The 57,671-nt window shown below is 35.8% G+C and carries 51 protein-coding genes (2 of these 51 only partly in view); 10 read left to right on the forward strand and 41 right to left on the reverse strand.

Annotated features, from left to right (window positions below; genetic code table 11):
- The 5 genes from A9178_RS01235 to aspD form a co-directional block, all read right to left on the reverse strand.
- Positions 1-1,686, reverse strand: the 5' portion of a protein-coding gene (locus A9178_RS01235) for an ABC transporter permease (protein WP_068672099.1). 210 nt of this gene lie to the left of the window's left edge; only the first 1,686 of its 1,896 coding nucleotides appear in the window; it begins with the start codon at positions 1,684-1,686; the stop codon falls past the left edge of the window.
- On the reverse strand, positions 1,661-2,425 hold the full coding sequence (locus tag A9178_RS01240; protein ID WP_068672100.1) for an ABC transporter ATP-binding protein: 765 nt from the start codon (positions 2,423-2,425) through the stop codon (positions 1,661-1,663). Before A9178_RS01240 ends, A9178_RS01235 begins: the two co-directional genes overlap by 26 nt.
- 84 nt (positions 2,426-2,509) lie before the next feature.
- Positions 2,510-3,511 carry a sensor histidine kinase gene (locus A9178_RS01245; RefSeq protein ID WP_068672101.1) on the reverse strand — a complete coding sequence of 334 codons (1,002 nt, stop codon included), beginning with the start codon at positions 3,509-3,511 and terminating at the stop codon, positions 2,510-2,512.
- Positions 3,508-4,212: a response regulator transcription factor gene (locus tag A9178_RS01250; RefSeq protein WP_068672102.1), complete on the reverse strand. Its 705-nt coding sequence runs from the start codon at positions 4,210-4,212 to the stop codon at positions 3,508-3,510. Before A9178_RS01250 ends, A9178_RS01245 begins: the two co-directional genes overlap by 4 nt.
- 124 nt (positions 4,213-4,336) lie before the next feature.
- Complete coding sequence (gene aspD, locus A9178_RS01255) at positions 4,337-5,953, reverse strand: aspartate 4-decarboxylase (protein ID WP_068672103.1); 1,617 nt, start codon at positions 5,951-5,953, stop codon at positions 4,337-4,339.
- A 289-nt stretch (positions 5,954-6,242) separates the two neighbouring features.
- On the opposite strand from aspD, the gene A9178_RS01260 reads away from it, so the two are divergent.
- Together A9178_RS01260 and A9178_RS01265 are read left to right on the forward strand one after the other, a co-directional pair.
- Positions 6,243-8,027 (forward strand): cation:proton antiporter, encoded by a 1,785-nt coding sequence (locus A9178_RS01260; RefSeq protein WP_156520668.1) that lies wholly within the window; start codon positions 6,243-6,245, stop codon positions 8,025-8,027.
- A 210-nt stretch (positions 8,028-8,237) separates the two neighbouring features.
- Positions 8,238-9,065 (forward strand): dihydrodipicolinate synthase family protein, encoded by an 828-nt coding sequence (locus A9178_RS01265; RefSeq protein ID WP_068672666.1) that lies wholly within the window; start codon positions 8,238-8,240, stop codon positions 9,063-9,065.
- A 110-nt stretch (positions 9,066-9,175) separates the two neighbouring features.
- On the opposite strand, the gene A9178_RS01270 is transcribed toward A9178_RS01265, so the two are convergent.
- Positions 9,176-10,228, reverse strand: coding sequence for a homocysteine S-methyltransferase family protein (locus A9178_RS01270; RefSeq protein WP_068672104.1), 1,053 nt, complete (start codon positions 10,226-10,228; stop codon positions 9,176-9,178).
- Between the two features lie 269 nt (positions 10,229-10,497).
- Here A9178_RS01270 and A9178_RS01275 point away from each other — a divergent pair, with 269 nt between their 5' ends.
- Both A9178_RS01275 and A9178_RS01280 read left to right on the forward strand, forming a co-directional pair.
- Entirely contained in the window at positions 10,498-11,001 is a 504-nt protein-coding gene (locus A9178_RS01275; protein ID WP_082918046.1) for a MarR family winged helix-turn-helix transcriptional regulator, read from the forward strand.
- A gap of 30 nt (positions 11,002-11,031) precedes the next feature.
- On the forward strand, positions 11,032-14,121 hold the full coding sequence (locus A9178_RS01280; protein WP_068672106.1) for an MMPL family transporter: 3,090 nt from the start codon (positions 11,032-11,034) through the stop codon (positions 14,119-14,121).
- A 297-nt stretch (positions 14,122-14,418) separates the two neighbouring features.
- Here the strand turns inward: A9178_RS01280 and A9178_RS01285 are convergent, their stop codons facing one another.
- Entirely contained in the window at positions 14,419-14,997 is a 579-nt protein-coding gene (locus A9178_RS01285; protein WP_068672107.1) for a TetR/AcrR family transcriptional regulator, read from the reverse strand.
- Positions 14,998-15,147: 150 nt separating this feature from the next.
- On the opposite strand from A9178_RS01285, the gene A9178_RS01290 reads away from it, so the two are divergent.
- Complete coding sequence (locus tag A9178_RS01290; protein ID WP_068672108.1) at positions 15,148-15,909, forward strand: SDR family oxidoreductase; 762 nt, start codon at positions 15,148-15,150, stop codon at positions 15,907-15,909.
- 342 nt (positions 15,910-16,251) lie between these two features.
- Here the strand turns inward: A9178_RS01290 and A9178_RS19090 are convergent, their stop codons facing one another.
- Positions 16,252-16,467 carry a YetF domain-containing protein gene (locus tag A9178_RS19090; protein ID WP_068672109.1) on the reverse strand — a complete coding sequence of 72 codons (216 nt, stop codon included), beginning with the start codon at positions 16,465-16,467 and terminating at the stop codon, positions 16,252-16,254.
- Positions 16,468-17,034: 567 nt separating this feature from the next.
- Positions 17,035-18,522 carry an aldehyde dehydrogenase family protein gene (locus tag A9178_RS01300; RefSeq protein WP_068672110.1) on the reverse strand — a complete coding sequence of 496 codons (1,488 nt, stop codon included), beginning with the start codon at positions 18,520-18,522 and terminating at the stop codon, positions 17,035-17,037.
- 554 nt (positions 18,523-19,076) lie between these two features.
- On the opposite strand from A9178_RS01300, the gene A9178_RS01305 reads away from it, so the two are divergent.
- The 3 genes from A9178_RS01305 to A9178_RS19610 all read left to right on the forward strand — a co-directional run bounded on the left by A9178_RS01305 (position 19,077) and on the right by A9178_RS19610 (position 21,195).
- Positions 19,077-19,508, forward strand: a complete 432-nt coding sequence (locus tag A9178_RS01305) for a MarR family winged helix-turn-helix transcriptional regulator (RefSeq protein ID WP_068672111.1) — start codon at positions 19,077-19,079, stop codon at positions 19,506-19,508.
- A gap of 136 nt (positions 19,509-19,644) precedes the next feature.
- Entirely contained in the window at positions 19,645-20,796 is a 1,152-nt protein-coding gene (locus A9178_RS01310) for an MFS transporter (RefSeq protein ID WP_068672112.1), read from the forward strand.
- Between the two features lie 282 nt (positions 20,797-21,078).
- Positions 21,079-21,195, forward strand: a complete 117-nt coding sequence (locus A9178_RS19610) for a transposase (RefSeq protein WP_369801940.1) — start codon at positions 21,079-21,081, stop codon at positions 21,193-21,195.
- A 442-nt stretch (positions 21,196-21,637) separates the two neighbouring features.
- Here the strand turns inward: A9178_RS19610 and A9178_RS01315 are convergent, their stop codons facing one another.
- The 10 genes from A9178_RS01315 to A9178_RS01350 all read right to left on the reverse strand — a co-directional run bounded on the left by A9178_RS01315 (position 21,638) and on the right by A9178_RS01350 (position 33,921).
- Positions 21,638-21,898 carry a hypothetical protein gene (locus tag A9178_RS01315; protein ID WP_068672113.1) on the reverse strand — a complete coding sequence of 87 codons (261 nt, stop codon included), beginning with the start codon at positions 21,896-21,898 and terminating at the stop codon, positions 21,638-21,640.
- A 517-nt stretch (positions 21,899-22,415) separates the two neighbouring features.
- Entirely contained in the window at positions 22,416-22,583 is a 168-nt protein-coding gene (locus A9178_RS18495) for a hypothetical protein (protein WP_197482148.1), read from the reverse strand.
- A 26-nt stretch (positions 22,584-22,609) separates the two neighbouring features.
- Positions 22,610-23,380, reverse strand: coding sequence for a SurA N-terminal domain-containing protein (locus A9178_RS01320; protein ID WP_068672114.1), 771 nt, complete (start codon positions 23,378-23,380; stop codon positions 22,610-22,612).
- 178 nt (positions 23,381-23,558) lie between these two features.
- A complete protein-coding gene (locus tag A9178_RS01325; protein WP_068672115.1) occupies positions 23,559-24,383 on the reverse strand; it encodes a C40 family peptidase in 825 nt (274 codons plus the stop codon).
- A 478-nt stretch (positions 24,384-24,861) separates the two neighbouring features.
- Complete coding sequence (locus A9178_RS01330) at positions 24,862-29,310, reverse strand: coiled-coil domain-containing protein (protein WP_068672116.1); 4,449 nt, start codon at positions 29,308-29,310, stop codon at positions 24,862-24,864.
- On the reverse strand, positions 29,288-30,034 hold the full coding sequence (locus tag A9178_RS01335; protein WP_068672117.1) for a DUF6063 family protein: 747 nt from the start codon (positions 30,032-30,034) through the stop codon (positions 29,288-29,290). The genes A9178_RS01330 and A9178_RS01335 overlap by 23 nt, the downstream gene beginning before the upstream one ends.
- Positions 30,031-31,539: a hypothetical protein gene (locus A9178_RS01340; RefSeq protein ID WP_068672118.1), complete on the reverse strand. Its 1,509-nt coding sequence runs from the start codon at positions 31,537-31,539 to the stop codon at positions 30,031-30,033. The genes A9178_RS01335 and A9178_RS01340 overlap by 4 nt, the downstream gene beginning before the upstream one ends.
- Positions 31,536-32,609, reverse strand: coding sequence for a Wadjet anti-phage system protein JetD domain-containing protein (locus tag A9178_RS01345; RefSeq protein WP_068672119.1), 1,074 nt, complete (start codon positions 32,607-32,609; stop codon positions 31,536-31,538). The genes A9178_RS01340 and A9178_RS01345 overlap by 4 nt, the downstream gene beginning before the upstream one ends.
- A 437-nt stretch (positions 32,610-33,046) precedes the next feature.
- Positions 33,047-33,217 carry a hypothetical protein gene (locus A9178_RS18800; RefSeq protein ID WP_156520669.1) on the reverse strand — a complete coding sequence of 57 codons (171 nt, stop codon included), beginning with the start codon at positions 33,215-33,217 and terminating at the stop codon, positions 33,047-33,049.
- A gap of 311 nt (positions 33,218-33,528) precedes the next feature.
- Entirely contained in the window at positions 33,529-33,921 is a 393-nt protein-coding gene (locus A9178_RS01350) for a hypothetical protein (RefSeq protein WP_197482133.1), read from the reverse strand.
- 289 nt (positions 33,922-34,210) lie between these two features.
- Here A9178_RS01350 and A9178_RS01355 point away from each other — a divergent pair, with 289 nt between their 5' ends.
- Together A9178_RS01355 and A9178_RS18805 are read left to right on the forward strand one after the other, a co-directional pair.
- Positions 34,211-34,711 (forward strand): zinc-binding dehydrogenase, encoded by a 501-nt coding sequence (locus tag A9178_RS01355; RefSeq protein ID WP_255376706.1) that lies wholly within the window; start codon positions 34,211-34,213, stop codon positions 34,709-34,711.
- A gap of 194 nt (positions 34,712-34,905) precedes the next feature.
- The gene (locus A9178_RS18805) at positions 34,906-35,070 is read left to right on the forward strand and encodes a hypothetical protein (protein WP_156520670.1); all 165 of its coding nucleotides are present in this window, start codon (positions 34,906-34,908) and stop codon (positions 35,068-35,070) included.
- A 428-nt stretch (positions 35,071-35,498) separates the two neighbouring features.
- Here the strand turns inward: A9178_RS18805 and rsgA are convergent, their stop codons facing one another.
- From rsgA to A9178_RS01465, 22 genes are all read right to left on the reverse strand, one after another.
- Positions 35,499-36,581, reverse strand: coding sequence for a ribosome small subunit-dependent GTPase A (rsgA, locus tag A9178_RS01365; RefSeq protein WP_068672122.1), 1,083 nt, complete (start codon positions 36,579-36,581; stop codon positions 35,499-35,501).
- A 193-nt stretch (positions 36,582-36,774) separates the two neighbouring features.
- Entirely contained in the window at positions 36,775-38,226 is a 1,452-nt protein-coding gene (locus A9178_RS01370) for an Msr family ABC-F type ribosomal protection protein (protein WP_068672123.1), read from the reverse strand.
- A 117-nt stretch (positions 38,227-38,343) separates the two neighbouring features.
- Positions 38,344-39,507 (reverse strand): MFS transporter, encoded by a 1,164-nt coding sequence (locus A9178_RS01375; RefSeq protein WP_068672124.1) that lies wholly within the window; start codon positions 39,505-39,507, stop codon positions 38,344-38,346.
- A 385-nt stretch (positions 39,508-39,892) separates the two neighbouring features.
- On the reverse strand, positions 39,893-39,937 hold the full coding sequence (locus tag A9178_RS19615; RefSeq protein ID WP_105980607.1) for an erythromycin resistance leader peptide: 45 nt from the start codon (positions 39,935-39,937) through the stop codon (positions 39,893-39,895).
- 246 nt (positions 39,938-40,183) lie between these two features.
- A complete protein-coding gene (ppsA, locus tag A9178_RS01380; RefSeq protein ID WP_068672125.1) occupies positions 40,184-42,796 on the reverse strand; it encodes a phosphoenolpyruvate synthase in 2,613 nt (870 codons plus the stop codon).
- Positions 42,797-43,857: 1,061 nt separating this feature from the next.
- Entirely contained in the window at positions 43,858-45,126 is a 1,269-nt protein-coding gene (locus tag A9178_RS01385) for a hypothetical protein (RefSeq protein ID WP_068672126.1), read from the reverse strand.
- Positions 45,127-46,031: 905 nt separating this feature from the next.
- Complete coding sequence (locus A9178_RS01395; RefSeq protein ID WP_068672128.1) at positions 46,032-46,502, reverse strand: regulatory YrvL family protein; 471 nt, start codon at positions 46,500-46,502, stop codon at positions 46,032-46,034.
- A gap of 66 nt (positions 46,503-46,568) precedes the next feature.
- Positions 46,569-47,222 carry a hypothetical protein gene (locus tag A9178_RS01400; RefSeq protein WP_068672129.1) on the reverse strand — a complete coding sequence of 218 codons (654 nt, stop codon included), beginning with the start codon at positions 47,220-47,222 and terminating at the stop codon, positions 46,569-46,571.
- 55 nt (positions 47,223-47,277) lie between these two features.
- A complete protein-coding gene (locus tag A9178_RS01405; protein ID WP_231889773.1) occupies positions 47,278-48,111 on the reverse strand; it encodes a hypothetical protein in 834 nt (277 codons plus the stop codon).
- A gap of 105 nt (positions 48,112-48,216) precedes the next feature.
- Entirely contained in the window at positions 48,217-48,339 is a 123-nt protein-coding gene (locus A9178_RS19460) for a hypothetical protein (protein ID WP_255376700.1), read from the reverse strand.
- A 75-nt stretch (positions 48,340-48,414) separates the two neighbouring features.
- The gene (locus A9178_RS19465; protein ID WP_255376701.1) at positions 48,415-48,537 is read right to left on the reverse strand and encodes a hypothetical protein; all 123 of its coding nucleotides are present in this window, start codon (positions 48,535-48,537) and stop codon (positions 48,415-48,417) included.
- 29 nt (positions 48,538-48,566) lie between these two features.
- Entirely contained in the window at positions 48,567-49,010 is a 444-nt protein-coding gene (locus A9178_RS01410; protein ID WP_068672130.1) for a DUF7878 domain-containing protein, read from the reverse strand.
- Positions 49,011-49,047: 37 nt separating this feature from the next.
- Complete coding sequence (locus A9178_RS01415) at positions 49,048-49,500, reverse strand: SMI1/KNR4 family protein (protein WP_068672131.1); 453 nt, start codon at positions 49,498-49,500, stop codon at positions 49,048-49,050.
- Between the two features lie 74 nt (positions 49,501-49,574).
- A complete protein-coding gene (locus A9178_RS01420; RefSeq protein WP_068672132.1) occupies positions 49,575-50,021 on the reverse strand; it encodes a hypothetical protein in 447 nt (148 codons plus the stop codon).
- Complete coding sequence (locus A9178_RS01425) at positions 50,018-50,356, reverse strand: hypothetical protein (RefSeq protein WP_068672133.1); 339 nt, start codon at positions 50,354-50,356, stop codon at positions 50,018-50,020. The genes A9178_RS01420 and A9178_RS01425 overlap by 4 nt, the downstream gene beginning before the upstream one ends.
- Before the next feature lie 22 nt (positions 50,357-50,378).
- On the reverse strand, positions 50,379-50,732 hold the full coding sequence (locus A9178_RS01430) for a hypothetical protein (protein WP_068672134.1): 354 nt from the start codon (positions 50,730-50,732) through the stop codon (positions 50,379-50,381).
- A gap of 91 nt (positions 50,733-50,823) precedes the next feature.
- A complete protein-coding gene (locus A9178_RS01435) occupies positions 50,824-51,252 on the reverse strand; it encodes a stage III sporulation protein AH (protein ID WP_231889774.1) in 429 nt (142 codons plus the stop codon).
- A gap of 48 nt (positions 51,253-51,300) precedes the next feature.
- Positions 51,301-52,137 (reverse strand): DUF1835 domain-containing protein, encoded by an 837-nt coding sequence (locus tag A9178_RS01440; protein WP_068672136.1) that lies wholly within the window; start codon positions 52,135-52,137, stop codon positions 51,301-51,303.
- A 514-nt stretch (positions 52,138-52,651) separates the two neighbouring features.
- A complete protein-coding gene (locus A9178_RS01445; RefSeq protein WP_068672137.1) occupies positions 52,652-53,077 on the reverse strand; it encodes a DUF3021 domain-containing protein in 426 nt (141 codons plus the stop codon).
- A complete protein-coding gene (locus A9178_RS01450) occupies positions 53,067-53,528 on the reverse strand; it encodes a LytTR family DNA-binding domain-containing protein (RefSeq protein WP_068672138.1) in 462 nt (153 codons plus the stop codon). The genes A9178_RS01445 and A9178_RS01450 overlap by 11 nt, the downstream gene beginning before the upstream one ends.
- 327 nt (positions 53,529-53,855) lie before the next feature.
- Positions 53,856-54,485 (reverse strand): CPBP family intramembrane glutamic endopeptidase, encoded by a 630-nt coding sequence (locus A9178_RS01455; protein WP_231889775.1) that lies wholly within the window; start codon positions 54,483-54,485, stop codon positions 53,856-53,858.
- Positions 54,486-56,204: 1,719 nt separating this feature from the next.
- A protein-coding gene (locus A9178_RS01465; protein WP_068672141.1) for a P-loop NTPase crosses the window boundary here: on the reverse strand, positions 56,205-57,671 show its final stretch. It continues 2,490 nt past the right edge of the window; the window shows 1,467 of its 3,957 coding nt (coding positions 2,491-3,957); the start codon falls outside the window, past its right edge; the stop codon is at positions 56,205-56,207.

Below are 57,671 nucleotides of genomic sequence, written 5' to 3' on the forward strand. Positions count from 1 at the left end.
CACTACTTTCTTCAACTCAGACTGTGTCAAACCAATTTTGGCAATAGAACGGAACTTGCGCTTTTCTTCATCTAAATCGGTAAATAATCGGAAATAAAGAAAGCTTCCTGCAGAGACGAAGAACACAATACCAATAAACAAACCAATGAATAATATTGGTCCATACGCTTTATTAATTTGAAAAAGCGTATAATCAACAGAAAATGCTTTATGCGTCACTTGTTCATCTAGCTTTTTACCTGCTTCAATTAATTGATCTGTATTCATATCTTTCGTTTTCCATACAACACTCAAATTAGTGTTTACTGGTGAACCAAGCTGTCCGTAGACTTTATCATTTACAACATAGTACCCATTTAGTTCCGGTAATACCTCAGATTCTACGACGGTGCTCGGTTGGATTTCTTTTCCGTTAGCTAATTCGACGTTAGACTTCATCAAAGCTTCACTTGCTTTAGGACCTTCAGGTAGGAGTGCATCGCTCTGTTCCACTACAATTGCATCCTTATCGTTTGGATTAAGCTTTTTATCACCGGTTAATGTGGCAAAACGATTATAATCAGAGGCTCTCGCAATCAACACTCCGTTATCCCGTACGGATGAGTCAAAATAACTCAATTCTACCTGTTCCATTTTCGCATCAATGTTTTCTTCATTTAAAATAGCATTGACTGTACGAATGTCGCTTTCGATAGTATCCTTGCTATCATCTGCCCACGGGGAATACGTAATATCATACGGATTAACGTCTTTAATTCCTTTTGTAAGGTAGGATTGAAATCCATATAATGTGCCAATTGCACTAAAGGCAACCGTTGATATAATGGCTACCATGAAAAACGTTCTTGCGTTATCTTTCATCCGAAAAGATAAATCCGAGAACAGCAGCATATTTGTTTTCCGCCAAAAGAAAGATTTATTATTTTTCAATCGACGGATCATATAGACACTTAATTGTGTAAATAACAGATATGTTCCAAGTGTTACAACAACAATAACTGGTATCATAGCATAAACGACTAAAACACCCTTAACAATGAGCGCAGTTGCATAACCAGCAATAAGTAGGATTGCTGCAAAAACAGATAGAATAACAGAAGCTTTCGGTTCTTTTTTCGGCTGTTTATCCCCTTTAATTAAATCGATAAGTTTATTCGTACGAAGAATAAACGAAACAAAAAGCGATATACAAAAAAATAGAAATATAAAGCTAATAAACGTTACAACAATGGCAAGTGTAGGAAAATAAAAATCAAGTGACTCACTGATAATTAACACATTTTCCGCAATTAATAGAATAGCTTTGGCAAATACTAAGCCCATCAGGATTCCGCCGATAGTAGCCATTAATCCAATTAAAATATTTTCTAGAAATACCATCAGACGAATTTGCCTATCAGAGGCCCCAAGCATCATTAATAGGCCAAATTCCTTCTTTCTCGATTGTAAAAAAGAACTCATCGAATAAAGGACAAAAAAGAAGGAAAATACATAGATAATTCCTCCAGCAACCCCCATACCAAATAAAGCATTCTGATTGATGGAACCACTTGAAAACGCCGGATGGAACGCAAAAATAGCAAAGGTGAAGAATACCATCACCGTAAACATGCTACTTAGAAAATATGCAATGTACAATCGTTTGTTTCGTAACACATTATTAAACGCGAACTGACGAAAAGTCATTGCCATCGCCTCCCATCAACGAGAGCATGTCAATTATTTTCTGAAAGAATGCTTGTCTACTCTCTCCTCGATGAATTTCGGAATGGAGCTTACCATCACGGATAAAAATAACTCGATCGGAATAACTTGCCGCTTGTGGATCATGGGTTACCATTAATAAGCTCATTTTTTCCTTTTCATTGATGGACACAAGCATTTTCATAACATCCTTTGATGCTTTCGAATCTAGGTTCCCAGTTGGCTCATCAGCTAACAGTAATCTAGGCTCATGAATCATTGCCCTTGCAATGGCTACTCGTTGTGCTTGGCCTCCAGATATTTCGTACGTACGCTTGTTCATAATGGATGCAATCCCAAGGTATTCTGCAATTTTATGTGCCTTTTCCTTCATTTCTTTAACATGTGTACCCTCTAATGTAAGAGGTAGTACTATATTTTCTTCGACAGTCAATGTATGGAGTAAATTAAAATCCTGAAAGATAAATCCTAGTTCATTTCTACGGAATTTGGCTAAATCATTTTTCTTAAGCCTATGTGGATTGGTTCCTTCGATTTCAACTTCCCCAGTAGACGGTGCATCGTTTGTGGAAATAAGATTTAGTAATGTCGTTTTCCCACTACCAGACGGACCCATAATAGCGACAAATTCGCCTTTTTCTATTTCTAAATTGATATCAGTAAGGGCACGATAAGCTACTTTCCCTTCGTAAACCTTACTTACATTTGTTAGTTTCAGCATAATTATTCTCCTCTTCTAAATGCTTCTATATTAAGTATAGCCTAGGAGTTATACGGTAAACCATCGATTATGCTTTCATGAATCTTACATTTCTGTAAGGTTTTGTGTCTTTGAAAAAACAATTCGTACGGTCGTCCCTACACCAACCGTGGATTCCAGTTCAATGGAGTGCTCTAGCCTTTCAGCAACTTCTTTTACTAAATAAAGCCCCATACCTGTTGATTCCCGATTTTTTCGCCCGTTTTCCCCAGTAAAAAATTTATGGAACACACGCTTTTGATCCACAACCGGGATACCAATACCAAAATCTTTAACTTCAATTACTGCTTCCCCTGCACGTTCATAAACAGACAGGGAAAGTTGTTTGGTTTTTCCAGTAGAATATTTAACAGCATTATGTATCAGTTGCGTCAATAGAAAGAAAAGCCACTTCTCATCGGTTGCCACTTTTATTTCTGCCTTTTCTTCCTTCAATTGTGGATACACTTCATTACGAATGTAAAAGCGTTTGTTTTCTTGATTCACTTCATGTATTAATTTGGATAGGAGGACTGGCTTAATATGAAAATCTTCTGTAATTGTACGAAGTCTTGCCATATAAAGCACGGTATTCAACCCATTACGCATCCGCTCCGTTTCCTCCCGAATGCTAGACGATTCTGGTTCATCTAATGTTTGTGCCGTTAGTTCAATCACAGAAAGGGGTGTCTTCATTTGATGTACCCATCGATCCATAAATAACAAATGCTCATCCTGTCTGTCTTCTGCCTTTTGAAGCTCCTCTTGATATAAACGGTACTGAGTGACAAGTAACTGATTAAGCGCTTCTGATATTGGTGCTTGTTCGGTAGTCTCAAGAGATTGATCCAGTGATTCTATTGGATTCTGTAACCTTTGATAGAATTTTTTTCTACTAATATAGCGGTAGGCAAGAAATGTAGTTAAGAATACGAGGGATAAAAAAACAGCATAAATACTGACACTTACCCCCCTATAACCATCTAACAAAAACAGTATCGGTACCATGATAGCCTGGATAAGATGCATCACAATGAGTAAAAAATGCTCACGAATAAATAAGCTCATGCTTTCTCCTCTTCCCATGTAATACGTAGACGGTATCCTGCTCCTCTAACGGTTTCTATAGCATCATTCATTCCTAATTCTTGAAACTTTTTCCGAACGCGAGCAATATTAACATTCAGCGTATTTTCATCAACATATGCTTGATCATCCCAAAGCTTCGCCAATAAATCTTGCCGACCAGCAACACGAGGATAGCGTTCCAACAGACTTTCAATAATATCAGTTTCATTCTTTGTTAATGATGCGACTTTATTTCTAAATTGAATTTCAAGTCGTTCCGGATATAACGTTAAGTCCCCTTGGATAATTACCCTCTCTTTATAGTTTGTCGCATATTCCCCGTATGCGCGTCGCATTTGACTTCGTATTTTCGCCATGACAATATCGGGATGAAAAGGCTTCGTAATAAAATCATCTCCACCATTTTCGATTGCCATTACTTGGTCCATCTCTCCTGTACGAGCAGAAATAAATATAACGGGGCAAATAGACTCTTTCCGAATTTGCCTACACCAATAATATCCGTCATAACTAGGTAAATTAATATCTAGTAAAAGAAGATTTGGTTCAACATCACGGAATGTAGCCATTATATTTTCAAAGTCTTTAGCAATTATCACTTCATATCCGTACTTTTCTATATACATACTTAGGTATTCTGCAATTTTCATATCATCTTCAACAATCATGATTTTTTCCATGTATGAATTACTCCTATTTCAATAAATTAAGTTAAATTTAACATAACAAGTTCATTTCATGCTATATTGGCTCTAGCATAATAAAAAAGGGATAAGAGTTGAATTCCTATCCCTTCTTTACATATTACCCTTTTCCTTTTTTCCATTCTTTTACATAATCATCTAGTACATTTTTAAGTTCTTGGCCTATATGTGAATAGGCGTCATCATTTAGATTGGCAAGAGATACACGAATGGACCATTCTGGTGCTAAAAACCCTTCCCCACTTAGTAATACAATCGATGACTTTTCGGCTAGTCGGTATAAAATATCAATCGGTTTATAATTCTTTTTTAAGTAATCCGTGAATCCTTCTTCATATTGATGATTGCACCAAATTTCCAAGTCAATTTCTGTATAATAATCCGCGTTATTTGGTAAAGGTTTCCTCGGTAATCCTAGACCTTCATATAATAAATTCATTCGCCGTTCTAGAATGTCATTTGTTTTATCTTTGTACTTATTATTCGAATCAAGCAAGGAAAAAATAGAAAACAATGCCATTTGTACTTGCTGCGGGGTGGATAGACCGGCTGTATGGTTCATCGCAACATCTCTACTATCTGCTACCATGCGATCTATAAATTTAAGGGTTTTCGGATTTCTTGTAAGAGAAGCATACCGTTTATTTAGAACGTCTATCTCTTCGTCGGGTAATTCTTTGATTAATTTATCAAAGACATTCGTTTGGTTTATAGCGATTGTACCTAAACGCCAACCCGTCACACCAAAATATTTGGAAAATGAATACACACCAATCGTATTAAAAGGTAAATCTACCATTAAAGAACGAAAGCCTTCCACAAAGGTGCCGTACACATCATCGGAAATAATCATAAGATCTGGATTATCTTGTTTGACGATTCGTATAATTTGTTCGACAGATTCCTTTTTAATTGAAACAGATGGTGGATTACTCGGATTAGCTAGGAAAAGTGCTTTAATATCTTTATCCTTTAACTTTTCTAATTCCTCATCTGGGTATTGCCATGTATGTTGTCCTTCATCATCTATATCCATTGCCTCTATTTTAACAAGTTCATAATCATTGTTAGGTAGTTCCGGAATCTCAATATATGGTGGAAAAATAGGAACCATCACCGCTATTTTAGACCCTTTTGGTAGTAAATGATTTTTGTATAACGTTCCAAAAATATAGCACATCGCCGCTGTTGCCCCTTCCACCGCGAATAAATCAAATGGACCGCACGATCTATCCCCACCACCTAACTCTTTAAATAAAAAATCATACACAACTTGTTCCGTTCTTACAAGCATTCGGTCTGGATTAGGATAGTTATCACCAATAATTCCATCTACTAGTTCATAAACCCATGAATCAGGTTCAAATTGTTTCGTTGTAATTCCGTAGTCAATGATTTCCTTTAGTAATTGTATTCCTGGAACCTGCTGATTTCCCTTCACATATGTATAGAACCGTTCTGCAATACCAACACGATTTGGCATGCCGGCCAAATCACCATCATTCCAAACTCTTCTTGATTCGGTAATCGCAAATTGTCCTAATGCAAAGAACGCTTCTCGAGGTGTTGCTGCAATCCAGTTCGGATTACCGCGACCTGCATCTAACATCGTTCTCGTTATTCTCTTTTTTCCTTTAGCGAGATCAATAAGTTTGTCTTTTAATTCAAACGGACTTATTTTTTCTAACTGACTACTTTCCTTTTTTAGTTTATCCATAAAAATCCTCCTAAACAAGCTTCATAACCAAAGTATTCCACTATTTCACGTGGAATATGATTGGATAACAACTGTTTTGGAAAGGATAAGGGCGCTATGGCTATGTGGATAAAAAAAGTTAAGCGAGGTTAAACTATACGGATGCCAAAGATAGAGTTAAACTGACTGTTAGTTGAACGAATCGGGCTTTTACTGGCTGCCCGTCCCCCACTTACAATTGTTAGATTCTCCTCAATTTCTTGAAATGGGGTCTTACAGCCAGTTAACCTGCGATAAAAGTTAGAGGGTGATGAGCATACAAGAATATGCATTAATTGCAATTGTAATCATAATTGTACTTGGTATTTTCTCACAATGGTTAGCATGGAAGATACAATGGCCTTCCATCGTTATTATGTCTATTGCCGGCCTATTGATAGGACCCGTCCTGGGACTTTTTAATCCTAAGGATGCACTAGGAGCTTTATACAGCCCTATTATTTCTCTCGCGGTTGCTGTTATTTTATTCGAGGGTAGCACAAGTTTAGATATCCGTGAATTAAAAGGCATCTCCAAATCAGTATTTAGAGTAGTCACGTTAGGAGCTTTTCTTGCTTGGATTGGAGGATCATTAACAGCGCATTATGTTGCTAATCTAAGTTTAGAAATTTCCTTCATTATTGGTGGGCTATTTGTGGTAACAGGGCCGACCGTGATTATTCCGCTACTTAGACAGGCAAAGTTAAAACCGAGAACAGCTGCAGTATTGAAATGGGAAGGTATTGTCGTTGATCCAATCGGGCCACTTCTAGCATTATTGGCATACGAAATAATTAAAATTACAACGAACTACTCCTTTCATATTATAGATTTAGCTCCATTCTTTTTGGCGGCTATCGTAGCGATCTTGCTTGGAATTGGAATTGGCTTACTCATTAGTGTTCTTGTTGATAAGGGATTATTTCCTGAATATCTAAAAACGCCAATTATTTTATCCTTTGTATTTATTTGTTTTACTTTAGCGGAAGTAGTGATGCATGAGACGGGAATGCTTGCTGTTACTGCAATGGGAATTACTCTAGGAAGAACAAAAAAATATGTGCGTTCGATTGGAAGCATTGGACATTTTGTGGAAAATGTATCCGTATTATTAACGTCCACTATTTTCATTCTTTTAACCTCTTCTTTAACAAGAGAAACAATATTAGAAGTTTTTAGCTGGCCGATTATTAGTTTTGTACTAGTTATGCTTTTTCTTGTCCGGCCTCTTTCCATATTTATTTCAACCATTGGAACAGAGCTAACCATGCAAGAAAAAACACTTATCGGGTGGATTGCACCAAGAGGAATCGTTGCTTTAACCGTCTCAGGATATTTTGCCGAATTATTAGTTGATGATGGGTATGCAGATGCTTCAATATTAACCGCATTAACATTTGCACTTGTGTTCATTACCGTTTGTGTACATGGCTTTTCACTTGGCCCCATTGCAAAAAAACTAAACCTTGCGAATACCGAACCACCAGGAATATTAATTGTTGGTGCGAGTAGTTTTGCTATTGCATTTGCAGACCAATTAAACAAAATGGGTACGCCAGTATTGATCAGTGATACATCGAACGATCGTTTATATCAAGCTAAAAAACTAGGTATTACCACCTTTCATGGAGAGATTTTAACAGAACATTCCGGGTATGATCTTGACTTGACTCCATATGAAAAAATCATGGCGATGACAGGAGATGCGGCATATAACGCTCTCGTATGCCAATCATTTGTTCCTGAATTTGGTTATAACCATACATTTGCTCTGGTCTCCAATAATGAAGATAGTAATGTACCAGTTTCCCTTCATTCCCATATTCTCTTTGGGGAGAATGATGTTTTTAGGGAATTGAACCGAAAAGTGAACATTGGATTTACGATTCAAGCTATGAATATCCCCCAAAAAGGTAGTATGAAAAAGAATGAACTAAAACTAAATGGAACACCATTATGTATACGAAGAAAAAGTGGAGAGATTGATTTAATAACCCTTAGGGAAAAAATAAACTTAGAAGAAGATGATCAACTTATCGCATTAATTGCCCCTTAATACACATAAAAAGAAGATAGGATTACATCCCCTATCTTCTTTTTATGTGCCTAGCAAACCTCTGCCCTAAGAAGGATTATCGCTTTGTATTCTTGAATAGATTAATTAATAGTATGTTTTCGGGCATTCCGAGAGAAGTTTTCGAATATGGGTGTAAAGGAACGAAAGAATAACGTGTTTCTATATAAAAAGGATAAAGGGGATATCACCATGTTGAATGAAAAAATTCATGTTGCCGTGCCAACAGCTTTTTATGAAGATGAATCATTAAATATTCAGGGGACAATTAGCCATATAAAAGACTTGTATAAACAAGGAGTAAAATCTGTTCTTGTTTCGGGAACTACCGGAGAACAGCATAGTTTAAACCTCCATGAGAAAATGGACTTAATAAACGGTTTAGAAATAGAAGAAGAACTTATTTGTAATATGGAAATTATATTTGGTGTGGCTTCAATTAGACAGAAAGAAGCTGAACAACTGGCTAAAAAGATTCGTAATACAAGGTTATCTGGTATTATGCTTGGGTACCCACCATATATTAGACCGACTCAAGAAGAAGCATTCATATATGCCAAGAGGATTATACATTATAGCAATAAACCTACCATTTTATATAATAATCCAAAAAGAACTGGATTTGATTTATCAGCAGAAAGTATTATTCAATTAACTAAGATGAACCTAGTGGTTGGAATAAAAGATGCTGGCAATAAAGAAAAAGTGGATAGCATAAAAAATGGGATGCCAAGAGGTAATTTTTATTTTTATGCTGGTGGAGAAGAAGATTTAGAGGAAAAAGTATTATATGGATATGATCGTCTCTCTTCCATTGCTGGGAATGTTTACCCAACGGAAATAAGTCAATGGTTTCAAAAAATGCTTATGAAGCAAAAAATTAGTAAACAAGAAAGCGACAAAATAGAAACTATTATGGAATTAGTCTATCAAGGAAATGCTATTTTGAATGTAAAAGAAATCATTAATCATAAGGGGGTTCCAATGGGGATTTGTAGAAGTCCAATAGGAAATGGTTAATTCTAAGCGTTGCTACACCCCAGGATCCTTGGGGGGAGTAAGGATTCATGAAGCCAGTCCCTCACTTCTCTATCACTTTAGTGAAGTGAGGGACTAAGTTTGCCTAATACTTATGCTTTTGTACGGTAGTTAAGATTATGATTTTTTAATGTTTTATCTGTCCCGAATAAGAAGTGCTTCTCCATATCTGGTGAATATTTAGAGTTAACTGTTTGGTTCCCTGTCGCCTCTGCTACTGCCCTTAACATAGCAGGTGATGCTCCGCAACAAAGGCCAATATAATTAATACCAATATTTTGTGCTTCTTTCGCCCAAGCCGCTAATTCATACCGATTATGATATAGAGGATCTAACGATGTTGGGAAAGTTGTTTCAGTCGGTAGCGAACAACTGCATCCTCCATCAGGTAAGTTAAAGAATGTCGGGTGTTCTTCTGACGTTCGATAAGGAATTGGTAATCCACCAACAAAACCTTCTACCTCTTCCCGAATTCTCTTTAGGAATGGTTGCATTGTGTCTGGACCACGGAAACAGTTCATTCCAACCACTAACGCACCTTTTTCCGAAAGAATTTTACAAGATTCTTCTACTGTATAACCATCGCGCAATATATTTTCACCCATCAGCCCTAATGTAACAACTGCCGGCAAGTCTTGTTTTTGAATTTCTTCTAACGCAATAACAGCCTCTTCGTGGTAATAAAGGGTTTCAGCATTTATAAAATCTACTCCTTCTTCTTTACACCATTTGACCATCTCCGCAAACATACTTCTTACTTTTTCCTTAGATTCAGGATCTTCAGGATCAAAGATATTTGTATTCGAAATGTTACCTGCCACTAATGCTTCCTCTATCGGATGTTCTTTTGCTACTTCCTTTGCCAAGCGTATCGCACTTCGGTTTAATGGCTCAAGTAAATGTTCTTTACCTATAATTCTCATTTTTTCACGGTGAGCATTATAGGTAAAAGCTAAAACAACATCTGAACCCGCATTCATATAATCCCGATATGTTTGTTTTAAAACCTCAGGGTGTTCCAAAGCTACTTCAGGTACAAAAGATCCCGCTTGTAAATATCCTCTACGTTCTAATTCAAATAAATACCCTTCTCCTACAATGACAGTACCTTCTTTTAACCTTTGTTCTAAACTTCTTTTTCTCATTATCATTTACCCCTCTCCCATTTGATTTAAGGTTAGTTTATCATCAGAAATTGATATAGCATAATACTTAAGGTCTATTGTTCGCCATAGCTTTAAGCTATAACAAAGATTCTTACTTAGTTATGGGGTTTTATGGAAACTACTGATAACTCTATATTCAGTTTCCGGTGAATCTAACACTTTTGCTCTTGACAATTGGGTTAAGGTAAAATAATATATATCGTATACGATGTATCGTACACGATGAATCGATTCGGAGGTGAGATATTATGGATCTAGCTGAGTTTCTTGGAGAGTCTATTGATTTTATCCATCGCTACACGATGAAAAGCCTTCAGAAACAAGCGGAGGAACATGGAGTTACCATTCCCCAAGTAAGGGTACTCGGTGAAGTTTATGCTCATAAAACTGTTAGTATTAAGCAACTCTCGCAAAACCTAAAAATGACGCAAAGTACTGTTTCAGACATTGTCGATAGACTTGTTTCCAAAGGTTTTCTCGTCAAAAATTCTAATCCTAAGGACAAGAGATTAGTAGATATTTCATTGTCTAATAGGCTTGCGGAGGATATTCATGAGAGTATATCGAAGTTGACGAATCAGTCATTAATCGATGTATTAAAACTCTTAAATCCTAATGAACAGGAGATTGTGGAGAAAGGAATGCACTTATTGGTCTCGGCTGTGAAGGATAAAATGATAGAAGAAGGAATGGAAAATCGTGAATTCCTAGACATTTTGTACTTTCCTGAGAAAGATCAACATAGAAAATAAGCATTTTAATTGAAATTGGGAGGATACAAAGTGAAAAGCATTATAAAAGGACGTTGGGCAATATTCTCAATCTGGGTCATTGCAACGATATTACTTACCGTTTTTCAGCCGGATGTCAATGCCATACTTCGGGATCAAGGACAAGAAGGTACGAGTAGTGATAGCCCCTCTGTCGTTGCCAATCAAATTTTAGAAAAGATGGATACGACAAAAGGAACGGACAACCTGATTGTCTTTTACGATGAAGATAAAATTTCAAATGATGAGATGGACCAGATCGGGGATGTAGTAAAATCCATCAGTGATAGTAGCGAAGAGCTTGGGATTACAGATATGATAGACCCCTTCAGTATGCCTGATGCAAAAAGCTCATTAGTTTCTGAAGATGGTACAACCCTAATGGTGAGTTATAAGTTGGATAAAAAAGGTCGAGAAATTGACGACATCCAAGAACAATTTGAAAGCAAACTGAAAGACGTACCTGTTGAGCACTATCTTAGTGGGGAAGATTTTATCAATAATGATTATCTAAAGGCTACCCAAGCAGGAGTAGAAAAAAGTGCTGCATTAACCGTTATCTTTATTTTAGTTGTGCTAGTACTTGCATTTAGGTCTGTCGTGACTCCTGTAGTTTCTCTAATGGCAGTAGCCTTTTCCTATCTTACTTCTATGGGAATTGCTGCTCAACTCATTGATAAAGCTGGATTTCCAGTAACCAGTCTTACGCAAATGCTCTTAGTGTTGATACTCTTTGGGATTGGTACGGATTATAATATTCTTCTCTTTAATCGATTTAAGGAGGAACTATCACGTGGCCATTCCATAGATGACTCTATTATCAATACGTATAAAACAGCAGGAAAAACAATCGCATATAGTATTCTTACCGTATTTATCGCTTTCCTTGCGCTCGTTTTTTCCGAATCGCCAATCTATCAATCTGGTGTCGTTGTCGTAATTGGTGTTTCGATATTGTTACTAGAAATTTTAACGTTAACTCCTTTTATCATGAAGGTGTTAGGCAAAAAAATATTTTGGCCATCTAAGAATGTCGGTGGACATAAAGAAAATAAATTCTGGGGTGCAACATCTTCTCTTGGTACAAAGCATCCTATTATTATTACAATCATCATTCTACTAATCATTGGGCCTATGGTCCTCTTCCATCAAGAAAAGTTGAATTTTGATACAGTTGGAGAACTTGGAGATAGTTATCCGTCCTCTAAGGCTATTAATTTGGTCTCCGAACACTTCGGTAAAGGACAATCCATGCCAGCTACCGCTGTTATTGAGAGTGATCAAGCCCTTGATAACAATGAGTCTCTTGCAGTCATTGATGATATCACAGAAAGGCTTAAAAGTATTAAAGGAGTGAAACAAGTTTCCTCCGTAACGCAGCCTCTCGGGGAAAATATTGATGATTTTTACGTTTCTAGTCAAATGGAGACTGTTACAGATGGTTTATCCCAAACACAAGATGGCGTGAACGATATAAATGATGGGATGAAGGAAGCTCAGGAAAAACTAAGCTCCGCAGATTTTTCACAAGTCGATCAAATGATGGAAGGTACGGCTTCCCTTCAAGACGGTGTCACTGCCCTAACAAGTGGATTAAAGGATATCCAAGCCGGCATTGATGATGGAACAAGTAACCCCGAAACGATTAAAAACGGGATTGCTGTGATAGAAACTAATCTTTCAACGATGAGTAGTGGTGTAGCAACACTCGCTGAAAATTACGAAAAAATGCAAACGGGCTATCAACAAATGGGAACGAATTATCAAGAAGTTGCTCAGGCCCTTCTCGGTGTGAAAAGTGCCATTTCCCAAATGCAGCCTATGATAGATGCCATAGGAAGTAGTTTTCCAGATGCGAACGCTGATGCGAATTATCAAGGACTAAAGCAAACGTTCGAGCAGTTAAATGCATCCTTAAGTGAAATTACACCTGAAGGAATAAAAGCATTAAATGATAATTACAATGCCGTAACGGATGGTTTCAGTACAGCGAATGATAATCTTGCAAGCATGAGCAGTGGTTTAAATCAAATGACGGATGGCTTGAAAAAACTGAAAGAAGGACTTGGACAAGCATCATCTGGATTAGAAACGATTGTAACCAATATGAACAGTGTAAATGATGGACTTGGCCAAATGAAATCGGGTCAACAAGAACTTGTAGCCGGTCTTAACGGATTCAATACGTTTGGAGAACAATTATCTGAAGTAAACAATGGATTGGAACAAATTTCGGATGGGATTGGCCAATCGAATAACTATTTATCTCAGCTAAATAAAGATAAGAATTTCTTTATGCCAAAAGAAGCACTTGAAAACGAAGACTTTAAAGCATCATTAGATTCCTTCATGTCTGATGATAGAAAAATAACAAAAATGACGATTATCTTAAATGACGATCCTTATTCAACTGAAGCATTACAAACCATTGATACAATTAATTCAACGCTTTCGGATGGACTGAAAGGAACCGTTCTTTCAGATGCCGAAAGTGGAACAACGGGATCAAGTGCGACAACTAATGATATGAACGATATCTTATCTCGAGATTTAAATAAAACAACGATCATCGTTATTATTGGTGTATTACTCGTATTATTCTTTGTCATACGATCATTCTGGACACCAGTTTTCATAACAGCATCCCTTGTCGGTGCATACTATGCTGCGATGTTCATTACAAACTTTATTTTCTTAAGCCTACTTGGTTATGAAGGGTTATCTTCCTTTGTTCCATTCTTCTCCTTTATCATTATAGTCTCGTTAGGAGTAGATTACAGCATCTTCTTAATGATGCGGTACAAAGAATATCCGGATCTATCACCTAAAGAAGCCATTGTATTAGCTTCTAAACAAATTGGTGGAGTCATTATTTCAGCAGTAATCATACTTGGGGGCACTTTTGCAACACTGATGCCTGCGGGAATTGTACTTTTATCTGAATTGGCTATTGCAGTAATAGTTGGTTTAATCGTACTTTGCTTTATCCTGCTCCCAATCTTTTTACCAGCATTAATAGCTCTTCCCGAAGCTCTAACCAATCTATTATCAAAGAAAAAGAAAGACAATCATAACTTTGATATTAAAAATAAGATAAGTTAGGATTAAATTCGATGAGTTTATAACAATGGATATGTAACATTTATAGCTTTAAAATAGAACGGCTCAGTTTGAATTTCTTTATTCAGACTGGGCCGTTCTATTTTTGTATGAGATGATATGTATGGTTTTTTTGATAATAGTTTTAGTCCAATCCCCCGCTTCCATACTCCTTTAGATAGATAAGGACAGTCCCTTGGAAAATTATCACGTTGCTTCCCTAGGATCTACTACTCCCTCCCGTGCTTTTGATTTAATCGTTCGCTATTTTCACATTCGAAACTACCCTATACTCTTTATTTAGCCTCTAGTGAACAGATTATTAATGGATAAAATTGCAATCAGTTGCTGATTTAGCTCTTGGATTGACGTCTTATATTCTTGTCGATGCCATTCCATTAAAATACCTAGGATTGCATTTGTTTGATAGCTAAGTAGATATTCCAATTTTATATTAGGTTCTCCCATCCATGGGCTATCATCTAAATTTTCTTTCATAAACGAACGGATCGTGTCAAAAAGTAAATAATAGTACGTCATTGGAATACGTTCATCAAATATAATTTGGTAAAAATCTTGATATTTCTTTACGTGATGAAAGATTTTTACCATGTCCGCTTTGATATTCTGAATATGAAAGTTGGTTTTATAATATGGCTCCTCATAAGATTGGCGAAAATCCTCTATAATCACTTCTAAGTAATGTTTAAAAACGCCGTGAACATCTCTATAGTGTAAATAAAACGTTCCCCGGTTAATGTTCGCTAAGCGACATAATTCTGCGATTGTAATTGTTTCCAAGGGTTTTGATTTTAGCAACGTTAATAACGCATGTCGTAAACTTTCCTGCGTTTTTATAATTCGTAGATCTTTTTTCAAATTATTTCACTCCCATATTGGACACATATTAAAATAAGTGTTGATTATTCAACATAATTTGCATTTTCCGTTGTTTGTACTTCTCCACCTTATCCAGTATAATTTTTAATGAACAGTTGTTCAATAAAAATTATATCGGGGGAAATGAAGATGAAATTAAAAGATAAAGTAGCAATTGTAACTGGAGCAGCCTCAGGTATGGGGAAAGCGATTGCAAAATTGTATGCAAAAGAAGGGGCAAAAGTAATTGTTTCCGACCTTAACTTAGAAGGTGCTGAAGCAGTTGTTAAAGAAATCACAGAAAATAATGGCGTAGCAAAAGCGGTTCAAGTCAATGTAGCCAAACAAGAAGACATCAATCACATGATTGATACCGCAGTACAGGAATATGGAACGTTAGATATTCTCGTAAACAATGCTGGAATCATGGATGGCTTTGAACCAGTTGGTGATATCCTTGACGAACGTTGGGACTTAATTTTTGACGTAAATACAAAAGGCGTGATGAGAGCAATACGTAAGGCACTACCTATTTTCCTAGAAAAAGAAAGCGGCGTAATCATTAATACCGCTTCAACTGGTGGATTAAATGGAGCCCATGCAGGTGCAACATATGGCGCATCCAAACACGCGGTCATTGGACTTACCAAAAATACCGGTTATATGTATGCGCAAAAAGGGATTCGTTGTAATGCCATTGCCCCAGGCGGTGTAGCGACGAATATAGGTTCCTCTATGCAGAATATTAATGAATTTGGCATGGAACGTACGAAAGCTGTTCAAGCAGTGATGCCAAGAATGGGACAACCGGAAGAAATAGCAAAAGTAGCATTATTCTTAGCGTCAGATGATGCAAGCTTTGTCAATGGTACAGTTGTTACTGCTGATGGTGGATGGACTGCCGCATTTTAAATGACATAATTAACGATAAGCTGCACATAAGGATTTTGCTTATGGGTGGTCTCTTTTACTAGAAAATTCCCAACTACACTGTAGTGAGGTTGGGAATCATCTTATTGGAACTCTTTATGTTTCACTCTTTCACGAGGGATTAGATACTACCACCCATTCTGAACTTACAACTTCCAATGTTTTCTTTGCCATCTCTTCATATTCCTTTACACCAGAGATTAATGATAAGTAGTTTGATCATCTTCCAAGTATCCGCATAACGTATGGAATGAAGACTTCAACTAAGAAAGGATAGTTATTCCAAAGAGCGCTTCTCGAGGTGTAGCTGCAATCCAATTCGGATTACCACGACCCGCATCTAACATCGTCCTTACCATTTGGTTCAAATACAGCATTCTCAATGTCTTGTACAGAGTAAACTTTTTGCTCTCGTAACAACATGCTTAAATCATCCATATTTAGTCGTAATTTGCTTAATTCATTTTCTAATATTTTTCCCTGTTTAATAACCACATTAGGCTGTCCATCTATTGCTACCCTTGCTTTTGAAGATTTCAACCCAATATAACCAACTAATATCGTTAAAATTGCCCACCAGATTAAACTTGTAAGTCCATTTAAAAATGGGGTTTTTGACTCACTTGCAATATCAGCAGCGATGGAACCAGGGGCTATAACCTTAAATATGTAATTAGACGAGAATAAAAAACAATAAGATTCAACACCCTTATCAGGGAAATGCTATTGTAAATGTGAAAAAATTCATTATTTATAAGGGTGTTCCAATGGGATTTGTAGGAGGTCAATTGAGTTCAAATGCCACCGATAACAATCGTATCAGTACCACGACGGGGGAGTTGTAAATCTACATCTGTAACAAAAAGGCACTGAGATGACACTTGGTTACAACATAATCTTTATCCGTTTTATTAAGAATACTAGCAAATTCCGAAAAGCTCGGCTAGACTAACCGTAAACGAAGAAAGAATTTATTTTATGAAATATTCTCCATAAGAAAAAAAGTATACATTTCTTAGATTGTTTAGTTTGATTAAACAATACCGTAAGAAAGTATACTTTTCACATTTTAAAGCAACTATTCAGGATTCCACCAATAAGCCTTGTTTAAAACGGATACTCCCGCTTTTCCTCTTGAATAGATATCCATTTATACTGTGTAAATTCGTCAATGACAAACGGGACTCCAAAACGTCCAACACCTGAGTTACGCATGCCACCAAATGGAGCATTCGGTAAGTCATTTACGGTTTGGTCATTGATATGAGTCATACCGGATTCAAGTCCTATTGCATATTCACGTCCCTTTTCGATATCGTTAGTGAATAAACTCGAACTTAAACCAAACTCCGTATCACTTGCGAAGGCCATGGCTTCTTCATCACTCGCTGCATTAACAACTAATGCGATTGGAGCGAATAATTCAGTTTGGGCGAGCTCACTAGAGTTATCTACATTCCCAAATACATAAGGTGTCATAATATTGCCTTCTACTTTCCCTTCTAGCAAAACATCTACACCAGCATTTTTCGCCTTCTCAACATTTTTGATTGCTTTCTGTAACTGTGTTTGATTGATAAGTGGTCCTACTACTGTATTAGGATTAAGTGGGTCACCATAAGGTACGTTTTTGGCACGTTCTACAAATTTAGTTGTGAATTCCTCATAATGCTTTTCATGTACGATAAAACGGTTCGTAATCATGCAAATTTGGCCTTGATGTAGGAATTTGCCAAAAATTGCTGCATCAACCGCTTGATCAACATCTGCGTCTTCAAGCACAACGAATGGTGCGTTTCCACCAAGTTCTAATGCAGCGCGTTTAAAGTGTTTACCTGCAATAGTTGAAATGTGGCGCCCAACTTGAGTGGAACCCGTGAATGCAATCAGTTTCACGTGTTGATTTTCTAACATGATATCGCCAATTTCTTGTGGCGTTGTTAATACAGAAGAAAATACCCCCGCTGGAATACCAGCTTCTTCAAAAGCCTTAGCGATTAATGACCCCGAAACGATTCCAACTTGAATATCCGCTTTATGGACGACTGAATTTCCTAAAGCTAGGGCTGGTAGAATCCCTCGTAATGATAAGTAAAGTGGGAAATTAAATGGCGCTATAGATGAAATAACCCCTAAAGGTAAACGGTGAATTTCATTTACTTTTCCAGGCATAAGTTCTTGCTCTGGATTCCACTTTTCATAGACTTTGTCAATAATACTACTATAAGCTTGGAAGGCCCCTAATGTAATGTTATATTCTAACTGCGCTTTAAACGGTGCACTACCTGTTTCAATTGCTAATAGATGTAGTATCTCCTCTTTGTGATCCTCAAAAAATTGGGCAGCCTTTTGGAATACCTTTTTACGTAACGCTGCATTTCTCCCCCATTCTACATGCGCATCTTCAGCACATTTATAAGCTTCTTCTACTTGCTGTTTAGAAGCGATTTTCACTTCTGTTAAGGTTTCATTGTTATAAGGGTTTAGTATGTTAACGGTTTCATTTCCTTGTCCATTAACCCACTTACCATCAATATAGCTTTTGTTTAATTGTAAAAACTGTTCTACCTTATTTGTCTGTAATACATTTTCCATTTAATCATATCTCCCTTTAGTAGAATAATAGTTATATTAGTTAATTAACTTATCAAATGGAAATTTTCCATCTTTATAATAACTAATTAATTTAGGAATAAATAGTTTCGGAATTACTTAACATAGTTTAAGAACTATTAAACTATGGGATATCATTAATTGAGCGTCCCCTTTAACCGGCTTATTGTTCGAATTACTCATGGTTCATTCCCCTATTTTTACTAATTATAATATTTTAACTATTATAAATATAAAATCGATAGGATAATCTGTCAAGTGGGACACTTCAGTTATTTGTCCATTTTTGTAGTTATTCTGAGATTGAAGATTAGCGACGTTCTTACGCTTATTGATTCTCTTTTCTTCGAGCACATGCATAGCATATAAATGTTAACTAAAATTTGTTATTTAGGCCGAATGGTTGTTTTATATTAATTAATCTCCAGAAAAGTAATATATTGACATAATAAATAAATATCCGTATACTCCTTTAATAGATTAATAGTTTAATCGTTAAAGTATTTACCTGCTAAAAGTATAAAGAGGTGAGAAGAATGGATAGACAGAATAATTTTGATGAATTTGAAAAACTGTTCTGGCAATTATCAAGAAAAATGGAACATCAATGGAAAGATATTTATGTGCAAACTTTTCCCGGATCACAATCACATATAATGTATTTACTCGAACAGAGTGGCCCAAAAAAGATGTCTGAGCTGGCAGATTCTTTACACGTTACTGCTGGAGCTGTAACCACCGCTTCCAATCAACTTATCGAGCAAGGGTATATTTCCCGCATACGAGATGAAAAAGATCGTAGAGTAGTCCATTTGGAATTGACTGAAAAAGGAAGAGAAACACTCAATGAATTACAAAATAAAGGACGAAAAATAATGAAATTAGTATTCAACGACATCTCTGATACAGACTTAAGGATGATGAATGCCATTTTTAAACAAGCAACAATAAATATAGACAATATGTAGAAAGAATATGATTAATGTTTTGTTTATTTATATTTCTGTATTTGAAATTGCGGTAAACAGGAAAGTCAGGGAAACAATGAATATCCATTCCTCAGGCTTTTTTATTATTTGAATGGAAGTGATTTATATTAATAAAATGCTAAAACCTACTATTATATCTATTTCAATGGCTACCGTTATGGCCGGAGCTGCAATTTCACCTGCCCTCGGGCTCATTGCAAAGGCGTTTCCCGAAGCCAGTCCAACCATGATCAAATTGATATTAACAGCTCCTTCTATCATGATCATTCCTTTTTCTTTTTTATCAAGTTATTTAACATCAAAACTGACGAAACGTACGATTATTATGGTTGGATTGGTTATTTACCTGATAGGAGGAATTGGTCCGCAACTTGTGCCAACCATTGAATTGCTATTGGCATTCCGTTTGATATTAGGTGCTGGAGTAGGACTTGTTATGCCTTTATCTATGTCACTTATCAATGATTATTACACGGGGAAAGAACGCACGCAGATGATGGGCTACAACTCTGCTTTCAGTAATTTCGGTGGTATTGTGACAATGTTATTGGCGGGATGGTTTGCAACATTTGGATGGCGCACCCCTTTCAATGTCTATTTTTTAGGTCTCGTTATCATGATCATGATTTTCTTTTTCTTGCCAAAAGGAGAAGTCCAAAAAGCGCCACAACATAAACATAAAACTAGATTGCCACTTGCTGTATATGGATATGCACTAGCCATGGGCGGCATTATGTTAGCATATTACTCTATTGCAACGAACATAGCATTATATTTGGAACAAAACAATTTAGGCGGTGCAGCTCTCGCTGGAACAGTTGTTTCATTCACTACTGTTGGTGGAATGATTACAAGCTTATTCCTTGTAAAGGTAGAAATGATTTTCAAAAGATTTGTTATTCCTGTTATGCTTTTTGGAATGGGAAGTGCTTTTCTCATTTTAACATTTACAAATAGTGTACCACTTGTTATATTGAGCGTTTGTTTAATAGGTTTTGGACAAGGATCCTTATTTCCAATTATTATGATTAAGGCAATGGATCGTGCTGGGTTCCAGCAAACTGACCGAGCGGTTGCTATGACATCTAGTTTTACATTTTTAGGACAATTTTTATCACCGGTAGTTCTTGATGGGGTCAGTAAAATTGCCAGTAATGACAGCATTCGATTTCAATATGGTACACTATCCATTTGTATTATGGTTATTGTTTTGGTGAATACATCCACTATATTACGTTCTAATAAACGTCTTCCATCAGCCAATTAAATAAGTTTATAAAAATTCATATCTTCATGGACGCTATTAATCTCTTGACTACAACAATAACGGGGTCAGAAAAAAGCTCGTTACATACGCTATTCATATTGAATGTACCCTTTGTCAAGGACATTTTAAAAAAGGCTATCTACAATCAGAGCTGTACCCAAAGTAAAGTACGAAACGAATCATTCAGCTATTCTTATGGATGCTAAAGTTCAATATAGCTATGCAGATGAGCCCATTCGTTTAGTGAAATTTGAGGATGAGGAAAAAAGACTTTATCGATTAATGACGCCACGATGGGATTTATCTGCGGAGCAAATCATGGTTCTTTATCGTTACCGGTGGATGATTGAGACTTTTTTTAAATGGATAAAGCAACACCTGAAATTGGTCAAGATCTGAAGCACGAAGCCACAAGGAGTGTGGAACCAAATGTTTCTTGCCATAACCGCATATGGTCTAGCTTTAATCCTACAATTATAGACAAAGTCGAAGAAGAAATATAAACCTTATAACGAATTTATGGAAGAATTACATCGAAAGAAAAGTAAGACATTACGAGGACGTCAAAAAATCCCTATACCTAAAGAAAAGGAGACGGAATTTGAAAGAAAGGTAGGCATTATCAAGCCACAAAAGAAGAAATAACGTTTATTTTTTTGATAATTTAATATGAGAAAAAATGGGAACAAGGTCGAATTTGAGACCGTGTTCCCATTTTTTTAATTTTAAAACCGAAATCAATTGGTAAAATATTACATTAATGGATTGTGATACCCATTGGCGTAAGGCCGATGGAACTGACCCTATTTCTTTAGTTAGAAAAAACTTAACCATAAATTAATCAATCTGTTTTACTAATCTTCATGATATTCAATTCTTTCTTAAGTAACTTCATTAACGCAATTGCCGAATTTCTATCTAATTGGATAGACTGACTAATCTTTCCAGGGGTTTTTCCATCAGAAGAACTATACGTATCGATTTGAAAATATTCAACACCATTTTCATCTATAAAACTAGTATAAGTTGCATCCACTTCCGCGTGTACATTATTTCTGCTTTTTTCTTTTCTTTTTAAATTCTCTGTATTGATTAGTGCCATACTCTCTCTCCTATACAAATTTTAATATCACTAGGTGAATAAAATTCCACCTTATCTTTTTTTAGATTCATCATAATGAAATGTCTATTTTCCCACTCGCTAAATTCTAAGATATAGGTCCATTTGAACTCTTCTAAATTTCATACTCAAAGCTACAGGGTAGTTTGAATTAGATTCAATTTTCCCTAATAGTAAATACAACTTTTGGATTGGTTAAATCAATCTTTGCCTTTTTCTAAGTTTCAAAAGTTTTCCACAGTTAGGCTTTTCAGCTGCATTCATATCCCCCTATTTGGTATTTTTCTACTACTTGAGAAAATTTCACTATACTATTATAACATCATAAGAAATCAAAAGAAGTAATAACCCTGTGCTAATTACTAGGGTTATTACTTCTGCCATTTTTTTCAATTTCTTTTTTTACTTTTAAAACTTGGGGTGATTTATGGTACGGTTCACCACAGTAGCCCCTTCTCGAATTCTGTGTTATCAGTGTTGCTCTTTAAAATTATCGGTGCTATGTTTTTGCCATTGTTTCTTGTAACGTAGATGGAAAAGGCCCTTCATTTGGAAATATTACCCAATTGGGTGCTTCGACTGGTACTTTATCTAATCGATCACATACTTGATTTTCAGTCGTTAAAACCCCTATCAAGTGGATAGAAAACAAAAAGGAACAGCTCAAGGGGCTGTTCCTTTGATGTATTAACCTTAAATCTTAATATCAATGTCCGCATTTTTCTTTAACTTTTCAACTTGCTGAACGATTTTTTCTTGCTGCTTTTGCTGTTGAAGAGATTGTTCGATTTGCGGTTTTACTTCTTCAAGCTTTGGAACTTCTTGTCCAGTGGTCTTTCCTTGTTCCGATAATTGATTGTACATCTTTTGAATTTCTTCATCGGATATTTCACTAGCAGGCACTTCTTTTTCGACGTACTGTTCCAGTTTCATATTGGCAGCTATTTGAGTTTCAATTGTTTTCATATCCATTCCGGACTCTTTCAGAACGTCTTCGAATTCTTTTTCTGTTTTAAACTGTTTTTTCATTTCATCCAGCTGCTTTTTAATATCTGCTTCTGAAACTTTATAACCTTTTTTATCAGCATCTTGTAGAAGAAGAGTTTGTCCGACTAAGCTATCAATTGTTTGTTCTTTCATTTGCTCTAAAGTTTCTTTAGAAGTCGGATCTTGTCCCATTTGCAACATTTGTTGCTGTATAGATACTAAGGTGCTATTATAGTCACTTCCTAATATTTCATTATCATTCACGATGGCAACCGTTTTCGTTTTATCTACATGCTGTGCTTCTAATTTCTTTTGCATTTCTTCCATTTGCTTTTCTCGTTCCTTCTGCTGCTGTTCGGTTTCCTCTGTTTTGGCTTTACTATCATTTTTAGCCTCTTTGCTTTCTTCGTTGCCTCCGCATGCTACTAAAGTAACAACCATTATACCTGTTAACAATGTAAACATTATTTTTTTCATCATCGATCTCCTTCCTTAAGCTAGAAGTATAAGCATTTCTAAAAATACATCTGGTGTGAATTATAAAGTAAATCATACGAAAATGAAACCTTATGCATGCTTTCTTAAAATTTGTAACAGGATTGAAACGTTTTATCATACAAAAAGACTTGTACTTATATTTTAACTTTAGAATCGATTATTCGATAAAAGATTTGGCACCAAGATAATGTTCTTGCCAATAAGCGATGCTGATATCTGCTACACGTACACCGTCATCTCCAGTGTGAATCATTTGATTATCACCAATGTAGATACCACTATGTGACGCTCCTTCTGTGTCGTAAGTACCTTCAAAAAATACGACATCCCCGATACTAGGATGATCTACATAGTTACCATTATTCTCCCACATTTCACGATGAGTTCGTGAAACATCATCAATGCCTACTTGATGAAACACATAATTAATAAAACCACTACTGTCCATTCCTTCCGTAGCTGTTCCACCCCATACATAAGGCGTACCTATCACACTTTTCGCAACGGCAACAATATCAGATGGAATGTTCGAATCGCTAGAGCTAAACTCTGTAATCGTTAAGTTATTTCCGGAAAATTCCATTTCTTGTAACACTAGCGTTTCTAATGTATTTGGGCCTACTATACCGTCAACTTGTAACTGATGATCTGCTTGATAATCTCTTACTGCTTGTCCGGTTAAAGGGCCAAAAACACCGTCAATTGTATATGTATAATAACCTTGTTCTTGAAGTTCTTTCTGTATATCCTCAACTGTTGTGCTTATATCCCCCTGCTGGATTTTGGTCCCCTCACTTAATGATGCTGCCTCTTGCTCGTGTACATTAGAAAGATTGCTCTCGCTAATGGAAATATCTCCCTCCGATGCTCCTGCTCCAGCATTGGCAAACACCTTCCCACTTAGAATTGGAGTAAAAATCAAAGAAGTTACAAATGCGATAGAAATTACATATTTCCTTACCGATTGATTGGACTGTGCCATCGTTATTCCTCCTTTTTCTTCCCTCTCATTACTAGTTAAAAACGAAACATGTTTTCCCTATATTTCTAACTATCTGTAAGTTACCATATGAAAATATCAATCCGATAACACGGAGATTAAGGAGGAATAACAAATTATTAAAAAAAATTACATCTTATAAAGTTTTCACAAAATCGCCGCATGCCTGGAACGACGTGGCTACTATTGATAACCATTGGACTATTTTTACTCTTAACTTGAAATTTAGATTACTAGATTTCATTTAGCAAACTAAACAGACATTAAGATGATAAGGAGGATACGCTCTGGTTACAAATTAATGACAACTACTAACGCTATGTAATCTAATATATCTTTAGGAGGAAAAAAATAATCAAGACAAAGGAAAATAACCTCCCCCTTGTCTTGATTAAAGCTGACTCGCCAATGGGCAAGTCTACATGTATAAGTTTTTGTTTTGTTATTGTTTCCCGACTCCTTAACCTTGGTGGATTCGAAAAGCTGGTACAATCGTGTCCGAAATAATTTCTTTCCCTTTTTCACGAATGAAGTCGAGTTTATAATAGGATTCAAATCGTTGACTGATTTCTGTTTTGACCAATTCAGGCGGTGTAACGATGATGAATTGAAACTTCAATTTGTCCGCAACAGCAAAAATCGGATCCAAAACATGGGCAGATGCGGCTTGACCGAATGGATTGTCGACGACTAATGGTACCCAACTTTGATCAGTTTCACTCTTCACGGATAATAACATCATCATCATTACCATGCGGGCGGATAGTTTTTGTCCGCCACTGCCGTCCGATTTGGTCTTGGAACCTTTATTAATCGTTTGCCATGTCGAATAATGCTCCCGTTGTGGTTTTCCGTACATAAATGCATTATCGGTTCGCATGTTATAGACAAGGAGTTCTGGGTAACGATTTCTGAGTGACACAAATAAGATTTTCTCATCGCTAACGAGTTGTTTGATTTCTTGATCTAAGGAGCGATTCGTATCGTCAATGAAATCAAATTGCTTCGTTATTTGATTGATTGCTGAGACGAAATGCTGTCTTAACAGAGGTTCGATCTCTTCCGCTTTCTTTGGTAGAATATCCTCTTTAAGCTGGACAAGTGGGAATGTGCCGCGTTCATTTTTTAGCTTCATTTTCCCAATCATGGAACGAATCGCATTGGAAATACTCATGACTTTCATGCTGGCACGACTGGCCCAGAAGTTTTGTGCCTTTTCCGCTCTTTCCTTGTCTCGTTCTAATTGTTCTAACCCACTTTGGGAGAACCGCTTCATATTTTTCACAATGCTCCCGACATGGGTATAATGTCTCGTGTCCATATGATCCAGTGTTGTTAACACTTCATTTTTAAATCGTATCTCCCAATCCTTCCCTTCAATGCTCAGTTTTAAATTCCTTAGGGATTGGTCAATTTTTGCATGCTTCTCTTGCCCTTCATCTTGTAAGGCTTGATGATGATCACACCAGGAAAGAATACAAGATTTCCCTTGGCCCTTAATCTTTTCGATATCCTCATCTGTGAAGGTAACCGATTCTTCCTTCAAAATAACCGAGAGCGTCAACATATCACCGTCATAACTAGTTATATTCGCTTCCGATTCTTTTTGACGTTTCTCCATCAACTTGATTTCGTCTTTTGTTTTCTTCGTCTGGTCCTTAATTTCAACAGCTTTTACTTCTAAATCAAGATCTTCCCAATCCTCAGCTTGTTTTTCATGCTTGGCTACTTTTTTCTCTGATTTGTCTCGTTCCTTGATTGCATGTTGAACCGATGTTTCCGCGACCGTAACAGCCGTTCCCTGTGCTCGTTCTTCTTTTTCCGCCGCTCTTAACTCCTTGTTTGCAGTCTGCAGCATATTTTCAATAATAGAAATCGGTTCATCCGGGACAGTTGCATCCTTCCAATCTTCGTTTTGCGCATTCAATTTCTTCTCGATTTTCTTTTGTTGCTTCTGTTCGCTTTCTTTTTTCGCTTGATTGACGAGTAACTCTTGCGCTTGTTCTTCTTTCGATTTTTGCAAGTTTCTTAATTCAGCAATACTCCCCATGATGCCTTCTAAAATATGTGCCGATAAAGGAGGTACCTCTTCGGTGAGTTCGCCTTTTTCATCACTCGGAAACGCTGCATCTTCCATAAAGAAGGCAATTTCCTTAATCGATTGCTCAACCTGCAGCTTCCACTCCAAAAACGTATGATTCCATTTTCTTTGTAACTCTACAAATTCTTCGTATTCTTCGCTTATTTCTTCCTGCGCTTTCAGCATCGATTCCTTTTGCTTTTCTTTCTCGAGTTTGACTTGTTTATTTTCTTGATAGAGATGCTTCTCCTTTTCAAACACTTCTAATCGAGCGACATTCGAAGTAAGCTTTTCTACTTTTTGCTGAGTCTTTTCCAAATCCTCTTTTAACTGCAGTTGGATTTCTTTTTCTTTCACTTGCTTCGTGACGATCTCTTGTAATTCTGTTTTCTTGGTCAGGAGAGCACCCTTTTCAGCATTCCATGTTTTTTCAATATCAGTTGCAAGTTCAGCCGATACAAATCGATCGATTTCTTTTAAGATTCGACGATAGGCGGTTTCTGTTTTTTCCAATTCGCTTAGCGTATTTTTCTTCGCTTCAATCGATTTCTCCATTTGGATTTTCCAATTAGAAAATTGATGGTTATCCCGTAATAATTCATTTTCCGTTCCATTTAAAATAACAAATGAAGCTTGATCAGCAGTGCTCGTCATTTCCTCACGTAAGAAAATCGGAACCGGACTATGAAACATGCGACCTGTGAGCAACTGTTGATTAATCTTTTCCCATTGCTGTCCATTAACAACCAAACCATATGGAAGAAGCGGATAGGTCACTAAGTGATTCGCAAGTTCTTCAGGACGTAACGATTGAAGAAATTGACTTCCATAAAAGACATCGATTCCTGTCTTCTCATCGATCCATTCCTTCAATTCTTTGACATCTTTATTGGCAATCCAGAAATGTTCATCATTTAAGGAATGATCCAGCTGGGTCTCCCACAATTCTTTCTTGATGCCTTCCGCTTGTTCTAACGTATATTTCAATTGTTCCTCTATCTCAAGCGCATATTTCGATAAAAGAGAAGGCGTAAACGGCTCTGTCACGGAATGGAGGAGACCATGGAGTTTAGATGCTAGTTTCGCTTCTTTTTCTTGTTGAACCTCATGCGAAGTCGATAATTCTTCACATTTCTCTTCAGCATACTGAATTGATTGGGTCAGTGTTCCTTCTGTTGCTGCGAGTTTATTTTGCCGTTCGCTCGATTCATCAGTTTTCGCTTGAATGTCTTCTACTCTTTTCTTTTTGTTCTCCATTTGTTTCGAAAAGCTTTCGATTAATCCCGGTAAATCATACGTTAATTGGTCGCCAAATTCCTTCGTTAAGGCAGCTTCATTGGATTCGTACGTATGCATTTCGGTATAAAGACGATCCACTTCTGTGCTAATTCTAGCAATCTCTTGTGTCTTTTGTTTATCCTGTTTCGCTAGATCGGTAGCTTTCTTTTTCAAAAACTTTTGATAGCCAAAATACTGCTGAACGGCTGCTTGTATGGCTTCCGATGAAATCGCCCATTGTTTTGCTGCTTCTTCCTTGATTTCAGTCATTTTTTGATTGACTTCCTCTAAACCACTGTTTGCCTCTAGCTTAGCAATGGCCTCGGACAGCGAGTGAATCGTTTGTTGCCCTTCATTCCACTCTTTTAATAAAAGCTCAAACGCTAACTGGTCTTTACGTTCTTGCTTCTCTTTGACAACCTCTTGTAATTGATCATGATTCTTCCGTTCTTCAGCCAATTTCTTTTCCCAGTCGACAACCTCACGATGGGCCAATGCAAAAGCCAAATTATCTTTTTGATAGCGTAAATCTTGTTGTTTCTCGATTGATTTTTCCATCTCTTTTTCTAGAGAAAGGAGTGTTTCTTCTTCTAGCTTCTTCAAATGCTCTAATGCACCTAGGAGCTGCCTACCTTCCTTCACACTGTCCTGAACAATGTCTTTATGCTGGGCACCAGTAGCTAAATGTTCTTCAAACGGAACAATATCTTCCAGGAACTCCTTATGGGCTTGTTCTCGTTTTAACAAAACTGGTAAATCTTTTGCAATACTTGCCTGACTTTTAAAAATTTCCACTAAGTCATTCTTTTGATGTTCGGTTTTATGTAATACTTGACTAACCGTAGGAACAATCCGTTTTTGGAAAAGGGAATGATCGTCTTCGGCTCCCTCAAAATATTTCCCTACGCCACCTTCGTCTTTGTTAATATCTTTTAATATATCCCAATCTTTTCGGTTAATCGCGTATGTATCGAGAATCCGATAATGCTTCTTTGTGTCCTTGTACACATCAAAACCATTCCATCTTAAGTAATCTTTCAAACTCTCGTTTTCTGCAACCTCGCCATCTTCATAAAGGGGGATGTGCTCGAGGGCTGCTTCTTCTTTTGTCTCAAATTCTCTCGTATAAAACGTAATATTGGGAATGATTTTCGCTTCCTGTTCCAACGTTTTAGTTTCATTTCCAGCTTCCTCATTCATGGAAATCCGCTGTTCCGCTGAGAACATCCCACCTGTGATCAAGTGATGATGGTCTGAACCATCTAATTCCCATTGAATCAAAATATGGAAGGTATACGGAATAAACTGCTCCTTTTGGTTAAAAAAGAACTGCTGATAATACCGATTGTTTTGCTTTCCCCATGCCGTACCGGGTTTCACCATTTGAAAAATGGCTTGTAAGAATACCCCTTTTCCACCCCCATTCATCATTGAGATGAGGCCATTAACAGAGGTCTCTTCATTGTGAAAATGGAATGTTGTATCTTTATATTGTTTTTGCATGCCATCATATTTCAGGCCAACAATTCTAATCTTGTGTATCTTCGGCATGCTCATCCTCCTTTACGGTTACTAGTTTTTTCATAAATTCATAGCGATCGTAATCATGATATAAGTATTCAATCCGCTCAAACAACTCTTGTTTCGGAATCACTTTTGGAATATCATCGCGGTCAAGAATGACAACAAGACCTTCCGTTTCAAGAAGCCGCATACTACTAGCAATCAATCCGATTCTAGTCCGTTTATTCGCTTTTTTTGTACCGGAATCTTCTCTGTCCACTTCCATGTACTTCCATGTTGTTACAACTTCTTTCATATCAATCCGTTCTTCGTCACCAAAGTTTGGATTGTTTTTGAGGATATTATCCCAATTCATCATGAGGTCATTCACTTGTCGTTCTAACGAATAGTAGCTGATTCCATCCCTTTTCGTGCGCACCTTGGCGGCCTGATTTTGATCCATACTTGCTAAAAAGGCCATCAAGACCACACTCATCAGGTGAAAATGTTTCTTCGTTTCGACCTGATTATGCTTGTCCCGCATATGGGTAAAATTGGTCGCAAAGACGGAACCTGTTGGCTGAACGACTAAATGAATTCGCTTCGGGGCTTCAATAATATATGTCCCAGATTCGTCTGCCATTAACAAAACCGTTTGCCTTACTTCCGGTTCAAAATAATCCTGAAAATGCTCACTCGTCTCATCCATTACTTTTTCTTTTAAAAGGGTAAAATAGACTGCCGACGCTTTTTTGATGATTTCTGCGTTCATCGACTCTCCTCCTCGATACAGATTTTAAATGGAGTTATTTTCATGTCATACCAGAGAATCGGCTGGGCGCGATGATCAAACTCTGTATAAATCTTTAAGCCTTCAAATGGTTGGAATTGCGGATATTCCTGCATCAATTTATAGAGCAGGATTTCTCGTTCATCGCTTAAAGTTTCTTCATTCCGATGGAGAACTTGCACCTTTAATGGCTTTTTATCAAACATCATCCATAAATCAATCGTTTCATACTCCTCAAACCATAAATCCTGCACTTCTAATGGCAGTTCCTGCAAATCAGCTAAAGAAAACTCTTGATACGTTTGGAGATATTGGAACACATAGCTCCACGCCTTCACAACAGAATCCCAGTTCGTGATGCGCTGACGAACGACCTGCTCCGTATCCTCTTCTTCTTCCAGCCCATCGATTTCTTCTTTCTCATTAAATTCCTGTTCTCCCCAAATCCAATCCAGTGGTAAAATAAACTCGTTTTTAGGTGAGAATAGTGGTGAAAGGATGGTTTCAACCGTTGCAAACGACTCTACCCCATCCTTCATAAAGCCGTTTTCATAAATATGTTCCTTGAAGGACACCAAACTGTTTTCCCAAAATAGGGATGGATTTTCTGCCTTTAATTTCATTTCATAGGAAATATTTTGAATCACAAGTTTGGCAAAACGATCATGCAATGCCCGAGAGTGGCCAATCTTTTCCTGAAGCAGAACCAGTTCCCGATGAATGCTATCATCCTCTGCATTTTGACGTTTCGATCTTTCAATCATACTCATAATCGTCCGAAAGTGATTTTTTTCTTCTTCAAATTGCTTTTCAATTTCCATCCGATTGTCAGCTCGTTGCCTTTCTGCTTCAATTAAAAGGATTTTGGGATTATTAATCATTTCCTGTTGAAAGGAGAATTCATTAGCCATTAAGCGGTTTACACGTGAAATGAGGTGATCGAGGTTTCGTGTCGCCTTACGAAAATTACCATTTTTAATTAACTGGATACTATAAAGTTGTTCAATCGTAATGGAAAATTCTTCTGCCATTTCCCTACTCATAAAAATCATTTCTTGCGCAACATCTGTCAGCTTATAAACAATGGAATGACCAATTTCTAAATTCGTATATAAATCGTCCATCGTCACATAACGAAAAACTTGCGTCTCCCAAGCTTGTCGGATTTCATCATAATAATAAGCTTCAAATGGTTGACTATATTCTTCTTTCCCGGAATATAATAGCCCGGTCGTAATCCTTTCGATTTGCTTCTCGTCTGCCAATAACTTCATTTGCTTGATCGTATCTTCTACCATATATTTAATATCGGATTTGCGACGATGGTCATCATCATTTAACTCCCGATAAAAGATTGTCAGGAGCACTTGCATGAGGATCGTTTGGAGATAGGGTTTTAACTCACCTACTTCCATTCCTCGTCCTAGCTCAAAAAGCGGATTGAGTCGTTGCATTCGTCCTGCAAAACCTTCCCATGATTCGTTCACAGCCAACGCCTCCATGTTTCAATTGTTAATACTTCTTGGGGAATTCGTTTGTTTTCTTCCCATAGTTGGTGTAAAATCTGCTGTTCCTCCTCGGTAAACCACTGAAAGAAAGCATCCCGGTATGTTGTGTTTTGTGTTTGTCCGCGATTTTGGTTGTTCCGTTGATCGATGCACTCCAGCATTTTCCGGTAGATTTTGAGTGCCGGCTGTATTGTCGTATTGGGAAAATTCTCTATTAAGCGAGTGAGAATCCCGTACCCTTCTGCATCAAGATCACCAGCGTAATAAATAAGATAGTTTTTTGGAGGAAATATTTGAAAGAAAAAGGAAAAGCTTCGTTCAATTTTCTTTCCTTCTCCATAAATAATCAGTTCTGGCTCATAATCCAGTAAGTTTTCTTCCAACAGCTTAATCGAAGTATGGAAGAATGCTAGATTTTCCACAATTAAAACCCGCTGAACATCCTTTATTTCTTTTCCTTGTTTCAGCCAAAATACAAAAGGCTCCCCGTATTTCACCATTTTCAATTTCTCTTCTGGAACACCAATTCGAGTTAAAAAGCCTTTTCCCTCTGGAAATAGCTCCCTATCTTGCAAAAACTTTTCATGACCAAACAGTTCAAGACTTCTTTCTTCCACGGACACCACTTCTCGTTCCACTGAAGTTTGCAAAAAGGTATATAACTTCTCAATTCGTTCCCATTCTTCTTTTGTTTGATATTCTGGATGGGACTCATAATAGGAAAAATCAAACTTATCACTTAACGTCATCATCTTCAACCGATCCCACTTCGTTTCTCGGGCTTTCATATTTACCCAGTAATGTAGTGGAAGGGCCGGCGACTTCCCATTATATTGTCTATTTTGAATCGGTGAAAGAACGCCTTCCTCCTGCAATTTTTCAATCGCTTCGTAAAACAGCTGATACCCATTCATTTCATAATAATTATCTAAAAGTCTCCGTAGTTGAAGTTCTAAATCATTTATATTTATTTTCTTTTTTTGTTTAGGGTGTTGGATGTCGTGAATGAATCCACGGACTCGTGTTTCGATTATGTTGATTGTGCTCACCTACTTTGTCTTCTGCCATGAACCAAATCTACTTCTACTATTTCATGGGCTATCCTTTATTATAAACTAAATTGGGGATTGGGGGGAAATGGGAGACTTTGATGAATTTTAAAAAAGTAGGTTGAATCAAAATGAGCCAGAAAAAGTAATACCACAAACTTTGGTGTCAAAATACTAAGAATAAAGCACCTACATAATTAAAGGGTTCCGTTTTAAGGTTTTTATCTATTTAAGGTTCGCTCCAATCTGAATTGAGAAGAACTTCTATTGAACCACTTTTAATACTCTTTATTAAACTAAAGATACGTTTTGCTCAAGGGAATTGTTTTAAATCATACATAATTGTGGTATACTAAGACTAGAATAAAAAGACGATGTGCTGGATACACATCGCCTTATGGTAACTTCTTCGCTCGAAGCGAGAGGTTGCTCGAAACTTAATCTTTTCGATAAGAAGAACCACCCCTGCTTTTGTCAGAGCGAATACGGGTGGTTTTCTTTTTGGAATTTTCACTGCGTTTCTTTGAGAATATCAAAGAAACCGTTTGGTTCACAATCGCTTTTACCAAAGCCAGTATGACATCCATAAGAAAATCTATAGCAATCACCCCCTTCCTTCCCCAAATTAGAGAAAAAAGGTGAGCAATCTCCCACCCCGAAACAATATATCGTTACCAACTATTATTATACCAATAATTCCTATGTAAAACAAAAGACAAAAGATAGATTTATATAGTTTGAAAATCGACCTATTTTTATCGATTGCTAATAATAAATCTGAAACTGGGGTCAGTGACCCTTAAATCAAACATTCCTCTATTTGGTTCTACTATTTTATGATACGGTTCTCCGCACTGTCTAGACGAGGATTTTAACAGCATCAAAATAGTTATAAGGAATGTAACTAAACATAATACATCTATAAATCTATCTTTTCCCCGTTAACTCTGAACTCAATTATTTCAGCAATATCATCTCTGTGTTCAATTATGTAAGTAATTTTATGAGTTTCTCCATCTACATATACCTCGTGATGTTCAGATGTGGTTAATTTTTCTTCGTCAAATTCAGATCCACCGCTAATATGTTCTATATTTTCTCCTACAATGTTTTTTTCAAGAATTTCACTAGTTAATTTATGATGAGCCTCTGGCAAAATAGCATAATTACCATTATCACCGTACCATTTTGCGTCAACAATCTCTAACCAATTAAACCACAGCTCTTCAGGATCTTCTCCGTATTCTTCAGCTATCTCGTATACAGTCTCCCGATCACCTGAGAAATCATCTATAGCATTTAATCTTGTCATAATGATATCGTACCACTCAAGGTCTTCTTCGGTAAGATGTCTTAATCTAGTTACTTCTGGATAGAAGGTTGTTGTAATTTCATCGGCTACAATACTTCTTTCTTCAGTTTCTTCAATTGCTTCTACATTTTCTACTACGGTCTCTACTGTTGTATTCTCTGAGCTTTCTCCCGTATTGCAAGTACGAGGCCATTATGATGGATCATTTTCTTGGTGTAATTAAGTTTCATAGGAATACTTGTCTCACTACTAGAATAGAATCATTTATAACTACTGTTGCTCCAACATTATTGCAGTTGATATTGTAGATTCCCGTGTGGGGTTAGCTAAGGAATTGGGTGCCACCCACACCATAAACGGTAAAACAGAAAATTTAGCAGAACGCATTGCTGAAATTACGAACAATAATGGTGTAAATTATTCCATTAATACAACAGGAGTTTCACAAGTCATGCTATCTTCTATTCAAGTTTTAGCAAAGAATGGAGTGGCTGTTCCACTTGCCGTAACCAAAAATACAATTGAGTTTAACCCACTTGAGGAATTAGTACTCGGCACCCGAAAACTAATTGGGGTAAATCTCGGAAATATCGTTCCACAGCTAGCTGTTCCCAAGCTAGTCGAATATCATAATGAGGGAAGATTTCCATTCGATCAATTGATCAAGTATTATAGATTTGAAGATATCAATAAGGCTGTCGCAGATTCAAATAGTGGGGTTACCATTAAATCGGTTCTCATCATGGATGAAGAATACCGAAAAGATGAACCAGTAGAATATAAATATTAAAGTTCTTCATAGCAGCGTTCTAGCGGTTGGAAACCGTTGGAATGCTGCTTTTTTTATATTTGGATATACTTCTCAAGTTCATTAATACGATTGATGCAACAAATATTCTAAAAGGGATCTACTCATCCTTTGGTATGACATCTGGGACGAAAATGAGAAAGTTTCATATATTGAAATCAAAGGAGATGGTAGAGATGAATAGTAAAAATGAAAAAGACATGGACTATATGCTTGAGGTCGACCGAATGATTAATGAAGGCCTTGGTGGCGGAATGATTGTGTATGATTATCAACGACAACAACTGGAAGTCCCGGATAAGAATCAATCAAGAAAGAAAAACAGTACGATAGAAATGTGAACAGGAACATTTGGACAGGTACCTCCCCTCATTCAACCGAGATGAGATACCTGTCCTCACTGTTGCTATTGTGCCTCGGCTATGGCGCCAGCCCCTTGACTCTCTATCACTTTGGTAACAAGAGATTCAACCCTATAATACAACCACTCATAAGGCAACAACTTCTGATACTTCCTCTGCAAAAATCAATCATCAACCAATACTATCACGCCAGTATCAGAATCCGAACGAATAAGTTGTCCTCCAGCTTGTATGGACCCAAATTCACTTACTTATTAGAATTGAATTTGGAACTATTTATATATCATTCAACAATTCTATATAAAAAGTCGCCCTATACTTTTGAATCTCTTTTTTTAGGTAAAAGCAGGGTGTTAAGTATAATAACAAAAAAAGGCTGAATCTTGTTTTAGATTCAGCCCTTCATTTTATCTACGTTTTTTTCTCTTTTGTTCTTTTAAAAACTTTCTAGCATTTTTCATGCCGCCTATCTCACTAAACATATCATTTAGCTTTTCTTTTTCTATCATTTTAGAATTTAAACCTTCGTACTTTATTTCTTTTTTTAGTTTTCGATAGCCTTCTAGTCTTTCAAAGGACAATATTCCCTCCTGAATAGCCTTTAACACTGCACATTTAGGCTCGTTTGTATGTGTACAGTCATTAAATTTGCACTCTATGGCAATTTCGTCAATGTCCGCAAAGGATTTTGACAAATCGGCACTTATTATTCCAAGTTCACGCATACCTGGAGTGTCGATCACAACACCAGAATCTGGTAACATAATTAATTCACGTCTTGTCGTGGTATGTCTTCCTTTATCATCACTTCTAATTTCACTCGTATCTAACACATTTTGACCAAGGAGTCGATTAATTAGAGTTGATTTTCCAACACCGGATGAGCCAATAAATGCAACTGTCTGTCCTTCTGAAAGATACTTTTTTAGAGATTGATATTCATCGTCAGAAGCACCTGTAACATATACTTCAACACCAATTGCTATAGAAGATACCTCGTTAAGTCTGTTCTCTAATTCGGTACATAGATCTGATTTTGTGAGGACAACAACGGGAATAGCACCACTATCCCATGCGATAGAAAGATAACGTTCTAATCTTCGCAGATTAAAATCATTATTTAGTGACATACAAATAAACACGGTATCAATATTTGTAGCGACGACTTGCAAATCTTCTTGTGTACCTGCTACTTTCCGTGCAAAAACACTTTTCCGTGTTAATATATGATGAATAATCCCATTTCCTTGGGAATTGTCCATCCGGTCGATCATTACAAAATCACCAACCGCTGGGAATTCAGATAGAACTTTTACATTAAAATAAAATTTCCCTGAAATCTCAGCTAAAATCTCACCATTTTCCGTTATCACCTTGTATACGTTTTTGGTTTGTGATGAAACTCGGCCGATAAAAAAATCTTTATATTGTTTAGACTCCTGAATAAATCGTTCAGTAAGTCCTAGCTTTTCCATATTAATATGATTCAATTTTATTTCCTCCTAAAGTTTCGATTATAACCTTTGGGAGGCTTAATGCCTGAATTTACTTTGCATATACCTCCCCGTTTGTTACAATCTCAACATTTAGCTTGTTAAACATAAAACAACATTCCCTTCTTAATAATCTCAATCCAGTATATCATAATGTTCGCCTTCTCTTTTTATACTTTCTCCATTAATACTAGTTTTTTAACACTAAATTCTGCTCTTTTATAGTATATACAGAATCAGCCACTGACTCAACAAAGATACGATCATGTGATACTATAAGAACAGTACCTTCATATCCTTTCAAAAATCGTTCTAATGCCTCAATGCAATAAACATCCAAAAAGTTTGTTGGTTCATCTAAAACCAATACATTATACCTTCCTAGAAATAGCTGACACAATACTAAACGAGTTGCCTCTCCACCACTTAGATTACGAACATCCTTTTGTAAATCATTTCCGGTAAAATTCATGGAGTGAAGTACAGCTCGGATTTTGCTTTCATCGAAGTCGCTTCGATTTTTAACAAATTCAAATACCGTTTCTTTCTTTGAAAATTGATAATCCATTTGTTGATAAGTTCCTATGACAGCTTTTGGCGAAATCGTTATCCCTTCATCCTGTTTTAAAATATGATGAAGCAACGTTGTTTTGCCTGAACCATTTTTTCCAGTTATAGCAATCGTCTTTCCTAAAGGAAATTGAAAGTTCGCTTCTCTTAGAAGTGTCTTGTCCCCTGCTTTTAACGTTAATCGTTCGCCCATAATCGGAAATCTATTGTGTAATTGAAGAGCTTTCGACTGGTGAAAACGAATGATTTGTTCCTTTTTAGGGGCTTCCACCGCTTCAAGTTGTTCCACTCTCTGTTCAATCGCTTTTGCTGCACGTTGCATGGATTTTTGACTCGTACCTTTTGATTTCGTTTCAAACATTCGATTTCCTTTAACTTTAGTTACTCTTTTATCTCCATGTGTAACTTTTTCCGCCTTTTGCATTTTTTCCTCAGCAGCTTTCATTAGACGTGTTTTTTCTTTTACATACTTTTCGTGCTGTTCTAGTAGTTGTTTTTTTTCAAGCTCTTTTCGCAGGATGTATTCGGTGTAATTCCCTGTATATTCCGTTACTCTCCCATCTTCTATTTCCCAAATTTTCGTTACCAGTTTATCTAATACATGCCTATCATGACTCACAAGTACAAGTGCACCATAATAGTAAGTCAACTCCTCGATAAAAAACTGTATCCCATCTGTGTCAAGATGCGTTGTCGGCTCGTCTATTAATAAGGCTTCATGATAATTTGAAAAAAATTGAGCGAGCTTCAGCCTAGTTTGTTCGCCGCCACTAAAGTTATCAAGTTCTGTTTCTGGAATCGCCAATTTCCCTTTTAAATCATAATCAATCTCTGATTTGTTAGGTGCTGTTAATTGGTCAAAATAAGAAAAATCTACGTGGCAGTTGACTATTCCACTAGACGGATGAATGAGCCTTGCAAGTAACTTTAATAATGCACTCTTTCCTGCTCCATTTTTCCCAACAATTCCGATACGATCAAACTGATGTACAGCTAAACGTTCTATTTCTAATACCGTTTTATCTAAATATTTCAACTCTATATTTTCTAATTCAAAACATACTTTTTCCATGTTTGCTACCTCCCGAAAATTAATAATTTCGTACCGATAGCTAGGACCGATACGAGCTTCTATTTCAAGTTCAAGCTCGCATCAAAAAAATAGTAAAAATTGCATGAATGTCTCCTCCTATTTCGCTTTACTTGTTATAACTGCATTGATGATAATCAAAATACCTGTTATAGAAAATAATGTGGCAACACTTGTAAGTTCAATCAAAACTCCAGCTACCGCATAACCAATCGGCGTCGCTAATAACGAAAGACTTGTCACAAAACTAAAAACTCTTCCCAAGAGATGAGGTTGTATTTCTGTTTGAATAAAGGCATAGAATGGTACTGAAAACAATGGTCCAGACAAACCAACCAAACCAGCCATCACTAGAAAAACAATGAATAATGAGGGAGATACTATACCAGAAATGAATAATGCAACGCCCATCAACAGTATTCCTGCAGTCATCGTTTTTATTTTATCGAAGCGATCACCTAGTACACCTAATAGTGCACCCCCAACAATTAATCCAGTAGCAAAAATAACCTCCACAATTCCAGCTTCTACAACACCTTTTTCGAAATGATTTCGTGTCATAAGTGGAAAGTAAGTACCTAGTGGAATATAAAGCATAGCGACGATGGTCATTGTAATAGTTAGCTTCAAAACAACTGGATGCTTCACTATCGCATGGTAGCCTTCTTTCATTTCAGTAATCATGCTAGCAGATTCCACGTCTTCTGTTCGTGACACCCTTGGGATATGAATAAATATTAAAATACTACTTGCAATCACAGCACCAAAAACATCTAACAACAATACCCATTCAAGAGAGCTAACTGCAAGTAACGACATCCCAACTGCTGGCCCTGCAATATTTGAAAAAGAACTTATTGTCTGCCCCCACCCTGCTACCTTTGTAAGATGCTCTTCAGGTGCAAGTAAAGGTATAGATGCTTGCATTGCTGGCATATGAAAAGCCGTTGCTAGAGAGCGAATGACTAAGATAACGATCACCAAGGCAATACTTGGCTCATTAAAATACATTGTTATAAATAAGAGTAGGCTCCCAAAAGCTACAGTCATGTCTGCCAGAATCATCATCAATTTTCTAGAGTAACGATCCGTGATTGTGCCTGCAATTGGACCAACTAATGCTTGTGGTAAAAATCCAGCAAGACCAGCCATCGTCAGGACAAGTGGCGATCCACCAGTCGTGTCGGTTAGCCACCAAATGATACTAAATTGAACAGCAGCACTACTTAATAATGAAAAGAACTGACCTGTATATATGGCAATAAATTTTCGTTTCCCATTTTCTTTACATCCATAAAATAAAAAATCACAAGCATCTGCCTGTGATTTGGAGTAAAGGGAAAGAGACCCATCCTTATTCTTTTAAGGGGCTTGCGAGCTAGCAGTAAATAACCCTACCTTTGGCGTAGCAAAGAAAGGTGATTTAGACAAAAATAAAGAAAGGTAGAAGCCACCTTTCTTTACATTACTATTTTCATCACGCCAAAGCAAGCAGTAAGGATCCCGCTCCAAAGTTGAATATAGGAGGTGGACAAACCCCAAAAGTATGGACAAATGATTTTCAAATATGAAATGAAAATTATTAAAAAAGGACAGACTAATCCCATTTACTCTGTATACACAAAACAGAGCCTTTGAACGTATTCAATTACTGGTTCAAAGTTGGGAAACGTAGTCTCATCGAATGTGTCATTTTTTAATAATCCTCCTACCGTTTAAAATTCAGTGTTTATTATATAGTGTATTTTAATCATAGTCAAGGGTAAATAATAGTTATCCACTTCATCAGATCAGTAATTTCATTATTATTCTGTTTAACCGTATTTATTTTCATAACCTGATACCCTGTAAAATCTCAATCCCCAATGGTTTCCCCCTCAATATAATCATAAAGCAAATAAATCCCGTCTCTACAAGATTAAATCTGGACGTTCAGCAATTACAATATTTCGATATATCCTTCTGTTCCATGCACCCGAATTCGTTGACCATCTTTAATCAGTTTAGTAGCATTTTCCACTCCAACAACTACTGGTAAGCCATATTCACGAGCGATAACTGCTCCATGGGTCATCAGTCCACCAACCTCAGTTACTAGGCCTTTTATGGATACAAACAGAGGTGTCCAGCTAGGGTCTGTAAAGGCGGTCACCAATATATCTCCAGCCTCTAAATCCGCATCTTCCATGTTTAAAATGACACGAGCTCGTCCTTCTATAACCCCAGAAGAAACAGGTAGACCTATAATAGCTTTGGCTGGGATATTTTCTCGTTTGTACTCACCCATAATGATTTCACCATCAGACGTGATCACACGTGGGGGAGTTAGTTTTTCATATAATTTGTACTCGCCTTTTCGTTTGCTGACGATTTGGTAATCCAGTTTATTTGTGCGTACGACTTCGCCAAGTTCTTCTAAAGTGAGATAGTATATATCTTCTTTTTCATGAATAACTCCTGCTTGAACGAGTTTTTCGGATTCTTTCAGTAAAGCCTTCTTATAGACAAAGTAACGATTAATCATGCCGTACTTTGGATATTCCCTAAACCCGGTGAAATTTCGGATTAGGTCGATCCTTTGTTTTGTTTCTTTGGCTTTTTGTTCACCATCTGGTAATTGCTTCAATCGTTCCAATAACTCTTGTTCTTTTTTCAAGGCAACACGTAGCCCTTGCTCAAATTTCTGTTTGCTAGCATTAGGCTCAAAATTTTTGATATGATTAAGAATCATTGGGACAAGTGTAATTGGTTTTTCGCTCCAACGAGTTTTAGTAATATCTATTTCTCCAACACATCGCATGCCGTATTTGTTAAGATACGTTAATATTACATCTCGAACTTTTTGTCCACCATCAAACTTTTCGAGGTCGACCAAAAAGTTATCATCTTTTACATGTTGTAAATAATCAATGACTTCCGGATAAGGACGAATCTCATCCGCGACATCCAAAAGCTCAAGACCCATTTCTGAAGTGATATTGTTTGGTACAGATTGAGAAAGTGTATCTGCTACGTTTTTTTCACCTAACCACTCACTCATTTTTTCATTTATCCATGTTGAAGCATCCATAGCATCCATAATCACACCCATACGTGGGTCAAATAAAAACTTCTTTAATTTCGGGATATCTTCTTGAATAAAATCAATTAAATCTGATCCTGATTTCGTTTTGATGTTTTGTTTTAACTCTTCTATCGATGCTTGACTACTCTTAATCGATTCAGAAACAGCTTTTAGATTGGTTTCTATTTGTACTTGAAAACCCGAAGACGGCATGCCCTCATTACTATTAACTGGATTCTGTTCTTTTTTATCATTTGGTAACGATTTGATAAAATCTCCTCGCTCCATTATGGTCATAAGTGCGTCTTTTATAAGCGGATCGGATTGTCCCAAGGCTTCTATTATATTATTTCTGCTAACAGGTGAAGCCAACATATGCGTTACATCAACAAACAATCTTCCACCAGCTTTACACATGGGTGCAGGAGTGGTTAACAAGAAAATAGACAATCCTAATGGTTTCATGGGATCAGTCATCATTTGTTGATGACCAACAGATACGTAAACATGATTTTCTTGATCGTTAGCTTTAGGGATGGGGAAAAGAATAGTGATTGGACGACTCTGGACAATATAAAATGTTTCATCTACCAAACACCATTCAATATCTTGCGGCTGACCGAAATGTGATTCGATTTTTCTTCCTATATGTGCTAATTGTAAATTCTGTTGATCAGTAAGTGTTTGTGATTTTTGCCGATTCGGGTCAATCTGTAGTGTCTCTGTTCCACCTTCCTTTAGTCCATAGATAGCCAATTTCTTTGTTGCTATCATTTTATCAACGATTTTATCTTCCTGTACTTTATAACAATCAGCAGATACCAAGCCGGAGACCATTGCTTCTCCAAGTCCAAAACTGGCATCGATTGATAGTACCTTACGGTTAGAGGTAATTGGATCAGCGGTAAATAAAATTCCTGAAGCCTGTGGAAAAACCATCCTTTGAACGATTACCGATATATATACTTGTCTTTGGTCAAATCCGTTTTGCATGCGGTAGATTACCGCTCGATCCGTAAATAGAGAAGCCCAACATTTACGGATATGCTGCAAAATTGCTTCATTGCCTATAATATTTAAATAGGTGTCTTGTTGACCAGCAAAAGAGGCATGCGGCAAATCCTCAGCTGTTGCACTAGAACGTACTGCATAAGCTCGGTTCTCGCCGTAATTGGAGAGATAATCAGCAACGGCATTCACAACATCAGAAGGAATTTCTACTTCCATAATAATTTGTCGAATCTTCTTGCAGACTTCACCAATTTGATCTCGGTCCTCTATTTTTAGCACTGTTAGTTGATCCAACAATGCTTGAAACGTTTCGTTTTGTTCAAGTGCCTTTCGATATCCTACTGTTGTAATACAAAATCCTTCTGGCACTTGTATACCTTGAATGTTTGATAATTCCCCCAAATTAATCCCTTTTCCGCCAACAAGCAAAAACTGTGTTTTTTCTATTTCCTCAAAACCCGTAACCAATGAACTCATTCGACCCACCCCTTACTATTAATGCTTTATTGATTTTATCAGTAGTAAACGGGAATAAGTAGTCTACATTTACTATGTTTTTCATGCTATAATTAATTTAGGAAGAGTTCTATTTTCAAAAAGTAGTAGACCTCACCAACAATACTCTGTTGCCCAGGTCCATCCCCTCGAAAGCAGCTCATATACCTTTTAACCCATTACAAATTTTGAATTTACCATTTTTTTAGCTACTTTTAATTTCTATTGTTTTTCGTAATTAATTCGAGTTAATTCTAATTGAATTCCCATTCGGTTATTCTTCCTGATTACCCATAAATTAAGACATGTGAGTTTATCTAACTGAGGATCTACTAGCTCAAAAAGTGAGGGAAACAACATAACAGAAGAAAGAAAAGAATGAAAAAGGAAGACTGAACCCTTATTAGACAAGGGAGTTGCATTGAAAAGACCCTGCATTTGCAAATGTTTATTTTGACAAAAACAGGGTCGGACTAGCAAGGTGATGTTGGAATTAGCAATTTTGACAGTCAAGATTTATTCGTGATCTACATATGGACAATTAAATTTATGGCGATAAGACGGGGATTGGACACTGACTAAATCCAATATTGATAAGGGATTGAAGGGCTACATTTATCTAATCCCGGGTTCCTATTGAAGAAAACCCGTGAGATTATTGGTATCAACACGGAAATCGGTAAAGTTGGTTTAGAGATATTTATTTTAATTAGGCAACTAATCGCTTTTATTTCTGTTTAACCTCAGACTATAAAATCGCCTTGCCTTCAGATCTCCCTCTAGTTCAAATACCCCATCAATGATGAACAGATAGAATCAATAGATGAACAAATATGTTATTTAATTAAGCAACGAAAAGATCTTTCGAATAATAATCCCGGTTTTCCAACTAAACATCTTATTGCAAGTTGGTCAAAAAAATATAACTTAGTGATCCGTTGGTGGTTCAAATGCACTTCTTTTCATATTCTCGCCTCCAAGTTAAATAATTTAGTTTATTTTAATCCGGTAAAAAAAGCTACTTGTTGAGAGATCTGCTTTTACTACAATTCACTCAATTCAACAACTTCCCCGTTATTCGCCTTTACTGCATATTGACAATCTAACTTTCCACATAATACATAGTAACCTTGCTCAAAGTCATATACATAATATGGTTTCAACTCAATGAAGTCATTTAATTTCTCAAATGCTACTTCTTTTGCAATCTTTATTTCCTCTGCTTCTTTTAATTCCATATACGTTTCTAAAAACGGCTTATTATCCATGTAATTCAATACTTCATAAGTATCTGAGTCAATGAACAGCTTCATTTTTCTTTTAAATACACGCTCTTTCTGTTCCTTTTTCTTTAATGTTGCATGGATGTATCCCTTATCTCGATATAGCGACTTTAATGCCCATTTTCCTGAAGCATTCGTGTATTCTTGACTTAAAAATTTTTGAATGTTACTGACACACTTTTTAATTTCTTCATCTGTGATTGGATGCAAGTCTGGATGAGGTTCACACTGAAATGCTTGATCGGGTGTGACATTTTCAATGAGTGATAGTATTTTACCTTGGAAAGGTTTTTGAATATTATCATCCCACTCTATCACTTTGTCCATTTGCAAAGGAAACTTATCATCTACAAAGAATTCATAGGGCAAAGTAGAAGAACCATCATTTTTAACATAAATCTCCTCTATTGCAAATGCAGGAACGAGCTTTTTTTGTTCGATTACTGGAAACTCAATTAATTTCAATTGTTCCTCAGCTAATTCTTCTGCTTGTTCAAGGGATAATAAATATTTTTCTTGTTTTATAAGTTTTTCGGAGGGGAACTGTCCATATACAGAAAATAAGGTGAGTTTCCCTTCTTTATCCAGTTTAAATTCAATATAACCTGACGGAGAAACTGCAACCCCATTGATACATTCCTTGAAAAGAAGCTCCCTTTCTTCTTCCTTCCAGAACTCAAACTGCCTTCCATAAATCAGACCCGTTTCCTTTTCAATCCACTTGATGATTTCATCCCTGTTATTCAAATCAAACGTCATAACATCAACAGACGATATTCCTTCACTAAAAATCACATGTTTTGTCTTTCTTGAATGGATGTCTATTTCAATACATACTGTCCCTTCTGGATTATAGGTTTCATCATCCCAATTTTTAATATGATTTGGAAACCATTCCGTGCTTAGGCTATAAACGGTATCTTTGAAAATTGTTGTACTTCGGTGAATGTCAAATGTATGTAAATAATATTCGTGTAGGCAGTATTTTTCTTTTGTAAAATTAATTAATTCTTTTATTCTCTTGTCCATCTTAATCCCCTTATATTTATGGTATTGTGAATTGTGAATTCAAATCTGAGGAATAGTCCATATACTTTTGCAAAATTAATTTTTCTATTTCTATCACCCCTGATTTTTAGAAAACTTGGGATTTGCCTAGACTTTAGGAGAATGACTTAGTTGCACTTGTGCAAGTAGTAAAGACTGTTGCTCAATTGGACAGGGTACAATCCCTATTTTAAATCCATCCGTTACTTTAACAGTCCAGAAATCCAAGAACGATCTGATGTATGTAATAACTCTAAAACATTAGAAGTAACCTGATTAAAATCTTCCCTTGTTTTAGCATGTTCAAAATCAAACCATATTCCATCTTCGTGTTCAGACTCTGCTCCTAATCTATGTCGTTTATCAAGGTGATGAGCAGTTACTTTATTAGCAATTTGTTCCCCATCTCACTTTATTTTAGAATTTTTTAAAATTAATTATCATATATTGCCCACACATTTAAACATTTGGCTTCGAAAATCACTTTATACCAAAACTTGAGAATATAATTCCATTAACTAATACTGTTATAGTAAAAGTAAGGATAGAAAGTATTATCTTATCCTTTAATAAAATGTTATCGAATCGTTTAAACAACTTAATCACAAAAAAGAATAAATAGCCAAGAACAGGTAGACATATGATGCTTGCTATTACATCAACTTTTGTAAATGGTGGGCCAAAATTAATATCGTAAAAATAATTCACTACTATAATTAAGCTAAATAATATAAATTCATAAAAAAGAAACTTAAAATAATACAAGTTAGAATGCTCCTCAACAGATTGCTATATTCTTTATTGTCTTACTTTGGTTTTTTTGTAACGGTATATAAACATTGTTTTCCTTTTTGAAGCAAAGCAGCTATAATATACTGAAACTTCTATTAAGCCGCTGAATTTTTATTGTCAACTTCATCTTTTTTATCATCGAAGACAATTTCGAACACGGCAAGAAATAATGCAATAATAATCTCTGTTTCAGGAGAAAGCGTAATACTATTCATTAACTCATCCACTGTGAATAGAACTAGCCAGTTCGTTGTGCTTTCAACAATAATTCGGATAAAAAGCACTTTTGTTTTTCCCGTAATATTTCGGACGGACAATTTGAAAATTACTTTAAAAAACACTTCGACTATGATGCCTATAATAAAGAAACTGATAACAAAAATAACCAATGACCAGATAGATTCATATTGAACTCCAAGGACTTTAAAAACTCCTGCCAATCCGAAGAAATAAAGTCCAAATATAAACCCAATCACCAAGATAATGAGAAGTGTTATTCCTGCAACTGCTGAGATCTTTTCCTTTCTATTCATATCACGAAATGAATCATTTTTATGTTCTGGCATAAGTCTGTTTCCTCTCTGTTTTCAATAGCTTTATGCTGAAAATAATATTAAAAAGGATAACCTTCTCTATAAAATACGTTTTTCCTCCCCGTCATTTAACTTAAAATGGATATCAAACGAAGTTCCTCCTTCTATATGATTTGGAACATCTGATAATTCGAGTAATTCCTTTATATGAATAGGCTTTTTCTGATTTGCCTCTATCGTCACAATATAAGGACCTGCAAGGTTCATCAGTGACTCCATCCGCACGCCAACCCCCGTGTAAAAGGAATCTATAAACTCTAATTCAAATGACACGTCTTCATTGCTTCTATTATGTAGAACAAGAGTGCATTCCCCATCCAATAAGTCTTCTCCCACATATTCAAAATTGCAGTTGCCATCACTACCATATGAGATAGCTGTTATCCCACTTGCTAACGTTTCTTGGTACATGGTAATAAGAAAGTTTGGTAATAATGAATATACAATTACAACAACAATTAACGTTCGAAGGTGGTATTTCTTCATGCCAATGACAAGTAATATCATGGCGATAATAAACATAATTGCCCCAAGAATCCCAAGAAAAACATATCCATTATGATTGCTAATCGGAAACGACATGAACGTAGATTGTGCTTCTATCATAACATTATTAGGCAATGGGAAATATAAAGACATACATATACATAAAATAATCGCTGAAATAATGAGTGCTACTTTACTTCTTATCACGGTACCCCTCCTCTCTTTATCTTAACTACCTTTTTAATCAATACAATCATAAGTATTAACTTATGCAATGCTTCCACCGTGCATGGAAAACATATAAAAGTCTTCTTCGTCTGTTAAAGTCCAACCATCGAAAAAAGAACTGGCATGAAACACATCTTAAAAAGATATTGTCACATTGTACGATAAGAAGTGGACACTGTTCCAATAACTGAATATCTTCAATTTTTTTACCAATCAATAGCTCTTTGATTGATTTCCATTCACTTTGATTAGATTGAATATCTGTTTCTCCCAATAATATGCCACCTGTATCACGAATTCGCCAAGGGCATTCAATGATGATCGCACCTTTTTCCAATTGAATAATAAAATGAACCTCTGAATCAACAGCAGTAATCTTTTGTCCAATAAATTTCCTAAAGTCAATTTTACTTATTTTTGTATGCCATAACCTAAGTGCATGTGTGATTATCATTTCATTGATTTTTTCTTCCTTATAGCCTTGCTGATTATCTCCATACTGAAAATCATCAATCGTATCACTAATTTCCTGCCAATTCATCTGCTCCTCAAGTAGGTCATGTTTGATTGTACAATCATAAATTTCTTTTACTAGCAACATGGCATTTTCTACTGGTAATAACAGTTGAGAATGAAGGTGTTTTACATGATATTCCACGCATTGTTCTTTCGAAGGTGCTTTCCATTGAATGCTTTTCATCGCATCGTCAAACATCTTTTCCATTTCAAATATATTTAATTTCTCTTTCCTATCCATACTGGCTATTTTTTTGATATCAAGTACATCCATATGCAAATTATACTTTGCCCAATCTATGTAATCTGAAGGCTGTACAGTTCCTATGTATCTTTTATAATATAATTCCAATAGTTCTATCAGAATCCCCTCTATCCCCGTATAATATGTTGTAAATGCCTATTCTAAGACTTTAAGTTAATCGGATTTTTCGTTTTAAGCTCATTTCATAATTACTCATTTAAACTGATACCCATATTTTTTAAGTTGTCTTTCTAATTGCTCTCGCTTTACTTTCCCATTTTCTTGATATTCAAGAGGATAATGTTCAGTCATAAAAACAGGTGCATCAAAACTCAACCAAATATTCCGATAAAATATTATGTGCAACTTTTACTGTTAAAAATTCTCCATTTTCCAATTCAATATCATCATCTACGGCAAATTGAAATCGCAACATACACATATTTCAAAAGAGCCGAACTCTAATTTTTCACCATTACCATATGCTGGTTCGTCCAGTCCTTTATAACCGCAAACGGGACAACTATATTTCATATTTCAGACCTCCTGTCTCATCATTAACATTAAAATATCCACTTGCTTTTAATGAAATCATCTATATTAAATCCATAATTCTTTAGTAATTCACTATCTAATTCAATCAGGAATAAATCTACTGCCTCAATAATCCTATCCAAAGCTAACAACTCCTTAGATTCATACAATTGCCAAATTGAAAATATTGTCCAGTAGTTTTCCTCTATTTTATTAAACACTAAAATAGGACCTTCTCTTTCATCGTGTTCAATAGTATAGTAATAAAAGTTCTCTTCCCGCCTCCAGTTCTTTAATGCTATTCCAAACTCAAGCAGGGCTAGTGAAGGTTCTAAGAAGAAACGATGATCATTCACAAATACTTCTAATCTACCTTGTATATCAACTAATAGCTTACCGCTTCTCTTTTTAATAAGTTTTGGCTCAATAAAGCTCTTTGTATCTAATTCAAATTGCAGCTTTAACGTATTCAAAAATATATACACCTCTCCAGTTAAATAGAAAGAATAATCAATCTTCCAGCTTAGTTAATCCATTTAGGAATGACTCGAAGTCTGGAGCTAATTCAGTTATTTCTTCCCCATCATGATCAATGAGGATAATAGGTGGATTTTCATCTGTATTTCTATAATCAAAAGCAATCCATGTATGACCGTCTCCTGAAATAAGAACAACCTTCTTTGGAAGTCCCCACTCTTTAATTAAATATTCACTTTCCAGAATACTCTCTTCTCCACCTATCCCTCTAATATAATCTACATTAATATGATCATCTGCCCACGATGTTGGAAAATTTGTGGGATACGAATCATAGCTGATGTACCCACCATTTTGCTCTTTCAAAAGACTTATGTAACTTTCAGGTAATTTTACACTTAATTCTTTTTCTGCTTCCGCCACAATTTCATTGGTAATTGGCTCTACTTTATATTCATCATCTTCTTGCCAAAAACTCTTTTTCATAAAAATCCCTTCTTTCCTACTTGTTTTTTGTCTCCATTCCATTGCAATCTGTTTAGTACATTTAACAAGAAGTATTAATCCTCTGTTTGTTCATTCAATACCCAAGGGATTCGGGCTTCAAAATCCAACTGCAAGACGGGACGTGGCAACTCGTCTTGAATAAACGATACCTCTTTCTTGAATCCAAACGTAAAATTATTTATTCTAGCGGTGTTCGTATCATTCCAATTAGAATCTGTACAATATGCTCCTTCTACTAATCTACCGACTATATGGTAACCCCCAATATATAAACGTAATCCATCTTCTATTTCACCAAACTCAGATAAATGGCTTGGCTTGGAAGGATTGATTCCTAACGTGGTAAATACCTCTATTATGGATGGATCTATATGCTTAACCGCTTCCATATAATTTTTACAGTACAAACAATTACAGAGTTCAATATCTTTTTCATAAAATTCTTTTGTTTTACCTAAATCAACTTCTAATGACCAATTCAACAGCTTGATTCGTTTCATTCTGTTCCCTCACACGAAGTTTTATCCTTATTTCGATTTCTATATTGATATAATACTTCATCAACCCATTGTTCGAACATGGCATATGCTTCTTCATCCGTTTTCACGATACCAATGTATCCTCCCAAAAACTTTTCGTAATAATATCCCTTATTAATAAACAACTCTTCTCTTTCACGATCTGTTTTAAAATCGTTAAAAAACAAATCCATTAATCCGTCCTCTCTTACCCATGCTATTCCCTCAACTATCGGGGTGGATTTATCTTTCCAATTTCCAACATGTAAATGATTTCCTGTATAGTTTTCAGAATCAAAATACATTCGCATATTCATGCACTTTGCTCCCATTCGTAAGTTATAAAAAACCATTTTGACTTTTTGCATAGAATCTCGCACTGGTAGATGGTATGAATTTTATTTTATAGTTTCCGCCAATTTCCTGTTTTACTTTTTCTGTTAAAACGAGCCCGATTCGATTAAATTTATCTTCCAGTTGGGTCCCGTTAGGAAGCAATTTATCTAGTTCCCAATCAATCCATTCCCCATACCTTACTGCCCAAGATGACAATTCCTCTTGTAAACTAGCTGAAATCGGAACATCTTCTATATCAAGATTACGTCCACACCTATTACACCAAATTGGATCAGCTCCAACATCTCCTTCAATTTTTAAATCATTTGTTTCTCCGTTATTACAACAACAGTTCAAAGATATTGACCTCCATTTTAAATAAAAGTTGGTACTTTCTTAATCGACAACAAATACCCTTCTTGTAGCCGACCTAAAGTAAAGCCCTTTTCTACTTTAATAAGAAGTTGTTCCATATAGCTTCATCAACCATAAAATACTTTTCGTGTGAACACCCAGCCAATATACATTGCACGTTTTGATAAAACATTAGGTCTTCTGGTAGTTTCAGACCATTCCAGTCAAAAAGAGAATTGCTGCGTTCTTTTAAAAATTCTCTTGACGCATTATTGAGTTGAAAATAATAAACGTATCCTGTTCCTCCAGCGAGTTTGGTTGTTTCCCATTCTCGTTGAATTTTTCTTTCAATCAGATGTTCTTCAATATCTGCTATCAATATATCAATATAAGCTAGACGTTCTTCTTCAATCTCCATCATTTGTCTATTTTCGACAAAAGTAAAACGATTGCAATGTTTGGATAATAGGTCTACCAATTGTTTATAGCGTTTTCCCTTTATATTCTCCGAAACCTCTAGCATTACCATTCCCCCCTTGCACTACTATGCAATCATAGTTTTTCATTCACTTTAATTTCTTTTTAACCTCAAACTATAAAAACGCCTTGCCTTCAAATCTCCTTCTAGTTCAAATACCCCAGCATCAATCAACTTTCTTATTCGATATTCTAGAAAAGCATCCCCTATATATTGATCTAAATGTCCTAGCACTTCTCCAATTACTCTAGCTACACTTATAAATTCATTTTGTTTACCAAACAACCTTTTTGCCTTTTTTATAATAAAATCATCATAATAATCTTCAGTGATACTTTGAATCCTTCCATTCCGCCATATTCTTAACGTTTCATGACTTTCACCAAGAGAAAGCCATTCCCTTTCTAACTCTTCTCGATCATGATCTGTAAATAATGTTAAAAACTGGCCAATATCCTGTTTATAAATAATTTGTAATTTCTCGGGAGGTATTTCACCTGTATGAAGTACCGTGTATTTTACCTTTTTTACCTGAAAAAGCTCTTTATATGCCTCTGTCGTATTAATCACCGTGATATCAATGTTTTTCCCCTTTAAAAGATGTACAATATACCGCATCCCTGTTTGTTCATGAGCGTTATCGGAAACCCAAATAGTCATATGCTCACCTTCAGGTATAAGGTTAATTTCATTCATTACCATTTCGAAATGTTCCCTGTAACCATTGTATTCATAAAACTTTTCGCTCATGGATTGTTTCATCCACTCATCTCTGGATTTTACGCCAATCCCTTCATTTAATCTCCAAACTGGTCCTATGGAAAATATATCATAAAAAGAAATTATCCTTTCCTTTTTATCAAGCCCCATCTCTTTTAAAGCAAATTGCAAACTACCTGAAGCCGATGCACTAGATAGAATATGTATCATCCTTTTTTACTCCTCTGTTTGTACGACTTATTTCTCAAATTCCCTATAACTCCAATACAACCTATAACAGCAAATACTATGGGAAGATCTCGTCCATTTCTATGTAATCAATTGATCCACTACCTATTTCCGTTTTCTTGTCTCATGCTAAATAATAGTAATACGTCACTTTATAATCTCTTAATATTAACCACTATTACGGTATTGTCCATATGAAAGTTTCGGCTTTAAAATGTTTCTCCACATCTCATCTTCCATAAAACCATCGCCGTCCACTATGTCCCCATAAATTATTACGTTATTTTTATATGGAGACAACAGGGTGATAACTTTATGTATCTGTAACTTAGTTCTTCCCAACCCAAATCACCCTAAAACCCATGCTCCTCTTGACTCCATCCCCTTTTCATTCATCCTGTACATCCGTAAGTTGAATGTCGGAATAACCCCATAGAGTCACATGCCAAAAATATGAAATTAATTCAAACCTCCCTGTACGGTATAAAGATTCGACTCACTTAGTTATACCATTTTTCTTCTTCAAACTAGCATTCAATTCTGCCTCCACTTTTTTGTAATATAGATAATACCCCATCCAAAATACAGCATATACGAATATAAAAACTACGAAACTTACTGAAATTGCTGCAACGCTGAATGGAATCCAATCGGCTATGAACAAAGTGATTGTAAAGAAAACTGCTATCGATAGGAAAAAATGAATAACGGTTTTTTTCAAATAACTCCAGCCATTATCCTCAAATATAAATGAGGCTAATCCAAAGTAGATACCAATAATCAGGGAACAGAGCATATAAATCCATATTTGTACGACGGTGGCATCTGCTCCAGTAAACATTACAACCGTAAGGGCTATAAATGTAAAAATACCACCTAGAGCTATTCCCATCATGCTTCTTTTAACTGCTTCAACGATCATCTGACTGCCCTCCAATAACTAAAGTATCTTTGATTGGTTTCACATATTTTCGTGTAATATACTCTTTATTTCCGGAATGAAAATAAACACAGAGATTTCCGTTAAATGATAACTCAAAACGCTCAATCTGATTAAGATTGCCTATGACCGATTTCGAAAAACGCATAAAACCATAAGGAGCTAGAGTTTCTTCTATTTCATAGAGCTTCATCCTTACTTCAATATTCCTTTTACCAATGCAGGCATGAGTTTTCCTTTTTTCAGCATATACAAATTCAATCTGTTCCGGGTCAAGTAAAACTGTTTGATCAGACTCAACCCCAAGTATACGCTTTCGACTTTTACGCTTAATAATAGCAATGACTTCTTCCAGTTCATCAGACCATTCATTTGTCTGAATGGTAATGGATGGTTCTTTATGCTTATCGTCAATTTCAATGTTCACTTTCATCATCAAGCCCCCAAACTATCCCTTTGTCTTTAAGAAGTGTGGTAACATATAACCACTTCAAGAACAAACTGACCAAATCCTAAAATACTTGAAAACTTTTAAAAAATAAGAGACAAGGTCTAATTCAAAATAAGCTACAATACCAATTGCAACACCACAAATAACAATATATCATCTATAAGGTAACATAAATACGATTTCTTTTAGAGGAGCATTTTTTCAAAAGTAACTTAAAATCTTTAGGGTTTCATTTTAATTTTTCGATAAACTTGTTTAAACAAAATCCTCTCTATAAAGGCTTTCAAAAAGTAACCACGATCAACATAGTTAATTATTTTCATTTTCCTTTATATCATTATCCCATTTCCCTGTAACTGCGGAAAGTATAAGCCAAGGTTCAATGAATAAGTTTATCAATATATGAGCTATAATTGGCGCAAGTATATTACGATCAGCTATAATATACAGAATTGCAAGTAAAGCCCCAAGTATTGTGGTTGATAATATCACTGGAAGAGCAATCTTCAACTCCCCTCTTAGAAATACCCATGCCCCATGTGCTACTCCGAAGATCAATGCTGAAGCCAACACTTGTATAAATATGGAATAATCTAAACTCATTAGCCAATCCATCAGTACTTGCCTAAACAAAATTTCTTCTACAATGCTAGAAACGAATGCTGCCCAAATACCAATCACTTTAAGCCATGAAAATGTAAATAAATGATCACGTACGAATGGAACTACTTTAGCAGTGTACATAATATATCCCATTGCGATTATAATTGTTAATATCCAAACAATAGGGTTATTAAATGCTTCTGCATGAATGCCTAATCTATTCTCGATAAAATTCTGCGGATCTCCAAAATACCAAAAAAGAATACTTCCAGTTAATGCAACAGATAGACTACCTAATACTAAACCTGTGATAATTTCATCTTTACGACTATACATATACAACATCTCCTGTTCTGCTAATCATTCATATTTAACATAAATTCTAACGTTCATAAGCATATGTACCTATATCTGTAACGGTTATAATACTAATTAGCTCCCTTAATAAAATTCTTCCTATTCTAGCTTGATTATGGCAAATAATAGCTTTCTTGTAGTTAAAAAATGTGTAACACGACAGAATTGATGAATGAAATCCAAAAAACAATGCATGTAACTATGGAGTGAGAAATTATAGACATAAAGAAAAAGAGCTGGACCCGCTATTGAATCCAGCTCGAATTTGTATTGATTTGGGATTGGAATATCCTGTTGTATGATGATTGAAAAACCATCCAAGTACATAGCGTTTTCCCCCATTCTTCTTTTCTTCCGATTCCCACTCAGACCAACTTAGTTCCATCAGGAAAGAACAAAGTTACATGGGGAAGGAGAGGTTTACAGGGAGATAACAACTTCCACTTAGATTCGATATTTCATTCTACAGTTACATTCTTAACGTAGTTGAATTGTAAAACAACAGAAATGCTTTCCTCTTATCTTCTATTTCCAAGTCTTGGTTGGGAATATTACAATCTCAACTAAAATTATTTTCTCTACTATGTACAACCAAAATAAACATCTCCGAAATCCCACCCCTTCAACTGACATTCCACCGTTTCCGTTAAAATAAAGTTTTGCTACGGAACCCCCATTTTGAAGTATTTTTGGTTCAAAAATGACCGTTTTTTGGGTCTTTTTCGGCTATTTTTTCACCTTTTTTCGGAGTTAAAATAAAGTTCTCTGAGAATAAAGAGAAGAATATTTGAGAAAAGAGATCAGGAGAAAAGAAGAACAAATATTGGATACGTATTGATTTGTTATTGAGTAGGATATTGGATAAACTCAATGATATCAAGGGTTAGAACAAAAAGGAAAGGGAAGAAAATAACTCTTTTCTCCCCTACTCTTTCATCTATTATCCGAGAAATTGTTGGTTCCAACTCCAAAATCAGAAAAGGTTATTTTAACAAAATAGGGGTTGAAATCGGAAATGTTTATTTTTACAGAGAAATTTATGTTTTAACTAGACATCTTCTGTACCATAAGATTAATCATTTGGGAAAACCCCATCCCTCCAACCCGCATTCCACCGTTTCAGTCATAATAAAGTTTTGCTACAGACCCCCCATTTTCACACTTTTTCGATTCGAAAATGACCGTTTTTCAGGCCTTTTTCGGCTGTTTTTTCGGAGTTATAATAGAGTTTTGCTAACAAAATCAAGAAAAGCACGAGGAAAGATAATCGAGGAAAGAGGCTTAGAATAAAGATAAAATATTGGATGAGTATTGATTTATTATTAAAATTAATATTGGCTAAATCCAGTAATCGCAAGGGTTTAGGAACATAACTGTATTGAAAAGATATTGGAAAAGACATGAAAAAACTCGGGCTCCTGGTGAGGAAAACCCGAGTGAATGTTGAGTTTAATATTGAAAAATCAAATGTTTATTATTACAGAATTGGTGTTGGGATTAGCAAATGTTTATTATGGTTGCCAAATGTTTATTCGTGATCTACACTTTTAAGGTTAGCAACGCACAGCACTCCACATGTGTCGGCCTTATTATTGGAACACAATTCATTTGGTGATTCTTTTTTTTAGCATTTTACTTGGTGGTAAAATTATTAAAAAACTACATCATTTTATTCGGCGGTAGAATAAACATCCTTTATTAAAGCTTATATCTATTATAATGCTCGATCAATACAGAATATAATTCATTTAAATCTTTATCATCAAAAATATAATCATCATCGAAAACTCTCTCGCTGTAGTCTTTTGCCTTGCGGATCAGATAATCATTCGTAAGTTTTATTTCACTTAATAATTCATTAACCCGCTTTCTTACTTTTTTCTGTTTTTCATTAATATGTGTTTTAAATTTTTCATTATCAAAACCTAGACGAATTTGAGAGTATTTCCATAAAATTAAAAATAGTTCTTCATATTTTTGGAAAACATCTTTCGGCCGCTCTTTAATTTCATAAAAAGAAGACTTAAATGGTTTTAAATAACTTCTTTCAACCTCTAAAGGAAATGGTGGGTTTTGTTTTTCTAAAGCTGTAGCGTTGTCTTCCACTATTAATATATTTACAGCCTCTAGGTAATCCTTACTTATTCTTATACCCTGCTCTTCTATCATTCTCCCTGAGTCATCAACAAACATTACAATTACGAAGTCAATATTAAAATCTATAACAGGTAATAGACTGAAAATTAATTTACCATTATATTCATCACTGAAAATATTGGCATTTTCAACTAAGAGTGGAAGGTAACTTAAAGCATCTGCTTTTATAACTTCATCAGGATATGTTATTCTAATATCTTCTGGTTTAATTGCCTCAATTTTTTGTTTTAAATCATTTATTAATCTTTTGGAATAATTACTGTACCAACTTTTTATGATTGATTCGGTCGCAACACGTGAGTTTGGATGATTTATATAATATAGATTATACATATATAACTTCTCAATACTTGCAATTTCCTTTTCTTGTAAATTAGAAGAACCTTCAAATCGATGCCCTGATTTCAGAATTATCTGGTTAAAAAACTTATGTATTTCTTCCAATTGATTTTTAGCATTAAGAAGATTATACATAGCAAGTTTAGAATTCTTTTCATCTCTTACAACAATTCCAACCATTTGATTAATATAATTCCTAATAGATGAAAAGTATCTATTTTCAACCTTAGAAATGTCAGTGGGTATATATTTATCCTTCCTGAAAGGCCTATATTCACCCGGATAATTATAATTCATTCTTAAAGTTGTAATAATTCGATCTCTCAACATATCAATTTCTTTGAGAGCATTATTGCTCATCTTTTGGCCGTTTAAAGTTCTCTCTAACCATTGAATGTTTTTCCGAAACAAATTTACTATATCTTGCCTAATGTTAATCCAATGATTAATCCAATCAAACACAGTAGAAGCTTCATAGTTTGTTAAAATAGTGTTCTGCCACAACTTTGCAAACTCCTTGTGGAACATTAATATTATATTACGCTTAGGCATATTTTTAGCGGAATCATCTTTCATCCTATAATCGTCAAAAAGCTCTATTTTAGGTTTTATGGATTCTGATTGATAAAAATCATAAATCGGCAGACTCTTACATAATAATTTTATTCG

It is taken from the genome of Oceanobacillus sp. Castelsardo (assembly GCF_001659985.1).
Lineage (GTDB): Bacteria > Bacillota > Bacilli > Bacillales > Amphibacillaceae > Oceanobacillus.

Coding starts and splice junctions, on each gene's coding strand:
- A9178_RS01240 (WP_068672100.1), bottom strand. CDS start 2,425: ATGCTGAAACTAACAAATGTAAGTAAGGTTTACGAAGGGAAAGTAGCT.
- A9178_RS01245 (WP_068672101.1), bottom strand. CDS start 3,511: ATGAGCTTATTTATTCGTGAGCATTTTTTACTCATTGTGATGCATCTT.
- A9178_RS01250 (WP_068672102.1), bottom strand. CDS start 4,212: ATGGAAAAAATCATGATTGTTGAAGATGATATGAAAATTGCAGAATAC.
- aspD (WP_068672103.1), bottom strand. CDS start 5,953: ATGGATAAACTAAAAAAGGAAAGTAGTCAGTTAGAAAAAATAAGTCCG.
- A9178_RS01260 (WP_156520668.1), top strand. CDS start 6,243: ATGAGCATACAAGAATATGCATTAATTGCAATTGTAATCATAATTGTA.
- A9178_RS01265 (WP_068672666.1), top strand. CDS start 8,238: ATGTTGAATGAAAAAATTCATGTTGCCGTGCCAACAGCTTTTTATGAA.
- A9178_RS01270 (WP_068672104.1), bottom strand. CDS start 10,228: ATGAGAAAAAGAAGTTTAGAACAAAGGTTAAAAGAAGGTACTGTCATT.
- A9178_RS01275 (WP_082918046.1), top strand. CDS start 10,498: ATGGATCTAGCTGAGTTTCTTGGAGAGTCTATTGATTTTATCCATCGC.
- A9178_RS01290 (WP_068672108.1), top strand. CDS start 15,148: ATGAAATTAAAAGATAAAGTAGCAATTGTAACTGGAGCAGCCTCAGGT.
- A9178_RS01300 (WP_068672110.1), bottom strand. CDS start 18,522: ATGGAAAATGTATTACAGACAAATAAGGTAGAACAGTTTTTACAATTA.
- A9178_RS01305 (WP_068672111.1), top strand. CDS start 19,077: ATGGATAGACAGAATAATTTTGATGAATTTGAAAAACTGTTCTGGCAA.
- A9178_RS01310 (WP_068672112.1), top strand. CDS start 19,645: ATGCTAAAACCTACTATTATATCTATTTCAATGGCTACCGTTATGGCC.
- A9178_RS19610 (WP_369801940.1), top strand. CDS start 21,079: ATGACGCCACGATGGGATTTATCTGCGGAGCAAATCATGGTTCTTTAT.
- A9178_RS01315 (WP_068672113.1), bottom strand. CDS start 21,898: ATGGCACTAATCAATACAGAGAATTTAAAAAGAAAAGAAAAAAGCAGA.
- A9178_RS01320 (WP_068672114.1), bottom strand. CDS start 23,380: ATGAAAAAAATAATGTTTACATTGTTAACAGGTATAATGGTTGTTACT.
- A9178_RS01325 (WP_068672115.1), bottom strand. CDS start 24,383: ATGGCACAGTCCAATCAATCGGTAAGGAAATATGTAATTTCTATCGCA.
- A9178_RS01330 (WP_068672116.1), bottom strand. CDS start 29,310: ATGCCGAAGATACACAAGATTAGAATTGTTGGCCTGAAATATGATGGC.
- A9178_RS01335 (WP_068672117.1), bottom strand. CDS start 30,034: ATGAACGCAGAAATCATCAAAAAAGCGTCGGCAGTCTATTTTACCCTT.
- A9178_RS01350 (WP_197482133.1), bottom strand. CDS start 33,921: ATGACAAGATTAAATGCTATAGATGATTTCTCAGGTGATCGGGAGACT.
- A9178_RS18805 (WP_156520670.1), top strand. CDS start 34,906: ATGAATAGTAAAAATGAAAAAGACATGGACTATATGCTTGAGGTCGAC.
- A9178_RS01370 (WP_068672123.1), bottom strand. CDS start 38,226: ATGGAAAAAGTATGTTTTGAATTAGAAAATATAGAGTTGAAATATTTA.
- ppsA (WP_068672125.1), bottom strand. CDS start 42,796: ATGAGTTCATTGGTTACGGGTTTTGAGGAAATAGAAAAAACACAGTTT.
- A9178_RS01385 (WP_068672126.1), bottom strand. CDS start 45,126: ATGGACAAGAGAATAAAAGAATTAATTAATTTTACAAAAGAAAAATAC.
- A9178_RS01395 (WP_068672128.1), bottom strand. CDS start 46,502: ATGCCAGAACATAAAAATGATTCATTTCGTGATATGAATAGAAAGGAA.
- A9178_RS19465 (WP_255376701.1), bottom strand. CDS start 48,537: ATGAAATATAGTTGTCCCGTTTGCGGTTATAAAGGACTGGACGAACCA.
- A9178_RS01415 (WP_068672131.1), bottom strand. CDS start 49,500: ATGAAAAAGAGTTTTTGGCAAGAAGATGATGAATATAAAGTAGAGCCA.
- A9178_RS01420 (WP_068672132.1), bottom strand. CDS start 50,021: ATGAAACGAATCAAGCTGTTGAATTGGTCATTAGAAGTTGATTTAGGT.
- A9178_RS01425 (WP_068672133.1), bottom strand. CDS start 50,356: ATGAATATGCGAATGTATTTTGATTCTGAAAACTATACAGGAAATCAT.
- A9178_RS01435 (WP_231889774.1), bottom strand. CDS start 51,252: ATGCTAGAGGTTTCGGAGAATATAAAGGGAAAACGCTATAAACAATTG.
- A9178_RS01440 (WP_068672136.1), bottom strand. CDS start 52,137: ATGATACATATTCTATCTAGTGCATCGGCTTCAGGTAGTTTGCAATTT.
- A9178_RS01445 (WP_068672137.1), bottom strand. CDS start 53,077: ATGATCGTTGAAGCAGTTAAAAGAAGCATGATGGGAATAGCTCTAGGT.
- A9178_RS01450 (WP_068672138.1), bottom strand. CDS start 53,528: ATGAAAGTGAACATTGAAATTGACGATAAGCATAAAGAACCATCCATT.
- A9178_RS01455 (WP_231889775.1), bottom strand. CDS start 54,485: ATGTATAGTCGTAAAGATGAAATTATCACAGGTTTAGTATTAGGTAGT.